Source organism: Streptomyces sp. BR123, assembly GCF_013401435.1.
Taxonomy (GTDB): Bacteria; Actinomycetota; Actinomycetes; order Streptomycetales; family Streptomycetaceae; genus Streptomyces.
Genome location: NZ_JACBGN010000016.1, coordinates 1 through 53,695, shown reverse-complemented (window position 1 = coordinate 53,695; position 53,695 = coordinate 1). Strand labels below are relative to the sequence as shown.

42 protein-coding genes and 6 pseudogenes are annotated in these 53,695 nt (G+C 70.0%); 20 read left to right on the top strand and 28 right to left on the bottom strand.

The features are described 5' to 3' along the window. Nucleotides 1–534: 534 nt before the first annotated feature. A complete protein-coding gene (locus HYE82_RS04740) occupies nucleotides 535–852 on the top strand; it encodes a hypothetical protein (protein WP_179172642.1) in 318 nt (105 codons plus the stop codon). A gap of 25 nt (nucleotides 853–877) precedes the next feature. Here the strand turns inward: HYE82_RS04740 and HYE82_RS04735 are convergent, their stop codons facing one another. Both HYE82_RS04735 and HYE82_RS04730 read right to left on the bottom strand, forming a co-directional pair. Further along, nucleotides 878–2,095 carry a glycosyltransferase gene (locus HYE82_RS04735; protein WP_179172641.1) on the bottom strand — a complete coding sequence of 406 codons (1,218 nt, stop codon included), beginning with the start codon at nucleotides 2,093–2,095 and terminating at the stop codon, nucleotides 878–880. A 377-nt stretch (nucleotides 2,096–2,472) separates the two neighbouring features. After that, on the bottom strand, nucleotides 2,473–2,868 hold the full coding sequence (locus HYE82_RS04730; protein WP_179172640.1) for a RidA family protein: 396 nt from the start codon (nucleotides 2,866–2,868) through the stop codon (nucleotides 2,473–2,475). 135 nt (nucleotides 2,869–3,003) lie between these two features. Here HYE82_RS04730 and HYE82_RS04725 point away from each other — a divergent pair, with 135 nt between their 5' ends. Further along, on the top strand, nucleotides 3,004–4,002 hold the full coding sequence (locus tag HYE82_RS04725; RefSeq protein ID WP_179172639.1) for a YafY family protein: 999 nt from the start codon (nucleotides 3,004–3,006) through the stop codon (nucleotides 4,000–4,002). 22 nt (nucleotides 4,003–4,024) lie between these two features. On the opposite strand, the gene HYE82_RS04720 is transcribed toward HYE82_RS04725, so the two are convergent. The 3 genes from HYE82_RS04720 to HYE82_RS04710 form a co-directional block, all read right to left on the bottom strand. Next, a complete protein-coding gene (locus tag HYE82_RS04720; protein WP_179172638.1) occupies nucleotides 4,025–4,447 on the bottom strand; it encodes a hypothetical protein in 423 nt (140 codons plus the stop codon). 676 nt (nucleotides 4,448–5,123) lie between these two features. Then, entirely contained in the window at nucleotides 5,124–6,254 is a 1,131-nt protein-coding gene (locus tag HYE82_RS04715) for a serine hydrolase (protein WP_179172637.1), read from the bottom strand. Between the two features lie 48 nt (nucleotides 6,255–6,302). After that, nucleotides 6,303–6,971 carry a DUF4097 family beta strand repeat-containing protein gene (locus tag HYE82_RS04710; RefSeq protein ID WP_179172636.1) on the bottom strand — a complete coding sequence of 223 codons (669 nt, stop codon included), beginning with the start codon at nucleotides 6,969–6,971 and terminating at the stop codon, nucleotides 6,303–6,305. Between the two features lie 221 nt (nucleotides 6,972–7,192). Here HYE82_RS04710 and HYE82_RS04705 point away from each other — a divergent pair, with 221 nt between their 5' ends. From HYE82_RS04705 to HYE82_RS04700, 3 genes are all read left to right on the top strand, one after another. Then, complete coding sequence (locus HYE82_RS04705; RefSeq protein ID WP_179172635.1) at nucleotides 7,193–7,933, top strand: helix-turn-helix domain-containing protein; 741 nt, start codon at nucleotides 7,193–7,195, stop codon at nucleotides 7,931–7,933. A 351-nt stretch (nucleotides 7,934–8,284) separates the two neighbouring features. Then, complete coding sequence (locus tag HYE82_RS37675; protein WP_309144194.1) at nucleotides 8,285–8,500, top strand: DUF6233 domain-containing protein; 216 nt, start codon at nucleotides 8,285–8,287, stop codon at nucleotides 8,498–8,500. A gap of 23 nt (nucleotides 8,501–8,523) precedes the next feature. After that, nucleotides 8,524–8,751, top strand: a complete 228-nt coding sequence (locus HYE82_RS04700) for a hypothetical protein (RefSeq protein ID WP_179172634.1) — start codon at nucleotides 8,524–8,526, stop codon at nucleotides 8,749–8,751. Between the two features lie 119 nt (nucleotides 8,752–8,870). On the opposite strand, the gene HYE82_RS04695 is transcribed toward HYE82_RS04700, so the two are convergent. The 3 genes and pseudogenes from HYE82_RS04695 to HYE82_RS04685 all read right to left on the bottom strand — a co-directional run. Further along, the gene (locus HYE82_RS04695) at nucleotides 8,871–9,122 is read right to left on the bottom strand and encodes a hypothetical protein (RefSeq protein ID WP_179172633.1); all 252 of its coding nucleotides are present in this window, start codon (nucleotides 9,120–9,122) and stop codon (nucleotides 8,871–8,873) included. A 597-nt stretch (nucleotides 9,123–9,719) separates the two neighbouring features. Further along, on the bottom strand, nucleotides 9,720–11,411 hold the full coding sequence (locus tag HYE82_RS04690) for an IPT/TIG domain-containing protein (RefSeq protein ID WP_179172632.1): 1,692 nt from the start codon (nucleotides 11,409–11,411) through the stop codon (nucleotides 9,720–9,722). A gap of 822 nt (nucleotides 11,412–12,233) precedes the next feature. Continuing rightward, a pseudogene (locus HYE82_RS04685) lies at nucleotides 12,234–12,632 on the bottom strand (IS110 family transposase); the annotation flags it as partial. Between HYE82_RS04685 and HYE82_RS04680 the strand changes: the two are divergent. Then, entirely contained in the window at nucleotides 12,612–12,932 is a 321-nt protein-coding gene (locus HYE82_RS04680) for a hypothetical protein (protein ID WP_179172631.1), read from the top strand. The pseudogene HYE82_RS04685 and the gene HYE82_RS04680 sit on opposite strands and share 21 nt — an antisense overlap. A gap of 143 nt (nucleotides 12,933–13,075) precedes the next feature. Further along, the gene (locus HYE82_RS04675) at nucleotides 13,076–13,411 is read left to right on the top strand and encodes a hypothetical protein (RefSeq protein ID WP_179172630.1); all 336 of its coding nucleotides are present in this window, start codon (nucleotides 13,076–13,078) and stop codon (nucleotides 13,409–13,411) included. 506 nt (nucleotides 13,412–13,917) lie between these two features. Here the strand turns inward: HYE82_RS04675 and HYE82_RS37670 are convergent. Further along, the gene (locus HYE82_RS37670) at nucleotides 13,918–14,103 is read right to left on the bottom strand and encodes a hypothetical protein (RefSeq protein WP_256986919.1); all 186 of its coding nucleotides are present in this window, start codon (nucleotides 14,101–14,103) and stop codon (nucleotides 13,918–13,920) included. Between the two features lie 366 nt (nucleotides 14,104–14,469). On the opposite strand from HYE82_RS37670, the gene uppS reads away from it, so the two are divergent. From uppS to HYE82_RS39460, 4 genes and pseudogenes are all read left to right on the top strand, one after another. After that, the gene (gene uppS, locus HYE82_RS04665; protein WP_309144193.1) at nucleotides 14,470–15,180 is read left to right on the top strand and encodes a polyprenyl diphosphate synthase; all 711 of its coding nucleotides are present in this window, start codon (nucleotides 14,470–14,472) and stop codon (nucleotides 15,178–15,180) included. Beyond that, a complete protein-coding gene (locus HYE82_RS04660) occupies nucleotides 15,177–16,646 on the top strand; it encodes an oxygenase MpaB family protein (RefSeq protein ID WP_179172628.1) in 1,470 nt (489 codons plus the stop codon). The genes uppS and HYE82_RS04660 overlap by 4 nt, the downstream gene beginning before the upstream one ends. After that, a pseudogene (locus HYE82_RS39465) lies at nucleotides 16,621–16,965 on the top strand (penicillin acylase family protein); the annotation flags it as partial. The gene HYE82_RS04660 and the pseudogene HYE82_RS39465, both read left to right, overlap by 26 nt. Nucleotides 16,966–17,047: 82 nt before the next feature. Continuing rightward, nucleotides 17,048–17,326: pseudogene (locus HYE82_RS39460) on the top strand (penicillin acylase family protein); the annotation flags it as partial. Between the two features lie 376 nt (nucleotides 17,327–17,702). Here HYE82_RS39460 and HYE82_RS04645 read toward each other — a convergent pair. From HYE82_RS04645 to betA, 9 genes and pseudogenes are all read right to left on the bottom strand, one after another. Then, nucleotides 17,703–18,332, bottom strand: coding sequence for a sarcosine oxidase subunit gamma (locus HYE82_RS04645; protein WP_179172627.1), 630 nt, complete (start codon nucleotides 18,330–18,332; stop codon nucleotides 17,703–17,705). After that, nucleotides 18,325–21,422: pseudogene (locus tag HYE82_RS04640) on the bottom strand (sarcosine oxidase subunit delta family protein). The gene HYE82_RS04645 and the pseudogene HYE82_RS04640 overlap by 8 nt, the downstream one beginning before the upstream one ends. Nucleotides 21,423–21,434: 12 nt before the next feature. Next, nucleotides 21,435–22,667 (bottom strand): sarcosine oxidase subunit beta family protein, encoded by a 1,233-nt coding sequence (locus HYE82_RS04630; protein WP_179172625.1) that lies wholly within the window; start codon nucleotides 22,665–22,667, stop codon nucleotides 21,435–21,437. Continuing rightward, complete coding sequence (locus HYE82_RS04625) at nucleotides 22,664–25,144, bottom strand: FAD-dependent oxidoreductase (protein ID WP_179172624.1); 2,481 nt, start codon at nucleotides 25,142–25,144, stop codon at nucleotides 22,664–22,666. Before HYE82_RS04625 ends, HYE82_RS04630 begins: the two co-directional genes overlap by 4 nt. A gap of 217 nt (nucleotides 25,145–25,361) precedes the next feature. Continuing rightward, nucleotides 25,362–26,378, bottom strand: coding sequence for an ABC transporter substrate-binding protein (locus HYE82_RS04620; protein ID WP_179172623.1), 1,017 nt, complete (start codon nucleotides 26,376–26,378; stop codon nucleotides 25,362–25,364). 22 nt (nucleotides 26,379–26,400) lie between these two features. Continuing rightward, the gene (locus HYE82_RS04615) at nucleotides 26,401–28,428 is read right to left on the bottom strand and encodes a proline/glycine betaine ABC transporter permease (protein WP_179172622.1); all 2,028 of its coding nucleotides are present in this window, start codon (nucleotides 28,426–28,428) and stop codon (nucleotides 26,401–26,403) included. After that, nucleotides 28,428–29,510: a glycine betaine/L-proline ABC transporter ATP-binding protein gene (locus HYE82_RS04610; protein WP_179172621.1), complete on the bottom strand. Its 1,083-nt coding sequence runs from the start codon at nucleotides 29,508–29,510 to the stop codon at nucleotides 28,428–28,430. The genes HYE82_RS04615 and HYE82_RS04610 overlap by 1 nt, the downstream gene beginning before the upstream one ends. Before the next feature lie 98 nt (nucleotides 29,511–29,608). Next, a pseudogene (locus HYE82_RS04605) lies at nucleotides 29,609–30,391 on the bottom strand (aldehyde dehydrogenase family protein); the annotation flags it as partial. 156 nt (nucleotides 30,392–30,547) lie between these two features. After that, a complete protein-coding gene (betA, locus tag HYE82_RS04600) occupies nucleotides 30,548–32,218 on the bottom strand; it encodes a choline dehydrogenase (protein ID WP_179172619.1) in 1,671 nt (556 codons plus the stop codon). A 166-nt stretch (nucleotides 32,219–32,384) separates the two neighbouring features. On the opposite strand from betA, the gene HYE82_RS04595 reads away from it, so the two are divergent. Continuing rightward, the gene (locus tag HYE82_RS04595; protein WP_179172618.1) at nucleotides 32,385–33,182 is read left to right on the top strand and encodes an IclR family transcriptional regulator; all 798 of its coding nucleotides are present in this window, start codon (nucleotides 32,385–32,387) and stop codon (nucleotides 33,180–33,182) included. Nucleotides 33,183–33,224: 42 nt separating this feature from the next. Here the strand turns inward: HYE82_RS04595 and HYE82_RS04590 are convergent, their stop codons facing one another. The 3 genes and pseudogenes from HYE82_RS04590 to HYE82_RS04585 all read right to left on the bottom strand — a co-directional run bounded on the left by HYE82_RS04590 (nucleotide 33,225) and on the right by HYE82_RS04585 (nucleotide 35,307). After that, the gene (locus HYE82_RS04590; protein ID WP_179172617.1) at nucleotides 33,225–34,364 is read right to left on the bottom strand and encodes an aromatic ring-hydroxylating dioxygenase subunit alpha; all 1,140 of its coding nucleotides are present in this window, start codon (nucleotides 34,362–34,364) and stop codon (nucleotides 33,225–33,227) included. A gap of 324 nt (nucleotides 34,365–34,688) precedes the next feature. Further along, nucleotides 34,689–34,948: pseudogene (locus tag HYE82_RS37665) on the bottom strand (FAD-dependent oxidoreductase); the annotation flags it as partial. Further along, nucleotides 34,945–35,307 carry a bifunctional 3-phenylpropionate/cinnamic acid dioxygenase ferredoxin subunit gene (locus HYE82_RS04585; RefSeq protein WP_179172616.1) on the bottom strand — a complete coding sequence of 121 codons (363 nt, stop codon included), beginning with the start codon at nucleotides 35,305–35,307 and terminating at the stop codon, nucleotides 34,945–34,947. The gene HYE82_RS04585 and the pseudogene HYE82_RS37665, both read right to left, overlap by 4 nt. Before the next feature lie 1,134 nt (nucleotides 35,308–36,441). On the opposite strand from HYE82_RS04585, the gene HYE82_RS04580 reads away from it, so the two are divergent. Genes HYE82_RS04580 through HYE82_RS04560 form a run of 5 tightly spaced genes read left to right on the top strand, consistent with a single transcriptional unit; the run spans nucleotide 36,442 to nucleotide 40,705 of the window. Then, the gene (locus HYE82_RS04580) at nucleotides 36,442–37,896 is read left to right on the top strand and encodes an ATP-binding protein (protein ID WP_309144192.1); all 1,455 of its coding nucleotides are present in this window, start codon (nucleotides 36,442–36,444) and stop codon (nucleotides 37,894–37,896) included. 20 nt (nucleotides 37,897–37,916) lie between these two features. Further along, nucleotides 37,917–38,306 (top strand): roadblock/LC7 domain-containing protein, encoded by a 390-nt coding sequence (locus tag HYE82_RS04575; protein ID WP_179172614.1) that lies wholly within the window; start codon nucleotides 37,917–37,919, stop codon nucleotides 38,304–38,306. Next, a complete protein-coding gene (locus HYE82_RS04570) occupies nucleotides 38,303–38,659 on the top strand; it encodes a DUF742 domain-containing protein (RefSeq protein WP_179172613.1) in 357 nt (118 codons plus the stop codon). Before HYE82_RS04575 ends, HYE82_RS04570 begins: the two co-directional genes overlap by 4 nt. Beyond that, on the top strand, nucleotides 38,640–39,263 hold the full coding sequence (locus HYE82_RS04565) for an ATP/GTP-binding protein (RefSeq protein ID WP_179172612.1): 624 nt from the start codon (nucleotides 38,640–38,642) through the stop codon (nucleotides 39,261–39,263). Before HYE82_RS04570 ends, HYE82_RS04565 begins: the two co-directional genes overlap by 20 nt. Beyond that, complete coding sequence (locus HYE82_RS04560) at nucleotides 39,260–40,705, top strand: cytochrome P450 (protein ID WP_179172611.1); 1,446 nt, start codon at nucleotides 39,260–39,262, stop codon at nucleotides 40,703–40,705. The genes HYE82_RS04565 and HYE82_RS04560 overlap by 4 nt, the downstream gene beginning before the upstream one ends. A 124-nt stretch (nucleotides 40,706–40,829) precedes the next feature. Here the strand turns inward: HYE82_RS04560 and HYE82_RS04555 are convergent, their stop codons facing one another. Continuing rightward, nucleotides 40,830–41,915, bottom strand: a complete 1,086-nt coding sequence (locus tag HYE82_RS04555) for a hypothetical protein (protein WP_179172610.1) — start codon at nucleotides 41,913–41,915, stop codon at nucleotides 40,830–40,832. 1,212 nt (nucleotides 41,916–43,127) lie between these two features. On the opposite strand from HYE82_RS04555, the gene HYE82_RS04550 reads away from it, so the two are divergent. Further along, the gene (locus tag HYE82_RS04550) at nucleotides 43,128–43,424 is read left to right on the top strand and encodes a hypothetical protein (RefSeq protein ID WP_179172609.1); all 297 of its coding nucleotides are present in this window, start codon (nucleotides 43,128–43,130) and stop codon (nucleotides 43,422–43,424) included. A 16-nt stretch (nucleotides 43,425–43,440) separates the two neighbouring features. On the opposite strand, the gene HYE82_RS04545 is transcribed toward HYE82_RS04550, so the two are convergent. Continuing rightward, complete coding sequence (locus HYE82_RS04545; RefSeq protein ID WP_256986918.1) at nucleotides 43,441–43,587, bottom strand: hypothetical protein; 147 nt, start codon at nucleotides 43,585–43,587, stop codon at nucleotides 43,441–43,443. Between the two features lie 340 nt (nucleotides 43,588–43,927). Further along, on the bottom strand, nucleotides 43,928–44,692 hold the full coding sequence (araD, locus tag HYE82_RS04540) for an L-ribulose-5-phosphate 4-epimerase AraD (RefSeq protein WP_179172608.1): 765 nt from the start codon (nucleotides 44,690–44,692) through the stop codon (nucleotides 43,928–43,930). A gap of 337 nt (nucleotides 44,693–45,029) precedes the next feature. Between araD and HYE82_RS04535 the strand changes: the two genes are divergently transcribed. Next, nucleotides 45,030–46,088, top strand: a complete 1,059-nt coding sequence (locus HYE82_RS04535) for a LacI family DNA-binding transcriptional regulator (protein WP_179172607.1) — start codon at nucleotides 45,030–45,032, stop codon at nucleotides 46,086–46,088. Nucleotides 46,089–46,705: 617 nt separating this feature from the next. Here the strand turns inward: HYE82_RS04535 and yjfF are convergent. The 4 genes from yjfF to HYE82_RS04515 all read right to left on the bottom strand — a co-directional run bounded on the left by yjfF (nucleotide 46,706) and on the right by HYE82_RS04515 (nucleotide 51,479). After that, on the bottom strand, nucleotides 46,706–47,728 hold the full coding sequence (gene yjfF, locus HYE82_RS04530) for a galactofuranose ABC transporter, permease protein YjfF (RefSeq protein ID WP_179172606.1): 1,023 nt from the start codon (nucleotides 47,726–47,728) through the stop codon (nucleotides 46,706–46,708). Then, nucleotides 47,725–48,825: an ABC transporter permease gene (locus HYE82_RS04525; RefSeq protein ID WP_179172605.1), complete on the bottom strand. Its 1,101-nt coding sequence runs from the start codon at nucleotides 48,823–48,825 to the stop codon at nucleotides 47,725–47,727. The genes yjfF and HYE82_RS04525 overlap by 4 nt, the downstream gene beginning before the upstream one ends. Beyond that, entirely contained in the window at nucleotides 48,822–50,387 is a 1,566-nt protein-coding gene (locus HYE82_RS04520; RefSeq protein ID WP_179172604.1) for a sugar ABC transporter ATP-binding protein, read from the bottom strand. The genes HYE82_RS04525 and HYE82_RS04520 overlap by 4 nt, the downstream gene beginning before the upstream one ends. A 93-nt stretch (nucleotides 50,388–50,480) precedes the next feature. Continuing rightward, nucleotides 50,481–51,479 (bottom strand): ABC transporter substrate-binding protein, encoded by a 999-nt coding sequence (locus HYE82_RS04515; protein WP_179172603.1) that lies wholly within the window; start codon nucleotides 51,477–51,479, stop codon nucleotides 50,481–50,483. Nucleotides 51,480–52,003: 524 nt separating this feature from the next. Between HYE82_RS04515 and araB the strand changes: the two genes are divergently transcribed. Further along, the coding region (gene araB, locus HYE82_RS04510; RefSeq protein WP_179172602.1) for a ribulokinase at nucleotides 52,004–53,695 on the top strand (1,692 nt) is incomplete at its 3' end.

The window sequence follows — 53,695 nt, the reverse complement described above, 5'->3', positions numbered from 1 at the left end:
TTTGAACTCCGACGTGAACGAGCGGCGAGGGCGAGGCTTCTTCTTCCCCATGCTCTCCATGATGGACATCATCCTTCCGGGACCGAAGCCCCTGATCACTGATGTCCGTCAAAGCGGATCAAGCCCAGTGCCCTATCGAGAAGATTCTGGAACGGGCCAGGGAACCTCTGCCCGTCCTCATCGCGGACACCATCGAGGAGGTTTCCACCTGTGGACCGATCCTCTGGTGACCCGGGTTCCCACGGATGCCGGCGGGAGGTGGTTGAGCGCCGCAGGGCCCCGTCGTGTGAAGGCGTGCCTTCACGTTCCGGTGGGCAGGTGGATCTGTCCGGTACTGGCGTCGTCTGCGACGCTGCCCTCTTCGAGGGCGCGGTTCCAGCCGTCCTGGTAGAGCTTTAGGCCCTCGGGCGGCAGGTCGAGACCGCCGTGGACACGGACGGTGCTGGTATCCCACGGCCGCCGTCCGTCGTGGCGTGGAGTGAGCAGGACGCCGAGGGTGGAGGATTCCCCGGTCGTCCGGTGAGGGCGGACTTCGTGGTGGAGCAGCTGAACGGGGGCGGCAAAGGCTCCCTGGATGGTGCGGTCGAAGCGAGTGGCCGCACCGACGATGAGCAGGCCGGTGCCGTCTTCGTGGAGGAGGCGTCGGAAGCGTCATTTGCAGTGCTCGGCAGGTACGTGGGGGACCTCGCGAAGCATGTCGAGGAGGAGGTGGCCTCACTCGGCACGGGCCGCGACAGGGAGGCGGTCGAGGTCGGAGAGGACGGTGAAGCGGTTGCGCGGCCTCTCTGGCGTACCGAGGTGGCAGTGCAGCCCGGCGCCAGGCACTGTCTTTGGCAGGACGGGTCCGCGTGATTCTCGCGGACCCGTCTCGCTTCTCTCAGCTGACAGCATCGAGCAGCAGTTTCGCGCCCACCATCGCCCCGTCGGTGCGGACCGTGCCGGCCACGGCCTGCGCCCGGCTGCCGGTTTCCGGGTCCAGGGCTGTCTCGAGCGCAGCCGACAGGGACCCGACGGTCGGAACCGGGCCGTCGTGGGCTACGCCGATGCCCAGCTCGGCCACCCGGCCGGCCCAGTACGGCTGGTCCGCCAACTGGGGCACCACCACCTGCGGAGTGCCGGCCCGAGCGGCCGTCGTCGTCGTACCAGCGCCACCGTGGTGCACGACGGCAGCCACCCGTCCGAACAACTGCTGATGGTTGACCTCGCCGACGGCGAAGCAGTCGTCCCCGTCGTCGATGAGGCCCAGTTCCGCCCAGCCGCGCCCGATGAGGACCCGGCGGCCCTTCGCGCGGACCGCCTCAATGGCCAGCCGGGCCGCATCCTCCCCGGCGCGCACGGCCATACTGCCGAACCCTACGTACACGGGCGGCACGCCCGCATCCAGGAAGGCCACCAGCTCCGCCGGAAGCGGCCGCCCGTCGGGCAGCACCCACGCGCCGGTCTGTACGACGTCGAGGTCCGGCGTCTCCAGCCACGGGTCCAGCACCGGGTCCGTAGCCAGCCACGGCCGGTCTCCGAAGGCGTAGTCGCGGACGTTGTCCACCGGGGGCAGGCCGATCGACGCCCGGCTGGTGTTCAGCGCCTCACCGAACAGCGCATTGATGCTCTGAGCGTCCAGCTCCCACAGTGCCCGGTTGTCGGTCACCTCCGGCGGGAACGGCCGCCCGGGGTACGCGAGCGGCGGGCGTTGCGGCGAAGGCAGGGTCAGCTGCTGGAAGATCGCGGACACGTAGCGGATGCCCAGCTTCTCGGCCACAGACCGCGCACCGGCGATGGCCGGCATCGCCCCCGTCGCCAACAGTACGTCGCACCCCTCGGCCGCCGCGGGCATCACCTCCAACTGGCTGGCGATCAGTTCCGCCGCACGCTGCGGCAGATTGCCCGTCGACGGCGGGGGAGCTGCGGTCGTCAGCGCGCGTGCCGACTGCCCGACACCCACCACGGACACGCCGACCCCGGCCAGCCGCTCCGCGAAGTCCTCGTCCGGAGGTGCACACACCCGCACCTCCGCACCAAGCTCCCGCAACCGCACCGCGAGCCCCACCAGCGGTTCGACGTCCCCACGCGACCCATATGTCGACAACAACACACGCACTTCGTTGATCTCCTATTTACGTAGCTTCTTGGCCAGGCAGTCCAACCTGGGTCGGCCTGGACCCGGGCGACGGCCGTGGCAAAGGCTGTCACCCGGTAGCGGCGTCCGATATCAGTGCCGGGGTGGATGCGCCCACATGGACACTCTCTTCTGTGTCCCACCACCGCCGAACCGTTCGCCCCACTGCGATCAAGGCTGAGCCGACGGGGCAGAAGCGTGGCGAGTTCGCCCCCGGATCATTCCGAAGTAATCCAACCACGTCGAAGATCATTTCGTTGGGAGTTCCAAGGCTTGCCCGGTGCTGAGCAGCTCCACAGCGGCGAGGCCTGCCCGCTCGGCACCGGCAATCCCCCGAGCGGCAGAGGCGGCGAGGTCGCTCAGGCGACGGCGGTCCCCTCGAGCTCGACCATTTGGCCGGGGATCGCCAGCCTTGTCACCCCGAGCATCGTGGTGGTCGGTGCCACCCCCGCGGCGCCCAATCGCGACGCCAGCACGCCGTAGTGCGGGAACAGTAGATCGACGTCGATGGTGTAGAGGTTGAGCCGGACGAGGTTCGCGAGGGACATGCCGGCCTCGCCGAGCACGGCCTCCAGGTTGTCGAGGCTCAGCGCCAGCTGTGCGGCCATGTCACCGTCATGCTGCGGCTTGCCTTCGCCGCTCATCGCGGTCTGTCCGGAGCAGTACAGGGTCCGGGTGTGCCCGGAGACGATCTCGCCCTGGTTGAAGCCCATCTCCACGGACCAGGTCACCGGGTTGACTGCCGTTCGTTCCACTGCCACATCAGCTCCATGCGATTCGTTGGGAGTACGGACGTCATCGGCGCGTCAGTCGCCATTGATGACGTCGACGCTCACGAGCCTCCCAAGAAGAGATGACACCCTTGGTCATGTATTCGATAAGGTCCTCGTATGCGCGCCGATCGGCTGGTCTCGCTGGTGCTGCTGCTGCGTCAGCGCGGTCGGCTGACCGCGGACACACTGGCCCGCGAGCTTGAGGTGTCCACCCGTACCGTGCTGCGCGACATCGAGGCGCTGTCCGCAGCCGGCGTCCCGGTCTACGCCGAACGCGGTCGGCACGGCGGGTTCGCGCTGTTGCCCGGTTTCCGGACCGAGCTCACTGGGCTGAACCAAGACGAGGCCCTTGCCTTGCTGACCGCCGGATCGGGGCGCGGCGAGCAGGCATTCGGACTCGGCTCGGCGCTCGCTTCCGCCATGCGCAAGGTGGTTGACGCGCTACCCGAAAGCCATCAGGCCACCGCGAGCGACGCGGCCCAGCGATTTCTCGTCGAGCCGAAGACCGACCTGCTCTCACGACGGCCGGTCACCGAGGAGGTGCCCGGCACGACAATGATCGAGATCCGGCGCTCGGTGCTCGCCGGAAGCAAACTGCGCATCCACTACGCGGCCACGGACCAGGCACCGCAGTGGCGCACGGTGGACCCGATCGGTCTGGTCACGGTGCGCGACCGTGGTTACTTGCTGGCCACGAGATCTGGCGCGGACCGCACCTACCGGCTGTCGCGGGTGCTGGCCGCCGAGGAACTCCCCGAACCGGCACAGCGACCAAACGCGGTTGATCTGGACCGGGTCTGGCGGGAACGCTGCGCACAGTTTCTATCCGGCGACCATATCGCCGTGCTGGTACGGGTGAACCCTGAGCGGCGGGAGGACCTGCTGAGCACTGTGGTGGCCGTCCGTGCCGCAGAACCCGACGCAGACGGCTGGCTGCGGCTGGAGGTGACGTTCCAGGATCTGAGACACGCCGAATGGGCGCTGTGGCAGCTCAGCACGGACGCGGAAGCCTTGGCCCCGGCGTTACTGCGCACTGCCCTTCGCAACCGCGCCGCCGCGATCGCCACCCGCTACGAGGCCAGAGTCCACGACGCAGCCATCAATGAGTGGCTGTGACCAGCACATTTCGAAACACCCCCTACAGGAGTTCATCGGCTCGGTCGGCGATCTGCTGCTGCTCTTGGCGGCGCTGCTGCTCTTGGCGGCGCTGCTGCTCGACTTCCTCGCGGCGTCGGGCTTCGGCGGGCTCCTCCTGGACGACGACGTCGGCGTCCGGGTGGTACGGGCCGCCGATCGTGGCGAGCAGCACGATGTGCTGCCACTCCGCGAGCTCCGCTTCACGGCGGCCGCCGTCGTCGGCCGCGGCTTCGTCGCGGCGGTCCAGGTGTGCGTGCAGTTCGGCCTCCTCGAGAGCCTCTCCCGCCTCGCTGGGCGTCATGCCTCGCGCGCGGCGCCGTACCGAGGACCGGCCGATTTGGGCGTAGTCGATCGGCGTGTGCGGAGCGCCGGCGCGGCCGCGGGCCTCGGGGACACGGCGCCGCCACCCGTCGGACGTGTTCATCAGGTCTCGCTTTCAGTTCGGTATCGGAGACGGGGGCTGGCGGGTGATGCAGTTCGGCGGGCCGGTGAACGAGGTCTACAGCGCTCTTGAATTGCGCTGCTAAAACTGGATGTCGAGCCACTCCACGTCGGCGAATTCCACCTTCAGGCCCGCGCGGCCATCGCCGCCTTGAACGGAAGTAGGCGTCTGCGATGGCCTCCGCGACCAGCTTGTGCAGGTCGCTGTCCGTCGCTCCTGTCTCCTGTGCGGCCAGGATGGCGGCCGGGTGGGCGGGGGCGACGGCCACGCTGAGGTCGCGAACCGGCCCGCGTCTGCGGTGCCGTCGCGGCCGAATCCGAAGTACGCCCGGCAGGTGATGACGAGGCCGCCTGAGCTCGCTGCTCGCTGCCGTTCCTGTGCTCTGACCTGCGGTTTCCGCTCAGGTTGGGTCTCGTGGGTCAGGGGCTCCTGGAGCCGCTTGTTCGGCTTACTGGAGGCGCTGGAGAGCGTCGGGCGCAGAGCGGACGTCAGTGCGACGCAGAGTTGTCTCAGTGGCTACGGCTGGTGTACTGGGCGAGGCAGGGCGGTGCTGTCCAGTCGCCGATCCAGTGTTGCGGGGAGGGCTGAAGCCGAGGTCAAGCCCGGGGATGAATCTCCCCGTGAAAGTTGAAGAACCGTTGGATGCCTGTGACGCTGCTCAGCGCGCCGGCCGGGCCGGTCCGGCCGTCTGCCCGCCGCCGAACACCTCGTTGACGAGCCGCTGCTGCGCCTTCGCGAACAACGCCCCCGCCTGCGCGAAGTCGAGTTCGGCGTCCCCGGTGGTCAGCGAGGCGGTCAGGGTCGTGGCGCCGTCGGGCGTGCTGTACATCAGGGCCGCCCAGCCCCACATGCCGCCGTTGTGGGTGTAGATGGTGCCGCCGTGGTCCGTTTCCTGGACGAACAGGCCCAGGCCGTAGCCGAGCTTGGGATGCGGCGTGCGCATCTCGGCCAGCAGCGGCGTCGGGAGGAGCTGGCCGCTCATCAGGGCTGAGAAGAACGTGTGCAGATCCCGGGTGGTCGAGATCATGTCGCCGGCTGCGGAGATCCAGGAGGCGTTCGCGCGGGTGACGTCGACCGTCTTCCAGTGGCCGTCGTGCCGGTACGTGTAGTAGCCGTGGGCGTGCGGTTCGGGGATCTCCGGCGAGGCGTCCGGCACCACGGTGCCCGACAGGCCGAGCGGAGTCAGGATCCGCCGCTGCATCTCCTCGGCGAACGGACGGCCGCTGACCTTCTCGACCAGCAGCCTGGCCAGGACGTAGTTGGTGTTGGAGTAGCTCCAGTCGGTTCCCGGCTCGAAGCGCGCCGGCTTGGACAGCGCCAGCCGTACCAGCTCCTCCGGCCGGTAGGTGTGGAACAGGTTGTCCACCCAGTCCTGGCCCTGCCAGGGGATCCCGGGTGCGGTCGTCCCGTCCTCGTAGTACTCGCCGGTGAAGTTGAACAACCCGCTGGTGTGCTGGAGCAGCATCCGCACCGTGACCCGCCGGTCCAGCCCGTACTCGGGCAGGTGGTCGTCCGCCGGGCTGTCCAGTCCGATCCTGCCGTCGGCGACCAGCAGCAGTACCAGGGCCGCGGTGAAGGTCTTGGTGTTGCTGCCTATCCGGAACCGTCCGTCGGTCGGCGGCTTGGCGCTCTCGCCCAGCTTGCCCACCCCGGCGCTGCCGACCCACTCGCCGTTGTGGTCGTTCACGCGCAACTGCACCCCGGCGAACCCGGAATCGACGATCTCCTGGACGGCCTTCTGGAGCTCCGGCCGGTCCTGTCCGGCAGGGCTCTTCGGTGTGAGGGACATGGTGGTGTGCTCCTTCGTGTCTGCTGTGAACGTGGGTGGCCGCTGTGCTCAGATGCTGCGGGCGGTGATGTCGCCGTAGGCGGTGGTCGCCTGGATGTTGAGGGCCCTGGCGCCGTCGGTGTTGTTCAGGGCGTTGAGGATGCGACCGTGGGCGGTGCCGGCGTCGAGGGTGGCGGAGACGCCGCGGGCTGCGCCGACCGCGATCTGTCCGTGCTCGGTGCGCAGGGTGACGGTGCCGCGGACGGCTTCGGCGATATGGAGGTCGCCCTTCTGGGTGGTGATCTCGGCGGGGCCGCCGAGGCGGCCGACGGAGACGTCGCCGGCCTGAAGGGCGAGTCGGGCGGCGGCGGTCTCGTCGAGCTTGACGGTGCCGTGCGCGCTCTCGAAGGCGACGTCGCCGAGGCGGCCGACGCCCCGGAGCCCGGCGCTGGCCGTCTTCGCCTCGACGCGGGAGCCGGCGGGCAGCTGGACGGTCACCTCGACGGAACCGGAGCTGCCGAGGATCCGGTTGTTCGCCTCCCGGGCCTCGATGCGCAGGACACCGTCGGCGTAGGCGACGTGGATCCGCTCGGCGGCCTTCACGTCACGGCTCTTGGAGGCGTCCGCGGGCAGGACCTCGACCGTGGTGTCGCCCCGGTCGGCGGCGATGAACCGGATGCGTCCGGCGGGGACGTCGAGAACGGCGGCGACCGGGGCGGGGGTGTTGAACATCTGCATGGTGCTCTCCTCCGACTCGTGGTTTCTGACAGAGGAAACATTAAGTTGCATTCAAGGATCTGGCAACGGATTCGTTGCGCTTACCGAACATCAATGCAGGTCAGGGTGGGAAAATTGTTGCAACGGCTCTGAATTCAATGCAACAACCCCGTCCTCTTCGTTGCAATGGGTCTGGCTTGAACGCTATGGTGGAGACATCACGGACCACGAAGGAGACCCCGATGCCGGGAGGCAGGCTCACCCAGCCCGAACGTCAGCAGATCGCGCTGGGACTGGCCGACGGCCTCGCCTACGCGGAGATCGCCAGACGCCTCGGCCGGCCGACCTCGACGATCACGCGTGAGGTGACGCGCAACGGCGGGTCGACCGCCTACCGCGCCGACCTCGCCCACCGGTCCACCGGACATCGCGCCCGCCGCCGCAAGCAGGCCGCTCCCCGAGAAGCGGGGGCGCCACCGCAGCCCCACGGACGCGACGCGGAGGCGGTACGCGAGTACGAGGAGGTGTTCACCACCGTCTTCATGCAATCGGGCCTGCCCAGGATGACGGCCCGGGTCCTGGTCTCCGTCTTCCTCTCCGACGCGGGAAGCCTCACCGCGTCCGAACTCGTCCAGCGCCTCCAGGTCAGCCCGGGTTCCGTCTCCAAGGCGGTCGGGTTCCTCGAGAACCAGGGCCTCGTCCGCCGGGAACGCGACGAGCGCCGCCGCGAGCGCTACGTCGTCGACGCCGACGTCTGGTACCAGTCGATGATGGCCAGCGCCCGCTCCACCGCCCAACTCGCCGCAACCGCACGACAGGGCGTCGGCATCCTGGGCCCCGACACCCCGGCCGCCGCCCGTCTCGACAACGTCGCCCGGTTCGTCGACTTTGTCTCCGAGAGCATCGTCCGCGCCGCGGGCCAAGCCCGCGAAATCCTCCACACGAAACCCGAAACAGCCCCGGAAGACACCGCCACGCCGTGAACACCGTCGGGACGTCGGGGGACGCCCCTCAGGCCGCCGCGAAGGCCGTGCGCCAGACGCCCGGGCCGCCCTCGCGCCAGCCCGACGGCCGGTCGCGCGCGTCCTTTCCTGACTTTCCTGCGAAGCTCTTCCCGCACCCGGCGGCGGTGAGCGCGTCGAGCTGCCGCTCCAGTTCTGCCCGCCGGTCGACACCCGGGCGTACCCGATTCTGATCCCGGTGCGCACGAGCGGCTCGGCGACGAGCGCGTCCGCGTCGTGCGCTGACTCCTGAGTGGTCGTCATGGCTCCGGATCATGTCGGAAAACGGCGGTCCAGGGTTCTTGAACGCCTGGTCCATGGGGCCGTCATCCGGTGGGACTGGACATCGCGGCAGAAGCGGAGGACCGCCGCCAAGGACGTGCCAGCCGGTGCCACGGTCTCCCGGTCCGCGTCCACACCGGGGACTGCTGGGCCACCGGCACGCGATGCGCGCCCGCGTCCGCGGAGCAGGTGCGCCGGCTGCTGGCCGAGGGCGTGCCTGCCTGTATCCACTGCCGCCCCGACACTGCACTGGGGGTGCTGGAGTGACCGGGTACCGGCAGGGTGGAGAAATGAGCCCCCGCCCGCGGGTGGTCGTGTATCCGCCGAACGCCCAGGGCGGGCGCCGCGTCCGCTGCGACGGCGAGATGCTCGGCCGCGCCCTCGGCCCCGCCGACCTCCTCGAATTCCTGCGCAGGGCCGGCCTGGACCCCGACGTCGTCCGCCTGGACGACCCCCTGCTGATCGAGTGGCGCGGCGGCGGGCCGGCCGTGTGGACCCCGGACATCGGCGGAACGTGAGCGGCCCGCACCCCAGGGAAGCGCAGAGCCTACCCCTGACAGGGGCAGGCTCTGTTCGTACGGCGGTCAGCCGGTCAGCCGCCAGCCCGCGACCGGGCCGACGTGGGGGCGCTGACTGCTCAACGTTTGGCGAGCTCGGCAAGCTTGGCGGACAGGTTGACTATGGCGTCCTTGATGGTCGCGCTGTTCTTTCCAGCCGCCTCGGTGAGGGCTTTGATGGCATCCGCGAGTTCGACGTTGCTTTGGGCGAGGGCCAGGTTGGCGGCGGCTTGGGACTGCGCGATTTCGTCGGGGTGCGCCGGGTTCTTGCGGTCTACCTGCTCTTGCTTCCTCTTTGCTGCATCGATCAGCGTTTTCGCTGTCAGAGCCAATGATCCCCCTCAGCCGTGACTTGTCTCCGTACGATAGATCGCTGGGTGCGGCTGGAGTAGAGCGTCCGGGTCGGCCGGCTCCGGCAACAGCACGGCGAGCATGGCGCAGATCACCGGCCGCGGCGGGGCGAGGTCACGGAGCAGGGGCCCGCAGGGCCGGCATGGCCGCGTTCGTCATCGCTCTACCCCCACCGTATACAACTCGGTCAGGGGGATCTCCCACTCTCTGCCGCCGCCGGCGTCCGCGCGACGTGGCCGCGTGCAGGCGCGCCGGGGCGAGCCACATGTCGCCCGAATCGCCGTGATCGCATGGCCGTAGTCCTCGGCGCCCGCAACGACCGGCACTGGCCGTCCAGGAGGAGACCTGCTCGGACTGCTACAGCATCACCCCGCCCATCATGCCGACCACCGCCACCGCGTAGCCCCGACACCAGCAGGCCGGCACCCCATGGACGGGGTACCCGGCCCTCACCCCTCACGGAAGGAAGGGCACATGGAGGAGATCAACCCGGTGGCCGAACCGGGTTCCCTCGTGGACCGGTCCATGGCCGCTATGCCTGACATAGACGGCGGCCTCCGCACCCGTCTGCGGCCGCCTCAGGTGTAGGTGTACGGCACGGGGGATGTGGCCGTGGCTCCGGTGGAGGTCGTCGCGACCACGGCCACGGGGCCGGGGGTGGCCGTCGGCGGTGTGACCGTCTGGACCTTGATGGCGGACATGACCTTGAACGAGAGAGCCGGAACGCCGCCGAACGTGACGCCGGTCACCTGGGACAGGAAGGTGCCGTTGAGGTTCACGACACGGCTCCCGGTGCGCGGCCCCGAGGTCGGGCTGATGCTGGTGATCGTGGGACTGCCGATGTAGGTGTAGGCGAGGCTGTTGGAGACGCCGCCCTTGCTGACCATGTAGAGCGGGACGGTGCGGGCGAGGGCCGACGGTGGGACGGTCACGGTGAGCTGGGTGTCCGACAGGACGGTGGCGGGTACCTCAACGGTGCCGAACCGTACGGACTTGACCCCGACGAACCGTTGTCCGGTGAGGGTGAGGACGTTTCCGCCGCTCATCGATCCGGAGGCGGCCGAGATCTGGTTCACGACGGGCAGCCGGCGGTAGTAGTAGTGGCCGACGATCGCCGTTCCGCCGCTGGCGGTCACGGTGACCGGCACGGCTGATCGGATGCCGGAGGGCGCGGTGACGGTCAGGGTGGTGTCGCTGACCACGGTGAAGTCCTTGGCCAGCCGGGTCCCGAAGCGGACGGCGGTCGTCCCGAGGAAGCCGCGGCCTTTGATGGTGACGGTCGTTCCGCCGCCGTGGGGGCCGGTGTTGGGGGAGATGGCGGCCGGCCTTCGCAGGACGCGGACCGTGTTGGCGCCGTGGTCGGCGACGTACAGGTATCCGCTGTCCGGTGTGGTTGCGACCTGGTGGGGTCCGGTGAATCCGGGGATCGTTTCGCTGATGCTGTTGCTGCTGGGGTTGATCACCGTCAGCGAGCCCGCGCCGGTCATGGACGCGTAGACGAGTGTTCCGTCCGGGGAGGCGGTCAGGTAGGAGGGGTTGCTCGCGACGGTGATGGTGTCGGTGACGGTGTGGGTGGCCGTGCTGATGACGCTCACCTTGCGGGCACCGGAGTTCGCCACGTACACACGGGTCCCGTCGGGCGTGGCGGCCATGCCCAGGGGGGCGTTGAAGCCGGTCAGGGTGGTCGCGACGGTGTTGCTCAGCGTGTTGATCACGCTCACGGTGGTGCCGGTGGAGTTGCTGACGTAGGCCCGCAGCCCGTCGGGGCGGACGGTGATGGCCTGGGGGCCGTTTCCCACGGCGATGGTGCCGGTGACGGTGTGGGTGGCCGTGTCGATGACACTGACGGTGTTGGCGCCGGAGTTCGCCACGTAGACGCGGGTCCCGTCGGGGGTGACGGCCAGCCCGCGCGGAGCGTTGAGGCCGCCGATGGTGGTGACGAGGGTGTCGGTGGCCGTGCTGACGACGGCGACGGTCCCCGAGCCGGGCAGGGTCACGTAGAGGTTCTGGCCGTCGGGGGTGACCGCTGCGGCCCACGGGCCGGCCCCCACGGCGATGGTGGCGGCGACGGTGCCCGCGGCGGTGTCGATCACGCTCAGGGTGTTGCCGCCCGAGTTGGTCACGTAGGCGCGCAACCCGTCGGGCCGCATGGCGACGGAGTGGGGTGCCGGCCCCACCGGGATCGTGTCGGCGTCGGCCACCAGGGGCAGGGCGGCGGACGGGAAACTTCCGGACTTCTCGTCCTCTGGCGGGGCTTGACCGACTGGCATTGCCGACTCCTCTCGACCGGACTCCCGAATTCGACGAGTGTCAGAGCGAGTTGAGGATTTCAGCCCTGCAGTCCCATAACCTGGCGCCCGTGACCTTCAGGAGTCGATTCCGCGCGTACTTCCCCGAATCGTCCCACCCGCCGCGACCCTGCACAATTGGTCAACCGGAGCGCCCGGGCGCACATGTGACCAGCGGGAAGTAAATACATCTTGTAATATTCACCACTGAGCACGACTCCGCCGCCCGCCGTCGGGGTTTCTTACAGCGGCCTACGGCACGTTTCCGGCGTATTCCGGGTGGCTTCCTAAGGGCTTGCAGGGAATCAAGGTGCTGCTTCCCGTTCTGACGCTCGTTGCTGTGGTATTGATCCGAAACAATAAATGACTGGTTGCGAGAGTTCTCAGCACATGCCGAAACCGATCACGTTGCCCCGAGTCGGGATTCGCAGAAGTCCTCTCAAACCAGAGCGTGGTGCGAGACAGTCCTGACAGACATCCGGCGTGGATCTGATGCTCGATCAAGCTGCAATCGCGGTGGAACGAAACGACTATTCTAGGTGCGAAGCCCCGTCGGGCAGTTCCTGCCCCCGTTATGCCGGTGCCCGAGGCCCCGGCCAGGGGCGGCCGTGAACCGGCCGGACATCATCGTCCCGCAACGGGCGACCCGGGTGGTCCTCCCCGGCCGGCAACGGCACCGACCCTGAACTGATGGAACGTCACCTGGCAGGCCCTTGGCCCCCCACCGACAAAATGCTGGACACGCTCGTTTGAACAGAGCGAGGACGGGACGAACGCGCATGCTCCGATCATCCCAGGCTCCGTGTCGGCGGTGATCTCGTCGGTCAGCTCCAGCGAGCGCAGGGTGTGCGGCATGGTGCGGGCGGCGTCCGCGATCACCGCGGCGTCCTTCGCGTCGGTCTTCGCCTCGCCCGGGTAGAGGTCAGCGATCCGTCGCATCGCGAGTCCGGGCAGGTAGGCGACCTGGCAGCCCGCGTCGCGGGCGACGGTCAGCGGCAGGGCGCCGATGGAGGCGGGCTGGTCGACGACCACGAGGACGGTGCCGAACTTCGCGGTCAGCTTGTCGAACACGGCCCGCAGTTTCGGCTCGCTGTTGGGCAGCGGTTTGTCGAAGAACTTCTTGCCGGCCGGGGTCAGCCCGTGGCCGTGGTGTGTGCTCTTGCCGACGTCCAGGCCGAGGACGTGAACTACACCGCAGGCCAGACGGTCCCGAACCAAGTGATCGTGCCGGTCGGCAAGGACGGGTACGTCGAGCTGTACAACGGCGGCTGGAACGCCGTGGACCTGATCGCGGACGTCACCGGCTACTTCGATCGTGCGGCTGCCGATGGCTACACCGCGCTGAACCCGGTCCGTTTCGTCGACACTCGCGAAGGCCTCGGCGCGGCGCTCGGGCAGGTCCCCGGCCAGGGCACCTTCGGAGTCCAGATCACCGGCTGGAACGGCGTCCCCGCCGGGGCGCTCAACGTGACGAGCACCAACCCCCGGGAGGCGGGCACCTGACGGTCTTTCCGAGCGGTCAGCCCGCCCCGTCCACCTCCAGTCTGAACTTCACTGCCGGACAGACCGTAGCCAACTCGGTCATCGTCCCTGTCGGCGCCGACGGAAAGATCAACGTCCGCAACGGGGCCGGGGCCGGAACCGACGTGGTCATCGACGTCGTCGGCTACTACGGGGTCGGCAGCAAGGCGGCCTTCGCCACGTGGAGGCGCGGCCTCCCGGCGGAAGGCGGCCCGGTCCGTCACATCGACTCCAGGAGCCTGCCTCCCAACACCTGGCCCTGTCTCGCCGGCGGCTACTACGCCCTGCACCTGAATTCGCCGAACCGCGACGCCCTCCCCATCGAGGCCCACGTCACGAACCTCACCGTCACCACCACGACCGGAGCGGGACACCTCTCCGTCGCCCCTGACCCGAACTCGGCCCGCGCGTACCAGTACGGGTACGGGTCAAACCGCCTCGCCCCACCGCCTCCGCGCTGAACTGGACGGCGGGCAAGGACGTCTCCAACCTGGTTCAGGCCAAGACCGGCCCCCACGGTGTCATCGATCTCTGGAGCCAGAGCAGCCGGGAGGTCCACTACATCGTCGACTGGTTCGGCGAGTACGACGCCTACTGATCCACAGGCGGGCTTCCGAAGACGGCGCGCGCGGGTATGGTGTCGCCGGTCCTCCGCTGGCCGGCGGAGGACTCCGCCACCCCGTACGAGCGAGCCCGTCTCGCCGCCGGGGCGCTGACCGCCCGCGTCCACGCGCTCCGCCGCGCGGACCGCCGCGGACTACGCGGAGCTGCTCGCGCTGGTCCGCGATTCCCTGCTCGCCGGGTCCGGGTCAGCGTGCGCAGCACGGCCTGGTCCGGTGTCGTGCAGGTACAGGGCGCGCAGGTCGCCGGTCATCATCCGTCGGCTGGCCGGGCGGGTGTAGTTGTCGATGGCTGCTTGGACGATCTGCTCGTCGAGGCCGGGCTGGTGGGGTCGGCCGCGCAGGACTTAGGAGAGTTGGCGGCGGGCTTCGGCGAGGAGGTGGTGGTGCTTGAACCCGCCGCGCATCACCGACACGCGTTCACCGCGTTGTGCACCCCGGACCGCGATCCGGCACGCGACGGCGGTCAGGAGCACCCTGGACGGCCGCACCAACAGCCAGGTCGCGGTACGCCGAGGGCGGGTTCGGCTCACGCCCAATCCATGGGGCGACGGGGGCGGCGAAGGCAGATGAGGTTGTCGACCGTGGTCACCGGAGAAAGCTGCCGATGCCGAAGGGAATCGGGCATATGAGCCAAGGGTGACGCCCCCCGGTTTGGCCGGCCAGGACCCTTCCGTGCCCTCAGACTCCTGAGAGAGAACGCTCCGGTGGGGAGTGGTTGTGGGCGATACGGGCTGGGCGTGACCGAGCGCGGTAGGGCCGACCGTGCCGCTCCGGGCGAGACGGGGCAGGGTGTGACGGACCACATCGTCAATCGCGCACGCGCGGCAACGGGGGACCGGCCGGGTGGGCGACAGTACAGCGACGAGCAGCGGCGGGACGACGGGCCGGCGCGTGCGGTGCCGCGGCACGTAGCCTGCGTGATGGACGGAAACGGCCGCTGGGCTCAGCGGCGTTCGCTTCCCCGAACGGCGGGCCATCGGGCTGCGGAGACCAGCGTCATCGACATCATCGAGGCGGCCCGGGCCGCCGGAGTCGAGTGGCTCAGCCTGTACGCCTTCTCCACCGAGAACTGGAACCGTCCTGGCACCGAGGTCGACTGCCTGATGCGTTTGGTCCGCCGGGTTGTGCGCAAGCACGCGCCGCTGCTGCTCGCCCGCGGGATCCGCTGCCGCTTCCTCGGGGCCGCAGACCCGCGCATCCCCCGTGAACTGGCCCAGGACTTCGACGATCTGGCGACGCTGACCGCCGGCAACCAGGGGATGACGCTCACCGTCGCCTTCGACCACGGCGGACGCCGAGACATCGTCGAGGCCGCCAGGTCGCTGATCCGCAACGGGACACCCGCCGATGATGTGACCGAGCGGCTCTTCGCGGACCACCTGCCGTTCCCCGACACCCCCGACGTCGACCTCGTCATCCGCACCTCCGGCGAGCAGCGCATCTCCAACTTCATGCTCTGGCAGGTCGCCTACGCCGAGTGGGTCTTCCCCGAGGCGCTGTGGCCGGACTTCCGGGCCCCTGACTTCCTCGCCTGCCTGCACACCTACCGGCGCCGTGACCGCCGCTTCGGCGGCGTGCCGCCCCAGACGAACGGAGACCCGTCATGACGACTGGAACCACGGGAACGGCCGACGAGGCACCCCTGTTCGGCCCGGAATCGCAGTTCCGCGCCTTCTTCGACGACCCGCGCTGGGCGCTGGCCATGATCCGCGCCACCGTGCTGGAGGCCGCCCACCCGCAGATCGGCGCCGCCCTCGCCGACAACTCAACCTTCGTCGCCCACCCCTGGCGCCGGCTGCGCAACACCTTCCTCAGCATGCGGCGCATGTTCGACGCCGACCCAGCGGTACGCAAACGGGAGGCCGCCCGGCTCAACAGGCTGCACGCCCGCATGAGCGGCTCCGACTCCCGCGGCCGCGCCTACGACGCCATGGACCGCGCGACCCGCGCCTGGGTGGTCGCCACCCTCTACGAGAGCGCCGTCACCATGTGCCGACTGAGCGGTCAGCCGCTCGACCAGGACACCATGGAGCGCATGTACGCCGAGTACCGCGCCTTCCTCGCCGCGCTCGACGGCGACGCCGGGGAACTCCCCGAGGACCTGAACGACTTCTGGCGGTACTTCGACAGGGTCGTCGAGGACGAGCTGGAGAACACCGAGGCAGCCCGCATCATCCTCTACCGGCTCTTCGACCACCTGCCCGCCCCGGCACTGCTCGACGGCGCGCCGACACTGTGGGCGGCCGGCCGGGCCGTCGTCGGTCCGCTCCTCGGCGCGATCACCGTCGCCTCGCTCCCCGAGCCCTACCGGCGCCGGGCCGGCCTGCCCGAGATGCCCGGCGCCCCGACCCTCATGCAGGGCGCCTACCTCGCCGCCGGGCTCACACGCTTCCTGCCCGAGGGCTGGATCAATGCCGAAACCATCATCGAGGCCCTCTCCCTCTCGCCCGACAGCGACGACCCCCGCGCCCGAACCGTGACCACGCTGCGTTCCCACATGAAGCGGGCATCGGCTCTGCTCCGCCTCCTCACACCACTGAGCGGTAACACCGGCCCCTACCCGGTCCCGGACGCCTCGGCGGCCACGGGAGAGGGCCGGCGCTCGGCGGAGGAGTTCTTCCGCCAGGTGCTGGACCAGACTGGCGACGGCCACCTCGACTGGCCTGACCTCGCCGCCATGGCCCGCGAACTGGCCACCCGCCTTGACCTGGACGAACCCGAGGAGACCCGGCTCTACGACGCCTTCGCCGCCTGGTGGCGCGAGCTCCAGTCCGCCCTCGACACCAACGGCGACGGCCGCGTCAGCGCCGACGAGTACGCCGCCGCCGTTCCCTCCCTCGCCGGACCCGCGCTCATCCGCGTCGCCGAGGTGCTCTTCGACGCCACCGACAAGGACGGCAGCGGGACCATCAACGCGGACGAACACCGGGCGCTCTTCCGCACCGCCTTCCACCGCGACCTCACCACCACCGACGCCACCTACGGCCGCAGCGCCTTCGTGGGCGACTTCCTCTCCTTCATGTCCGGCCGCCGCAGGAACACCGCGTATGACCCCCTTCTCGCCGACGCCTAACGAACTCGTGCATGTCGCCTGCCACGGCTGCACGCTTCGTACCACGTCCGGATTTGTGGGAGTGTCGTGGCGCCCATCGCGGCGAGTGGTTCGACGAGCCATGGTCTGGGCGACGGCCCGCGGCACCATCGGCATGCGGGCCGCCGGCCGGGTCCAGGTTCGCCCCGGCTTGGACGAGCTGTTGCCGGTTCCCGGTGACGGACGCTACGAATGGGACGGCACGCACCCCGCCGACGCCCTGCAGACCGTGATCGACCTGCCCGAGGACCTGCTGCCCAGCGCCAACGAGAGGAACCTCCCCGAGGACTTCCCCCACGACCGCCACACCATCGGCTCGACTGGGACCACCGCTACCGCCATGAACGCATCGCCGAAGTCCTGCGTAAGGCAAGGACGTCACCGTCGAGCACTGCGTACGCCTCCAGGCCGACACCGTGAACAGCGCGGCCCGCCCGATCCTCGCCACGCTGGTCGACCGCCTCGGGGACGGGGCGGGCGCGGGCCTGAACCCCGACCTCCGCTCCGCTCTCCCCCTGCTGGGCCGCTGGGACGGTGACGAGCGAGCGGACTCCGCCGCAGCCGCCCTGTTCCAGATCTGGCAGCACCGACATCTGCGCCCGGCCCTGCTGCGTCACGCCCTCACCCCCTCTGGTCCCGGCCACCGCTCTGCCGGACGCGCTGGCCCGACTCCTGGTGGACGAGGAACTGGGAGCTCATGTCGGGCCTCGACGACTCGGCTGCGTACATCGCGGTCCGGGTGGGCCACCGCGGCATCGAGGGCGACTGCCGGGAGGTTCTGGCGCCACAGGAAGCCGGGGTTGATGTCGAGCAAGCGGATCAGCAGCTCCTCGGGAGCCGCCCGGTTGTGGCCGAGGGAGCCCCGGCCGTCGACCGGCTCCACCAAGTCGTCGGGTGTCATGGGGCACCATCCTGCCTGGTGTCGGGGGTCGGCCGATCGGCGCAGACGTCAACCACGTGAAGCGGCCTCGCGGTGTCGGGCCGGCCCTCCTCGCCGGCGGTGCTCGGCCCGGGGGGTTGGGCGGTCCGTCCTCCGGGTCACGCCCCGGTCGGGTCCGCTCGGCCCTGGGTGTACTCCAATGCGGCGTCGAGGAGCCATGCGGCGAGGTAGCCGGCGAACGAGGAGCACACCAGGACCCAGAACCCGGGCCTGCACCCGTCGCGTGGGACCAGCACCACCTGGGCTCGGGCCAGCGTGGTCTGGGCGCAGCGGCCAGCGCCGAATGTGCGGGGATGCAGGTCGAGGGAGCAGCCGTGAGCGAGGAGTTCGCGGGCCCGGGCTCCAGCGACGAGCAGCGTGGTGCGCTGGGCCGAGACGTCGACGACCGCCGCGTGCCGGTCGCCGACGGCCTCGCGCAGTCGGGCTTCGAGGTGGGTGCGCGTTCCGGCCGGGCCGACGACCAGCCATTCGTCCGGGCCCAGCCACAGGGCGGCGAGCCCGCCGCCGCGCGCAACGGTGTTGGGCTGCGGCGGCAGGGGGAATCCGAGGGCGAGTGCGACGGCGTCCGCCGCCGGCCCCTTGGGGTCCAGCCGCACGTTGACCTGGGCGAGGAAGGGGAGTTCGGCCAGTCGCAGCGCACCGCCCGAGGCGCGGGTGGCGCGGGCGAAGCGTCCGGCGTACTGGGACAGCGGGCTCAGCAGGCCGACGTGGTGAGCGGTGTCAGCCATCGCGGCGTGCCCCCTCGGGGTCGTAGAGAACGGCAGGTGCGACCGTGACCGGGACCAGCTCCCCTCGCACCGGCGCGTACAGCCGGTCGCCGATGCGGTCCCGGCCGCCCTTGACCAGGGCGAGGGCGAAACTCCGGTGGAGCGCTGCGCTGCGGTAGCTGGAGGTGACGTGGCCGAGCATCGGCACCGGTGGCTCGGCCAGCGGGGCGGCAGCGACCAGTTGGGTGCCTTCGGGCAGCAGGACTGCGGGGTCGTCCGGCAGCAGCCCCACGAGGTGCTTGCGGTCGGGCCTGGCGGTGTCGGTCCGGGTGTACGAGCGCTTGCCGATGAAGTCGGGCTTCTTCCGGGACACCACCCAGTCCATGCCGAGGTCCTGCGGGGTCACGGTGCCGTCGGTGTCCTGGCCGATGATCGGATAGCCCTTCTCGGCGCGCAGGACGTGCATGGCCTCGGTGCCGTACGGGGTGATGCCGAGCGGGCGGCCGGCCTCGTACAGCGCCGTCCACAGCGCCGGGGCCTGCCACGGCAGTACGTTGACCTCGTAGGCCAGCTCGCCGGAGAAGCTGATTCGGCAGACCCGGGCCGGAATCCCGGCGACGGCCGTGTCGCGCCAGGCCATGAACGGGAATCCGGCCGCGCCCACGGCGAGCTGCGGGGCCAGCTCTCGCAGTACGTCCCGGGAGCGCGGCCCGACCAGGGCGACGGTGGCCCACTGCTCGGTGACCGAGGTGCAGTGCACGCGCAGATCGGGCCACTCCGTCTGGAGCCACTCCTCCATCCAGTCCAGTACGGCCGCGGCGTTGCCCGTCGTGGTGGTGACGAGGAAGCGGTCGGCGGCGAGGCGGATGGCGGTGCCGTCGTCGAAGACCATCCCGTCGGCGCGGCACATGACGCCGTAGCGGATCATGCCGACCTTCAGGGTGCTGATCATGTTGGTGTAGAGCCGATCCAGGAAGACTGCGGCATCCGGCCCCTGTACGTCGATCTTGCCGAGGGTGGAGGCGTCCATGACGGCGACGCCCTCGCGGGCGGCCCGGCATTCGCGCAGCACCGCAGCCGCCATGTCCTCGCCGGGCTGCGGGTAGTACCAAGGGCGTTTCCACTGGCCGACGTTCTCGAAGACGGCTCCGTGCGCGGCGTGCCAGTCGTGCAGCGGGGTCACGCGTACGGGGTCGTGCAGCACCCCCCGGTCGCGGCCCGCGAGCGCGGCGAAGGAGACCGGCACGTACGGAGCGCGGAAGGTCGTGGTGCCCAACTCGGAGAAGTCGACGCCCAGCAGCTGCGCGGCGACCGCGCCGGCGAGCACACCCGAGGTTTTGCCCTGGTCGTTCGCCGTGCCCGCCGTGGTGTAGCGCTTGAGGTGTTCCACCGACCGGAGGCCGGCGCCCGCCGCGCGGGCGAGGTCGTCGACGGTGACGTCGCGCTGGAGGTCGACGAAGCAGCGCGCCGTGTCGGCCCCGGGCACCACCCACAGGTGACGGGGAGGTGTCCCGGGCTGATCGGCCACCGACGGAAGCGGGAGGGCGTTGTGGACGGCGAAGCCCTCGGATTCGAGCGCCCGGACCCCCGCGGCCCTGCCCTCGGCCAGGCAGCGGGACAGGGCGGACTCGCCGCGTGCGGCGCCGACGGCCTCCACCGCCTGGCGGCAGCCGTCCGGTACGAACGTCCCCAGCGCCGCGTCGTGGCGCAGGCGCCCGCCCGCCTGGCCGAACAGGTGGACGACCGGGTTCCAGCCGCCGGACACGAGGAGCAGATCGGCGGCGATCTCGCGGGCGGCGGCGCCTTCCCCGAGGAGGGACACCGTCACGGAGGAGACCTGCGGTGCGCCCGCCGTGCCCGTCACCGCATGCCCGGCGAGCACCTCGATCCCGGCCCCGGCGGCCCGGCCCGCCCACGGACCCGGCTCGGTCCGGGCGTCCACGACCGCAGCGACGTCCACGCCGGCCGCAGCCAGGTCCAGTGCGGCCGCGTAGGCGCTGTCGTTGGTGGTGAACACGACCGCGCGGCGGCCCGGGACGACTCCGAACCGGTTGACGTACGTACGGGCGGCGCCGGCGAGCATCACGCCGGGGCGGTCGTTGTCGGCGAAGGCGAGCGGGCGTTCGTGCGCGCCGGTCGCCAGGACGACCCGGCGTGCCCGGATCCGCCAGACCCGCTCGCGTGAGACGTACGAGGGGGCCTGCGCGCCGAGGTGGTGGGTGCGGCGTTCCACGGCGAGTACGTGGTTGTCGTCGTAGTACCCGAAGACGGTGGTTCGGGGCAGCACACGGACCTCGGGCGCCGCTGCGAGCTCCGCGCCGGCCTCGGCCGCCCACCCCGGCAACTCGCCCGTGCCGAGCAGGCTGCCGCCCGGCTCGGGCTGGTCGTCGGCGAGGATCACGCGCGCCCCGATGCGGGCGGCGGCCGTGGCGGCGGCGAGACCGGCCGGCCCCGCGCCGACGACCAGCAGGTCGCAATGGGCGTGCACGGCGTCGTAGCGGGCGGGGTCCGGTGCGCCGGCGAGCCGGCCCCGGCCGGGCAGGCTGCTCGCAACGAGACCGTCGTACAGCTCGACGGCCGTCGCAGCGAGCATCGGTTCGGGGAACGGCTCCTCGATCTGGACGACCGCGTTCGGCTCCTCGACTCCGGCGGTGAAGATCCCGCGCGGCCGGCCGAGTCTGATGCTGGTGCCGGTCTGGTGGACACCGCAGGCGAGCAGGGCGGAGGCGAGGGTGTCGCCCCGGTAGCCCCGGTACTCCACGCCGTCGAAGCGGAAGGAGAGCGGCTGGTCCCGTCGGATGCGGCCCCCTCGGGGCAGGCGGAAGGGCGCGGTCATGCGGTCACCGGCCTCGGCTCGCCGGTCCGGTAGACGGCGAGGATCTCGTTGGTCGCTGTGTCCCGGACGGCGTTGAACCAGCGGCGGCAGCCGTCCGCGTGGCTCCACCGCTCGGCGAAGGGCCCCTTGGGGTTGTCGCGGAAGAAGAGGTACCGGGCCCACGCCTCGTCGCTCAGGGTCGCGGGGTCCGCAGGATAGGGCACGTGTGCCTGGCCGCCGTAGTGGAATTCGGCCTCGTCGCGGGGCCCGCACCAGGGGCAGGGGATGAGCAGCATCGTCGGGCCTCCTCAGTGGGCCACCGCGGCCGCGCCGTGCTCGTCGACGAGCGCACCGGTGGTGAAGCGTTCGAGCGTGAAGGGGGCGTTGAGCGGGTGGGGGGCGTCGTGGGCGATGGTGTGCGCGAAGGCCCACCCGACGCCGGGGGTGGCCTTGAAGCCGCCGGTGCCCCAGCCGCAGTTGAGGTAGAGGTGCTCCACGGGAGTGAGTCCGGTGATCGGTGACGCGTCGGGGCTGACGTCGACGATCCCACCCCAGGTGCGCAGCACGTGCGCGCGGGCGAAGACCGGGAAGAGTTCGAGGGCGGCCGCCATCTGGCGTTCGATGATGTGGAACGCGCCGCGCTGCGTGTACGCGTTGTACGCGTCGATGCCGGCGCCCATGACCAGTTCACCCTTGTGGGCCTGGCTGACGTACACGTGCACCGCGTTGGACATCACCACGGTGGGGTGGACCGGCTCCAGCAGCTCGGAGACCAGGGCTTGCAGGGGGTGGCTCTGCAGGGGCACCTCGAAGCCGGCCATCGCGGCCAGTACGGAGGAGTGGCCGGCCGCGCAAAGGGCGACGCGCCCGGCGGCGATCGGGCCGAGGGAGGTCTGCACCCCGGTCACCCGGCCGCCCTGCACGTCGATGCCGGTGACCTCGCAGTTCTGGATGAGGTCGATGCCCGCGGCGTCGGCCGCGCGGGCGAGGCCCCAGGCGACGTGGTCGTGCTTGGCGATGCCTGCCCGCGGCTGGTAGGTGGCGCCCATGACCGGATGGCGGACGTCGGGCGAGACGTCGACGATCGGGCAGACCTCCTTGACCTGCCGGGGGTCGAGCCACTCGGCATCGATGCCGTTCAGGCGGTTGGCCTCCACCCGGCGCACGCCGTCCCGTACGTCCTGGAGGCTGTGCGCGAGGTTCAGCACACCGCGCTGGGAGAACAGGAGCGGGTAGTCGAGGTCCTCCTCCAGCCCCTCCCACAGGGTGAGCGCGTGCTCGTAGATCCCGGCGCTCTCGTCCCAGAGGTAATTGGAACGGATGATGGTGGTGTTGCGGGCCATGTTGCCGCCGGCGAGCCAGCCGCGTTCGAGGACGGCGACGTCGGTGATGCCGTGGTTCTTGGCCAGGTAGTGGGCGGTGGCCAGGCCGTGTCCGCCGCCGCCGACGACGACCACGTCGTACCTGCGCCGGGGCTCGGGCGTGCGCCACAGCCATGCGGGGTGCTCCGGCAGGTCTGCGCCGGGGGGCACGGGGCTCATCGGGCGTCTCCTGACGGGTGGGAGCCGCGCAGCCGCCGCATGGCCGGGTCGAACAGCGGCTCCTGGGCGACGACCGCCGGGACGCGCCGGTCGAAGTAGCCGATGTCCAGGGCGCGGCCGGGCGCGGCGAGTTCCGCGGGCAGCCAGGCGTAGGCGATGCCCTTGCCGACCGTGTAGCCGTATCCCGCGCTGGTGACGTAGCCGACCGGCCGGTCCCCGTCGTACACGGGCTCCTTGCCCATGACCACTGCGCCCGGGTCGTCGATGGTCAGGCAGGTGAGCCGGCGCCGTACGCCGGCGGCGCGCCGCTCCAGTGCGGCGCGGCCGATGAAGTCGCCCTTCTCCCTCTTCACGGCGAAGCCGACACCGGCCTCGTACGGATCGTGTTCGTACGTCATGTCGGTTCCGAAGGCGCGGTATCCCTTCTCCAGGCGCAGGCTGTTGAAGGCGCCCCGGCCCGCCGCGATGCCGCCGTGCGGCCGGGCGGCCTCCCAGAGGGTGTCCCACAGTTTGAGCCCCAGGTCGGCGCTCGTGTACAGCTCCCAGCCGAGCTCGCCCACGTAGCTCAGGCGCATGGCGGTGACGGGGACGACGCCGATGTGGGCGCGACGGGCCCGGAAGTAGCGCAGGCCCGCGTCGGAGAAATCGGCGTCGGCCAGCGGCTGGAGCACCTCGCGTGCCCTGGGCCCCCACAGACCGATGCAGCAGGTGCCCGCGGTGATGTCCCGTACGGCGACGGAGCCGTCCTCGGGGAGGTGCCGAAGGAACCAGTCGAGGTCGGGACTGCCGTTGGCTCCGATCTGGAAGCGGTGCCGGGCGAGCCGGGCCACGGTGATGTCGCTGCGGAGGGTGCCGTCCTCGTCGAGCATCAGCGTGTACGTCACCGAGCCGACGGACTTGTCGACGTCGGAGGTGGTCAGGCGCTGGAGGAAGGCTGCGGCCCCGGGGCCTTCGACCTCGAGCCGTTTCAGGGCCGTCATGTCGTACAGGGCCACGCTCTCGCGGGTGGCCAGGGCCTCGGCGCCGACGAGCGGTGACCACATCCGTGCGGCCCAGTCGTTGGGGGTGGGGATGTCCCACCGGTCCAGGAGGGGCTCGTTCGCGGCGTACCACTGCGGCCGTTCCCACCCGGATGCCTCCAGGAAGAAGGCGCCGAGCTCGCGCTCGCGGACGTGGAACGGGCTGGTGCGCAGGGGCCGTGGAGCACCCGGCGGCTGGAGCGGGTGGAGGATGTCGTAGACCTCGACGAAGTTCCGGCAGGAGCGGGCGTGGACGTATGCGGGGGCGAGCTGGTGCGGCTCGAAGCGGTTGACTTCGCATTCATGCAGGTCGAAGGAGGAGCAGTGGCCGTCGACGAGCCACTCGGCCATGGCGCGGCCGACACCGGCGGAGTGGGTGACCCACACGGCCTCGGCGACCCAGAAGCCCTTCACCTCGGGTGATTCGCCGAGCAGGGGCATCCCGTCGGTGGTGAAGGAGAACAGGCCGTTGATGCCTTCCTCGACCTTGGTGTCGCGCGTCGCGGGCAGCAGGGACCGGGTCTCGCCCCAGGCGTCGGCGAAGTCGTCCGCCGTGAACCGCAGTACGGAGGGCATCTGCTCGGCGGAGTCGACCGGGGCGATGTCGTCGGCGGAGACCGGCATGGGGTGGTGGCCGTAGGAGCCGATGCCGAGCCGGTCGAAGCGGTCGCGGTAGTACAGGTCGGCGTCCTGGTGGCGCAGGATGGGGCGGACCGCCTCCTCGGCCTGTCCGGCGAGCGCGGGGACGGGCCCGGTCCACGCGAGCTGGTGGGCGAGGGGGGTCAGCGGCAGGCTCATGCCGACCATGCGGGCGACCTTGGGGCCCCAGATCCCGGCGCAGCACACGACCACGTCGGCGGGGATGTCCCCCCGGTCGGTGACCACGGCGGTGACGCGGTCACTGCCGGCGGCTTCGTCGGCCCGGGTGCGGATGTCCAGGACCTCGTGGCGGTCCAGCACTCGAACACCCCGTGCCCGGGCGGCGCGGATCTGCGCCTCCACGGCGAGGACCGCCACTGCCAGGCCGTCGGTGGGGACCAGCAGTCCGCCGAGTACGCGTTCGCGGTTCACCAGGGGGTGCAGTGCCACGCATTCGTCCGGTCCGACGAGCCGGCCCTCCACGCCCCAGGAGGTGAGCCAGCCCTGTCGGCGCGCCAGCTCGGTGAGGCGTTCCGGGGTGGTGGCCAGTTCGAGTCCGCCGACCTGGAGGAAGCACGGCTGCCCGTCGACGTCGAGGGCGCCGAGCTTCTCGACGGTGTAGCGGGCGAGTTCCGTCATGGTCTTCGACGGGTTCGCCTGGAACACCAAGCCGGGAGCATGGGACGAGGATCCACCGGTGGCGGGGAGCGGTCCCTGGTCGACGACGGTGATCTCGGTCCAGCCGCGGCAGGACAGTTCGTCTGCCAGTGCTGCGCCCACGACACCCGCTCCGATGATGACCACGCGCGGTCCCGCCATCGCCGCCCCTCCGGTTCGAAAGGAATAGAGTTGCTGTGAGCGCAACATGGTGCAGATCGCGCAACTCACACTGCCGCTCGCCCCCGACGGTGTCAAGAGGCCCGAACTCCCCCGACTCGCGTGTGCGAGAAGGTGGAAACAGCCGTGCCCGGCGGGCTGTCGAAACAGCCCGCCGGGCACGTGCGGGGACCGCGCCTGTCTTTCTGATCAGGCCGGATCAGCCCTTCTTCCCGAGCCAGGCGTCGACCTTCCCGCGGTTGGCCTCCACCCATTTCCTCGCGGCGTCCTCCGGCGCCATCTTGTCCTGCGCGATGTACTTCGCCACGAGGTTCTGGTCCTCGTTCGACCAGTTGAAGTTCTTTACGAGCTGGTAGGCGGGACTGCCGGAATCGGCGAACTTCTTGCTGACGATCTTGTCCAGCGCATACAAGGGGTAGTCGCAGGCGACCTTCTCCGGGTCGTCGTCGCAGCCGGGCTTGTACTCCGGCAGCTGGACCTTCACGAGCTTCAACTCCGAGAAGAGCCACTGCGGTTCGTAGAAGTAGCCGATGACGGGCGTCTTGTTGGCCTCGGCCTGGCGGAACGCCTGGATGAGCGCGGCCTCGCTCCCCGAGTACACCACCTTGTAGTCGAGGTTCAGGTTCTTCACCAGGGCGCCGTCGTTGGTGACGAACGACGGATCCCCGTCCAGCAGCTGCCCCTTGTCGCCGGACTCGGAGGTCCTGAGCTGCTGCGCGTACTTGTTCAGGTTCTGCCACTGGGTGATGTCCGGGTACTTCTGCGCCATCCACGGCGGCACATACCAGCCGATGACCCCCTTGTTCCCCGTCTCGCCGGCGGCGACGGCCGTCTGCTGCTCCTCGATGTACTTCTTCTTCAGATCCGGGTGGCCCCAGTTCTCGACGATCGCATCGACCTCGCCCGTGCCGAACCCCTGCCAGGCGACCTCTTCCTTGAGGTCCTTCTTGATCACCTCGCAGCCGAGGTCTTTCTTCGCGACGTAGGCGATGACCGCCGCGTTGGCCTCGTAGCCGACCCACGGGTTGACGGCGAGGTTGAAGGAGCCGCACGTGCCGGCGCCGCCCCCTGCGCCCGACGGTCCGGTGCCCGCCTCCCCGACCTTCGCGCCGCCGCATCCGCTGAGCGCGAGGGCGAGCACCGACAGGCCGGCCACAGCCGCCAGCCTGGCGGGCCGCCGCAGCGGCGCCGGCCCTGTGTTGAGGTTTCCTGCCATGCGTTGTGCCCCTTCTCCTGCCTCAGCGCCCGCTGGGGGCTCGTGCGGCCCGGTGCGCCGCCGCCTGGGTGATTCGGTCGAACATGACGCCGAGCAGCACGATGGCCAGGCCCGCCGCCAGCCCCTTGCCGTACAACTGGCCCTGGGAGAATCCCGCCACGACGTCGTAGCCGAGGGCACCCGCCCCCACCAGCCCGCCGACGACGACCATCGACAGGACGTAGACCAGCCCCTGGTTCGCCGCGAGGGCGAGGGCGCTGCGCGCCATCGGGAGCTGCACCTTCGTGATGACCTGCCAGGCGCTGGAGCCGGCCGATGTCGCCGCCTCCACCGTGGCCTGCGGCACCCCTCGCACCCCGTCCGCGATGATCTTGATCGTCACGGGGGCCGCGTAGACGATCGCCGCCGTGATCGCCGTGAACCGGCTCGCACCGAACAGGGCGAGAAACGGCACCAGGTAGACGAAGGCCGGCATGGTCTGGCCCGCGTCGAGCACGGGGCGGACCAGCCGGTCGGCCAAGGCGCTGCGGCCCATCCACACGCCCACCACGACGCCGAGGGCCATCACGATGACCGTCGCCACCATGCTGGAGGCCAGCGTCGTCATGCTGTCCCGCCACAGGCCCGTAGCGACGATCAGCGCCACGCACACCGCCACGGTCGCCCCCGCCCGCGGACCGCCCAGCAGCGTGCCGAAGGCCACGACCACCGCGGCGACCAGCCACCACGGGGAGCCGGTCAGCAGCGCCTCGAAGGGGTTGAGCAGCAGCGTGGTGACCACCTCCCGCAGACCGTTCGTCACGCCGGCGAGACTGCCCTGCGCCCATGCGGTGGCCGAGTCCGCCGAGCGGGCGATGGCGCCGCCCACCCCGGTGCCGCCCGGGAACTGCGCCGCCCATACGTAGGTGTGGGAGAGCCATACGCACACGGCGGTGAGTACGCCCGCCGCGAGGAACAGGGGGCGGCGCCACGGCGCCGAGCGGCCGCCGCCCTGTCGGCCGTGCTCCCCCCTCCCCCGGCCTTCGGCCGGCGGGACCCCCATCTCGCTTCGCTCGCTCGCCGCGGTGGTCACCCGGTCGAGCAGGATGGCCATCACGACGATGGCGAGACCGGCGTTGAACGCCACACCGACGTCGAGGGTCTCCAGCGCCTTGACGACCGTCTTGCCCAGCCCGGGGGCATCGATCAGCGCGGCGACGGTGACCATGGACAGGGCGGCCATGATGGTCTGGTTCACCCCCAGCACGATGGTCCGCTTCGACATCGGCAGCAGCACGGTGGTGAGCGTCTGGCGCCGGGTCGCACCCAGCGACTCGGCCGCCTCGACGGTGGCGGCGGGGACCGAGCGGATCGCATGGGCGGTGATGCGCACCGCGGGCGGCGTAGCGAAGATCAGCGTGGCGATGGTGGCGGACGCCGGGCCGATGAGGAAGAACAGCGTCAGCGGGGCCAGGTAGACGAACGTCGGCATCGTCTGCATGAAGTCGAGCACCGGGGTCGCCAGGCGGTGCACCCGGTCGGACAGCCCGGCCCAGACACCGAGCGGGATGCCGATGAGCAGTGAGACGAGGACGGCCGCCACGGTCAGGGCGAGCGTGTCCATGCTCTCCCGCCACAGCCCCTGCAGGCCGAAGAGGACGAAGCCGGCGACGGCCAGCACGGCCACCCGTACGTTCCCGAACAGCCATGATGCGTACCCGACGAGGGCGACGACGCCCAGCCAGCCGACCACGGGGACCGAACGGCCGAAGGACGGCTGTGAGAGCAGCGCCTGGAGGAACCCCACCAGGTTGTCGATGACCAGCCGGATCTCGTTGAAGACGTAGAGAAAGACCGGGTTGCTGTTGCGGCCGGCTCCGACGGCGTCGTTGATCTCATTGAACTTCCGGTGGAGCGGTGTCAGTTCGGCGGTGTCGAGGGCCAGGGTGTGGCTGCCGCGCAGGACCAGCCACAGAGCGGCCCACGCGACGAGGACCGCGGCCGCGACCAGTGCGCGGCCCCCGCGTGCCGGCGCCCGCCGCGTGGCCGCCTCCGCCACCGCGACGGCCACTACGCACCGCCCTGCGGACCGGTGACGACCTCGAGGATCTCCTCGTCGCCGACGACGCCCAGCAGGCGCCCGTTCTCGACGACCTTCGCGGGTCGGTCCGCCGCGAGCACGGCGCGCACCGCCTCGCGGACGACGGTGTCCGCGGCGAACTCCGGACCGTCGAGCGGGTCGTCCGGGCGGGCGGGGCGCGCGATCCACCGCAGGGTCAGCACGTGCGAGCGCGGCACGTCCGCGACGAAGTCCCTGACGTAGTCGTCGGCGGGCGCGCCGACCAGTTCGTCGCCCGTGCCGCACTGGACCGTCCGGCCGTCGCGCATGATGAGGATGCGGTCGCCGAGCTTCAGCGCCTCGGACAGGTCGTGGGTGACGAACACCATCGTCTTGCCGACCTCGCGGTGCAGCCGGACGACCTCGTTCTGCATGTCCCGGCGGATCAGCGGGTCGAGCGCGGAGAACGGCTCGTCGAAGAGGAGGACGTCCGGGTCGCCGGCCAGGGCGCGGGCGAGCCCGACCCTCTGCTGCATGCCGCCGGAGAGCTGGTCGGGGTAGGAGTGCTCGTACCCGGCGAGGCCGACCAGCTCGATGACCTCCCCGGCGCGCCGGGTGCGCTCGGCCCTACCGGTGCCGCGGATCTCCAGGCCGTAGGCGACGTTGTCCAGGACCCGGCGGTGCGGCAGCAGCCCGAAGTGCTGGAAGACCATAGCGAACTTGCGCCGCCGCAGCTCGCGCAGCCTCCTGGGGTCCGCGCCCCGGATGTCCTCTCCCTCGAAGCGCAGTTCGCCCGCCGTCGGCTCGATCAACCGGGTCAGACATCGCACCAGAGTCGACTTCCCGGATCCGGACAGGCCCATGACCACGAAGACCTCGCCGGGCCCGACGTCGAAGCCCACGTCCTGCACGGCGGCGGTGCAACCGGTGCGCTCCATGAGTTCCCGGCGCGACAGTGCGCACAGCTCGGGCGAGTGGGGTACCCGCGCGGCCTTGGGTCCGAAGACCTTCCACAGCCCGCGGACGGAGACCACGGGGGTCCCACCCTCGGACGCCCCTCTCTGCGACGGCAGTTGCGTCTTCGTTGCGGTCACTGTCGACCTCTCCTCGGATGGCCCGGCCGTGCTCGGCGTCGTCGGCGGTGGCACCGGGTCAGCCGCGGAACCAGTGCTGCGCCCGGGGGCGGATGTTCTCGCAGCCGCCGGGCGACCCGCTGCGCCTTGCCCGCGTCCTGCGTCCACACCGACCCTGCGAGTCCGTACTCCGTGTCGTTGGCGATCCGTACGGCTTCGTCCTCGCCCGAGGACCGCTCGACGGTGAGCACCGGCCCGAAGGACTCCTCGTGTACGACGCGCATGTCCTGTCCGGAGTGCAGGAAGACGGCGGTGAGAGCGAAGTCCACGGCCGCCTCGACGTCGGCATCGGCGAAGACCACGTTGGGGTTCTTGCCTCCCGGCTCCAGCGCGACCTTCTTCACGGTGGCCGCGGCCGCCGCCATCACCGGCTTGCCGGTCTCCAGGACGCCGGTGAACGAGACCACGTCCACGCCGGGGCGCTCCGCCAGCGGCGCGCCGGCCTCGGCCCCCGACCCCAGCACGAGGTTGGCCACCCCGGCGGGGAGTCCGGCCTCCTCCGGCGCGCGCATCAGCAGGAGGGAGGTCGACGGGGGCAGCTCGCTGGGTTTGAGGACCACGGTGTTGCCGGCGACGAGGGCGGGCGCGACCTTCCACGCCGCCTGGAGCAGCGGGTGGTTCCACGGGGTGATGAGCCCGCACACCCCGACCGGCTCGTAGACGACCCGGCTGACGGCGTCGTCGCGGCCGGTGTCGACCACGCGGCCGGCGCTGGTCCCGGTGTCGGCCCGTGTCCCTTCGGAGACGGTCCGGACCCGCGTACCGTCGGCAGGGCAGTGGATGTCCCGACGGCCGCCCGCCACCGCTTCGCGCCGTGTGCCACCGACGTACAGATCTGCCACGCGCGGAGCCCTTCTGCGAGGTAACACCGGTATGTGCGTTGCGGATTGCGCATCGTATTGCTCGGAATGGAACGACACGATCGCCCACGGGTTCCCCTGCGTCAAGAGGGCCGGGCGGCCGGACACGGCGGGCCCCGGGCCCCTTCGCCGCCTCGCTCAGGGTGCTTCGCGGCGGGAGCGGTGGTGGCGGTAGAACCCGGCCTTGGACGGTGGCAGCGGCTCGTTGCCCAGGATGAGATCGGCGGCCTTCTCGGCCACCATCATGACGGGTGCGTAGATGTTTCCGTTGGTCACGTAGGGCATGACCGATGCGTCCACGACGCGCAGTCCCTCCAGACCGTGCACACGCAGGCTCGCCGGATCGGTGACCGCCATCGCGTCGGTGCCCATTTTGCAGGTGCAGGACGGGTGCAGGGCGGTCTCGCCTTCCCTGGCCACCCACTCGAGGATCTGCTCGTCGGTCTCGACGGCCGGTCCGGGCGCGATCTCCCCGTCGTTGTACGCGGCCAGTGCGGGCCGGCCGAGGATGTCACGGGCGGTACGGACCGCCTCGACCCACTCGCGACGGTCCCGCTCGGTGGAGAGGTAGTTGAACCGCAGGGACGGATGCTCCCGGGGATCCTTGGTCCTGATCTTCACCGAGCCGACGGCGTCGGAGTACATGGGGCCGACGTGGACCTGGTAGCCGTGGCCGCCGGCGGGCGCGGAGCCGTCGTAGCGGACGGCGACCGGGAGGAAGTGGAACATCAGGTTCGGGTACGCGACCTCCTCGTTGCTCCGCACGAAACCGCCGGCCTCGAAGTGGTTGGTGGCGCCCGGGCCCGTGCGGAACAGCCACTGGAGGCCGATCCAGGGACGATGGCGCCACTTGAGATACGGCTGCATCGAGACCGGCTGTTTGCAGGCGTACTGGACGTACACCTCAAGGTGGTCCTGAAGGTTCTCCCCCACCCCCGGCAGATCGTGGACAACGTCGACGCCGAGGGCCCGCAGCTCGTCGGCGTTGCCGACGCCCGACAGCTGGAGCAGCTGCGGAGAGTTGATCGCGCCGCCGCACAGGATCACCTCGCGGGCCCGCACCTGCCGGGGTGCGCCGCGGCCGCGGCGGTACTCGACGCCCACGGCGCGCTTGCCCTCGAAGAGGATCCGGGTGACGAAGCGCCTGGTCCGCACGTCGAGGTTGGGCCGCTTCATGGCCGGGTGCAGGTAGGCCCGGGCGGCGGACAGCCGCCGCCCGCGGTGGATGGTGCGGTCGAAGGCCGCGAAGCCCTCCTGCCGGTAGCCGTTGACGTCGTCGGTCAGCAGGTGGCCCGCTTCCTGGACGGCTTCCATGAAGGCCGGGAAGAGGGGGTTCGACGCCGGGCCGCGCTCCAGGACGAGCGGTCCCGAGCGGCCGCGGAACTCGTCCTCCGGATCCGCGGCCAGACAGTTCTCCATCCGGTTGAAGTACGGGAGGCAGTGCGCGTAGTCCCAGTTCTCCATGCCGGGGTCGGCGCCCCAGCGCTCGTAGTCCAGCGGGTTGCCGCGCTGGAAGATCATTCCGTTGATGCTGCTCGACCCGCCCAGCACCTTGCCGCGGGCGTGGTAGATGCGCCGCCCGTTCATGTGGGGCTCGGGCTCGGACTCGTACTTCCAGTCGTAGAAACGGCTGCCGATGGGGAACGTCAGCGCCGCGGGCATGTGGATGAAGACGTCCCACGGGTAGTCGGGCCGGCCTGCCTCCAGGACCAGGACGCGGTTGCCGGGGTCCGCGCTCAGCCGGTTGGCCAGGGCGCTGCCGGCCGAGCCGCCGCCGACGATGACGAAGTCGTAACTCTGGGGCACCATCGCTGTGTCGTCCCTCCCCGCCGTCTCGGACCGAGGGCTGCCCCCGGCCGTCGATACGCGGCGCATGCTAGTACGGGTGCCGCGTTGCGCACCAGGTTGCGTTCCACGCAACCGCCGGCCGCTTGGTTCCCAGCCGACTGTTGGCGAAGGCGCGTATGGTTTCGCCATGAGCAACTACGAGCCACCCACCGAAACCGCAGGCGCCCCGGCGGGCGGGGTGCAGTCCGTCGACCGCGCCGTCACCGTGCTGGAGATCCTCGCCCAGCGGGGCGAGGCGGGCGTCAGCGAGGTGGCGGAGGAGATCGACGTCCACAAGTCGACGGCGTTCCGGCTGCTCGGCGCGCTCGAGGCGCGCGGTCTCGTCGAACAGGCCACCGAGCGGGGCAAGTACCGCCTCGGCTTCGGGATCGTGCGCCTGGCCGGCGCGGTCACGGGGCGCATAGACATCACCCAGGAGGGCCGCCCGGTCTGCGAGCGGCTCGCCGAGGAGCTCGGCGAGACCGTCAACATCGCCGTCCTGGAGGAGCAGTACGCGATCAACCTCTGCCAGGTGCGCGGCCCGGGCGCGGTGACGGCGCACAACTGGGTCGGACAGCTGACGCCGCTGCACGCCACGTCCAGCGGCAAGGTGCTCCTCGCCCATCTTCCGGCGAAGCAGCGCGTGCAGCTGCTGGCCGAGGCCGGCCTGAAAAAGTACACGCCGAGCACCCTGACCGCCAGGACGAAGCTCGAGAAGAACCTCGCCGAAGCGCTGGAGCGCGGCTACGCCATGACGTTCGAAGAGTACGAGATCGGCCTCCACGCCATGGCCGCCCCGATCCGCGACCGGGACGGCGTGGTCCTGGCCGCGATCAGCGCATCGGGGCCGAGTTACCGCTTCACCGAGGAACGCATGCGCGAACTGGCCCCACGGCTGATGGCGGGCGCGCAGGAGATCAGCCGCCGCATGGGCCACCTGGGCTGAGCCGCCACCGGGGGATCCCGGCTCCCCGGGGGCGGCGCACGGCTACCGGGGCCGTCCCGGCCCGGTGCCCAGCCGGGCCCGCACCCAGTCGTGGAACGCCCCGATGTGGTGCTCACTGGGTACCAGCACACCACCCTTGGCGTACATGCGGGAGCTCATTGCGGGCTGGCAGCGCTCGCAGGCGTCGAAGTCCTGGCAGTTGACCCGGTCGAAGAGCTCGACGGAGCGGCTGATGTCCTTGCCGCTCTCCACCACGTCCTTGAGGTACAGCCAGTCGCACACGACGACCGTGCGGTCGGCCGCGACCGGGTGCATACGGTGGAAGACCACATGGTCCGGCACCAGGTTGATGAAGACCTGCGGCCGCACGGTGATCGCGTAGTACTTGCGGTCCTGGTCCGGCGAGACCGTGGGGATGCGGTCGAGCCCCTCGGAGCCGTCGACGGTGAACCCCTGGATGCCCTCGCCGAACGCGGCGCCGTGTCCCACGTAGTACTGCGCCGCGTAGCCCTCCGCGAACTCCGGCAACACCTCGGTGAGTTCGGGGTGGATCGTGGCGCAGTGGTAGCACTCCATGAAGTTCTCGATGATGAGCTTCCAGTTCGCCCTGACGTCGTAGACGATCCGCCGTCCGACCTCCAGGTCGGCGACGGCGTACCGCTCGATCGACTCCGCGTCGCCGAGCCGCAGGGCGGCTGCGCCCATGACCTCTCCCTCGAAGGAGGGCGGGTCGTCCGCGAGGCAGACCCAGATGTAGCCGAGCCACTCGCGTACGGGCACGTGCGCCAGCCCGTACTCCGTCCGGCCGACGTCCGGCATCCTGGTGAGGTTCGGTGCGGCGATCAGCTTGCCGTCGAGGTCGTACGTCCAGGCGTGGTACGGGCACTGGAAGGCCCGCTTGACCGCGCCGGCCTCCTCCGTGCACAGCTTCGCGCCCCGGTGTCGGCACACGTTGAAGAAGGCGCGGATCGCGCCGTCGCGCGAGCGGGTCACCAGGATGCTCTCGCGGCCGACGTCCACGGTCCGGAAAGCACCCGGCCCGGCCAGCTCGGACGAGCGCCCCACACAGAACCACATCGTCTCGAAAATGCGCTCCTGCTCCAGCCGGAAGATCTCCGGGGCGGTGTAGTGGTCACCGGGGAGAGTGGCGATCAGGCTCTCCGGCAGGCGGGTCGTTGTCACGTGCACTCCTCGCGGAACGTCGTGGTGCGGAACTCTCGCGCCGGTGGATCAACCGGCCGTCCGGGCGGCGGCGGCGGACAGCTGCCACCGCCACCGCGTGAAGAGCCGTGGCCGGTCCAGCCCGAGTACCGCGACCAAGCGGCCCGCCTCCGGTAGACCGCGAGGAAGCGGCCATCGGCGGCCGCGCCCTCCTCGACCGTGACGCTGTCGGCTTCCGCGGCGTACCCGGCGAACTGGATCCGGGTGCCGTACTGGTCTTGCGCGGACCGACCTGCCGTCGGCGAGCCCTGCTCGGTGCTCGCCCCGCGACCCGGTGCCGAGCCCGACGCCGAGGGCTCGTGCACCGAGCTTCCACACGGCCGCGAGATCCTCGCCCTCCGCCTCGAATGCGAGCGCGTCCTCGCCGATCTCCCCTACGAGGAATTCCTCCGACAACGGCGGCCTGTCGTAGGGGCGGTGGGGCTCGTCGCCGATGAGGACCAGCCGCCCGTCATATCCATGTCCCTGCTCGCGCAGCGAGCGGGCGGCGGGCGGGCGGCGGACAGGCCGGCCAGCGAGGCGCCGATGACCGCCACGGTCTTCATACGGGGCCTTCGGCCCCGGGGACGGCCGCGCAGGGCGGCAGGTTCGGCGCCGGGCCCGACGGCACGAGGTAGACCATGCCGTCCTCGACGCGGACCTGGTGGGTGCGGACGGGGCGCTTGGCCGGCGGGCAGTCGACACTGCCGGTGCGCAGGTCGAACTTCGAGGCGTGCAGAGGGCATTCGACTTCGTACCCCTCCAGCCAGCCGTCGGAGAGCGAAGCGTCCTGGTGGGTGCACGTGTCGTCAATGGCATAGACCTCGCCATCCTCGGTATGGAACACCGCGATCGGGGGATCGAACTCGAGCCGGCAGGCCTCGCCTCGCGGGATGTCGGCGAGTCGGCACGCGGGAATCATCATGACACTCCGGTGCGTATGGCGAAACGAATTGCGGTGAACGCAACGTCAGTTTGAGGGCGCCCCCCTACCTTGTCAAGGAAGGGTTCACGACACCCGGAGGGCTCCTCACCGACCTCCGGCCGACTGCCGCAGACCCTCCCTCCACTGGAGTCGTCGCCGATCCGGACCAGTCCCCGGCGCGCGCCAGCCGTCGGCCCACGCGGCCGGCCGCTCCGGCGGGGGCAGCCGCCCGGGCACGGGCGCAGGTTCCCACCCGTACACAGACACTTCGAATCCGTGGATGAAGATCCGCGAACTGCAGGCATCGTCCCCTGGCGTCGCCACGAGCGCGCTCTCGGTACGGCGGCGCCGCGACACCTGGAACAGGCGGCCGTCCACCATTTCCCGGACGTCCGGCTTCAACAGCCCGGACAGATCGTCCGTGCGGGCGAGCATCCGCCGGCTGAGGGACTCGATGGGCGCAGGGTCATCGTCGAGGCGACGACGAGTGGCCTGGGGCTCGGTGCCGCTCAGCGGCGGCAAGCAGGTGTGGGCCGAGATCCCCTGGCGCCGCGGCAGCGGCTGACGCACGGGGCGAGGCACGCTGCATCAGAACCGTGGCGTGGACGCCCCGGCCGCCCGCGGAGTCACGACGGGTGGCCGACGCCAGGATGGGCGGCGTGCCGAGCGCCTTGATATGTGATGCCAACGCCAACGCCAACGCCTGCCCCACAGAGGCGTCCGGGAGCCATAACCAGCAGCCTGCTGGGTGTGGTCGATTTCACGCATGTGCAGCGCCGCTATGGGCGGTGATCGATCAATTCCGGGTCTAGATCGATCAACGGAGGTTTCCCTTCCGGCAAGGTCACCTGGCCAACCCGAACTGACTATGCTCCCCTGCGTGTTGCGCTGCACTCACGGCGAGTCGAACGCTGTGCTGCGCGCGGACGGAGCCTGGCCGCAGAGAGGCGTGACCACCGATGCGATCCCGAAACGACCGTGCGGGGTACCCATCGGAAAACTTGTGCTCGGCCGAGCGAAGTCCCGACTGTTCTTGTCGTCGCACCGCATCAACCCCAGTCCATCAATTCCAGACGGTTTAGGGACCCCTCGATGGTTCGTGCAGGTTCAACCCCTAGAGCGCTGCCACGTTCAGTGGCTCCGGTATGGCTGATCCCCCCTGGTGTTCTGGCTGGGGCCTGTGTCATAGCGCTGATCTGTGTTCCCGCGCAGATACGCACGCCGGTTGCCTGGTGCGGCCTCGTCGCTGTCATCCTGACGGCCATCACTTCGGCTGACACGGCGCGCCGGGCACGCTCGGCAGAAGCGGCCCGCTACGCGCGGGCGAGTGCCGAGGTACAGCAGTACCACGCGCAACGCGAGACCGCGCTGCTCGCGCGCCTGTCCGATCAGCGGGCCACCACCGTATGGCTCGCCGAAGAGCTCCTCCCCGCGGCTGTCGCCCGTCTGCAGAAGGGTGAGCCCCCTTCGGAGATCCTGCAGTCCCTCACGTTCGGGGAGCACCTCGACAGCGAGTTCACCGAAGCGCTCCGGGCAGCCCTCAGGACGCTCCTGGAAGCAGTGGACGCCGAGGAGCAGACACGGGACTCCTCGCAGCGGGCACTGGTGGCGATCGCCCGACGGGTCCAGGCGATCGTGCATCAACTCGCCAAGGACCTCCGCGACATGCAGATCCTGCACGGTACGGATGTAGTGGTCTCCCACGGCCTGCAGGACATCGACCATCGCAATGCCCTGATCGGGCGACTTGCGGCCAGCATCGCGGTACTCGGTGACTCCCGGCCCGGGCGCCAGTGGTCGAAGGCGATCCCGCTCTACGACGTCGTGCGGGGGGCCATGTCACGCATCGTGGACTATCCCCGCGTGAAGCTGCAGTCGGTGACAGAGGTGGCTGTGGTCGGCCACGGAGCCGAGCCGCTGATCCACCTGCTCGCCGAGCTGCTCGACAACGCCACGTCTTTCTCGCCGCCGCACGCCCCGGTCGAGGTGACCGCGAGCGAGGTGCCCTCCGGTATCGCGATCGAGATCGAGGACCGTGGCGTCGGGCTCACCGAAGAGGTCCGCGAGCGCGTCGAACGCGTCATGGCTCGGGCATCATCCGGCATCGATCTCGCCGACCTGGGTGAGGCGACGCAGCTCGGCCTGCCCGTCGTCAGCAGACTGGCCCGCGAGAACGGCCTCGATGTCGAATTGCGCACCTCCGCGTACGGAGGAGTACGGGCCGTCGTGCTCGTTCCGCGGCGTCTGATCACCACGGTTCAGCAGCCGGCCCCGAAAGTCCAACCGTTCGCGCCGAAGCCCACGGGCGCACCCACCGTGCCGGGGCCGACGATGACGCGCGATGCCGCAGTTGAATCCGGCGGGGTCAAACAGACCGTCAACGGACTGCCGCAGCGGCGACGCGAGTCGCCCGTCCCGACACCGGTCGTCCGCACGAGCCCCCCTCCCCCCGCCGCTCCCGACGCCTCCCGGGGAACGGCCGGCGCACCCCGGCAGCCGGGCCTGATGTGGGAGGCGTTCAACGGCGAAAAGAAGCCCAGCACCAACCCGTCCAAGCAAACCAGCGAGCCGTCAGACGAGGGTGAGTAACCGTGCCGCCACAGCCCAACATGGACTGGATGCTCAAGGAGCTTGCGTCCAGCGTCCCGTACGTGCGACACGTGGTCGCGTTGTCATCGGACGGCCTGTGCATCGGTCAAGCGAACACCGAGCCCGACACCGCTGACGCGATCGCCGCTGCCTGCTCGGGCATCCAAAGCCTGGCGAAGGCCATCGCGCAGAAGTTCCCGCACGGAGACGGCTCGACGCGCATGGTCGGGATCGAAGTCGACGGCGGATACTTCTCCCTCATGGCGGCCGGACCCGGGGCCTACCTCGCGGTGCTGGCCGATGAGGAAGTGGACGCAGGGTTGCTGGGCGACCGCATGCGTACGCTGGTGGTCCGGATCGGCCAACACGTGACCAGCCCGCCTCGTGATGACGTCGGGCAGGCGATGTGACGTTACAGAACCAGGACGCATGGGATGAAGGCAGTCCCGTGCCGCTTTATGTCATCTCCGGTGGACCGGGTTCCTCAGCCAAAGCCTTCAACCTGGTCACCCTCATCGTATCGAGGTCCGCACCCGAACCCGGTATGCAGCCCGAGCAGGCGGCCATCCTCGCCATGTGCCAGTACCCGCTGTCGGTGGCCGAGATCTCCGCGTATCTCAGCCTGCCGTTCAGCGTCATCACGGTGCTGCTCTCCAAGCTCGTCGACAACGAGCGAGTTGAGGCCACTGCTCCCGTTCCTGTCGCGGCGGTCCCCGAACTTGGCCTTCTGGAGGCGGTGATCCATGGACTACGTAAGCTCTGACGCACCCGCCGCCGGCTCCCGCCGCTCGGACGTGCTGCTGCCGCACGGCGCCAGGGGAGTCAAGGTCGTGGTTGTCGGCGGCTTTGGGGTCGGCAAGACGACCATGGTCGGGGCGGTGAGCGAGATCCCACCCCTGACCACCGAAGAGACCATGACTCAAGCCGGCGTCGGGATCGACCACAATCCCGGTGCGGAAGGCAAGAACACCACGACCGTTGCCCTGGACTTCGGCCGCATCAGCATCAACGAAGAGCTGATCCTCTATCTCTTCGGGACGCCGGGGCAGGAGCGCTTCTGGTTCCTGTGGAACGGCATCTTCGAAGGCGCGCTCGGTGCCGTGGTCCTCGTCGACACCCGGAGGATCGAAGTCTGTTTCGAGATCATCACCCGTCTGGAAGACCGCCGTGTCCCTTTCGTCGTGGCCGTCAACACCTTCCCCGGTGCGCCGCAGCACCCGACACCGGTCCTGCGCACTGCTCTGGCCCTCAACGAATCGGTGCCCATCATCACCTGCGACGCACGCGACCGGGCGTCCAGCCGCGACGCCCTGCTCTCGCTGATGGGCTACCTGTGCACCCTCGCCGCCGCTCAGGAGACCGTATGACCGTCCCACCCGCTGACCACACCACCGCAGAACCGGGGCTCACCCCGCCCTCGGGCTGCCCGGCCCACACCGCCGCGGGAGTCGACGGAGTGACCCGGCTCCATGGCGCCGCAGCCGAAACCGACCCCATGGGCCTGTACGAGAAATTGCGCGCCGCCCACGGTCCGGTGGCGCCCGTCCTGCTCGACGGGGACGTACGTGCCTGGCTCGTCCTGGGGTACCTCGAGAACCGTGATGTGGCCAGCCGATCCACCCAGTTCTCCCGCGACCCCCGCATCTGGCACGGCTGGAAGAGCGGCGAGATCGACGCCACCACCTCGCCGCTGGTGCCGATGATCGGCTGGCGACCCGACTGCGTATGTGCCGACGGCGAAGAGCACCAGCGCCTGCGCGGTGCGGTTACGGCCGGCCTCAACCAGTTCGACCAACGCGGGCTCCGCCGCCACATCACCCGCTTCGCGCACCAGCTGGTCGATGAGTTCTGCGAATCGGGCAATGCGGAGCTGGTCAGTCAGTTCACCGAGCACCTGCCCATGCTCGTTCTCACCCAGCTGCTCGGAATGCCGGACGAGTACGGTCCCAAGCTCGTGCATGCCGCCCGGGACCTCTTCAAGGGCACGGAAACGTCGCTTGCGAGCAACGCCTATGTGCTGGAGACCCTCGAGCAGCTCGTCGTCGCCAAGCGCGCCCTGCCCGGGCAGGACATCGCATCCGTACTGATGGCCCACCCTGCCGACCTCACGGACGAGGAGGTGCAGCACCACCTGCGCCTCATCCTGCTCGCGGGCTATGAGACGACCGCCAATCTCATGTCCAACGTGCTGCGGATGGTGGTCACTGACCCGCGGTTCCGCGGGTCGTTGGCCGGCGGCCAGATGACCCTGCCGGAAGCAGTGGAGCAGGTGCTCTGGGACGAGCCACCGCTGATGGTGTGCCCAGGCCGCTGGGCCACCGGTGACACCTCCCTCGGAGGACAGGAGATCAAGGCGGGAGACATGCTCCTGCTGTGCCTGGCCGCCGGGAACGTCGACAAGGCGGTCCGCCCGGATCCCTCGACCCGCGTGCACCACAACCGCGCGCACCTGTCCTTCAGCGCCGGCGCCCATGAGTGCCCCGGCCAGGACATCAGCCGTGTCATCGCCGATACCGGCATCGACATCCTGCTCACCCGGCTTCCCGACATCGGCCTGGCCGTGCCCGAGGACGAGCTCACGTGGCGCTCCACCACCTGGTCCCGGCATCTGACGGCGCTGCCCGTGAAGTTCGCGTCCCGCAGTCCGGAAGCCCAAGATGTGCTGACACCGCTGCCGGCCCCGCCCCCGCCGAGCAGCGGTGTACCGGCGGAGCCCCAATGGGCGGTCGCCCAGTCCGAGTTGATGCGCGGACCGGAACCCCGTACCTCGTGGCGGGCACGGCTGAGGCGGCTTCTGCGGAGGCGGTAGGCCGCGCAGCTCGCACAAAGCCGAGTACCACAGCCGAGGAGGCTGCCCGGCCAGCGTGGGGCCGGCAGCCCCCTCGGAGCTGTTGCACGGCGCTCGTCACCCGCACATCGAGCTGGTGAGCACCTCATGACGCTGAGGGATACCGCTTGCCGGCGGGCACGCTGGCGGTGGAAGTCCGCTGCCCCGGGAACGGACCGTCTGCGGGAGCGTAGCGGGGTGCCCCGGTGTACCAGGCATGCAGGCCGGACAGGAAGCTGCGGGCTCCTCGGAGCCACACCTTCAGCTCGATCCGTTCGCGGCGGTTCACCCCGGCTCGCTGGATGAGCTGGGGCAGTTCGCTCTGTGTGAGGTGCTCGAAGTGGCGCAGTCGGGCGGTCACCAGATCCGCGGCGGCATGCATCGCCTCCTGGGCGGTGATGCCCAGGGATGTTTCGAGGACCATGACGAGGTTGTTGACGTCGTGTTCGTCATGGACCTCCCGCTGATAGGAGGCGATGTCGTTCGCCAGTCCCATGTAGTCCATGAAGGCGTCGAGCAGAGCGCGGACGGTCCGGCTGTGCCGGATCTTCTCAGGGATCCGAGCGCCAGTGGAGAGCTCGACGGAATAGGGGGCGGTATAGGCAGCGAAGCTTTCACGCCGGAACTGGGAGTACTCGATGAGGTCCGGGACACGGCCGGCGCGGCTGTTGGCCAGTTCCTGAACTCCCGCGTCGATGTACTTTGCCAGAGCCCGGTTGAGCCCGTGCCGCCAGTGCGTCAGTCTCGGGGGAAACAGGCGTTGCTGAAGGTCGGCCATGCCCCTTTCGACTGCATTTGTCGGCTCTGGTAACCGGGCGCCCGGCTCCTGCTGCAGGAAGGCGTGGAGACGGGCGGTGAAGGCCTGTGCGCCTGCGAGGTCGCCCGTCCGTTTGAAGGCGGAGGCGAAGTGGTCGTCCCAGGCCAGAGCCCATAGGTTGAACCGGTGATTGAGCCGCAGGTCGGCGAGTGAGGCATCAGGAAGAGCCCACGCGGTCAGCTGGTCAACGGCCATGTCGTGGAACTGGGACAGCGTCCAGATCGCCCGGCGGTGCGACGGCCTTTCGCCGCCGTCCAGCATGCCCATCTCTCGCGCCCACGTCTCGGTCTCCTCGCGCAGGGCCAGCAGGTACGGATTCACCCGCACCGGGTACGGCATCCGCAGTATCGGGAGCTTGACGGCCTGCACTGTCATGGTGTTCCCTGCTTCCCTCTCGGCGTACATCGGTGTGCGGGCCGCAACTGCGAGTGGCCTGCCCTTCGAGGGCGGCCTGCCTTGCCATTACCGACTCGCCCGGTTGGAGTGGGGTCAGGTCAACCCGTGTCGTGTCTCTGACGTCGTATCCGAGTGCCCCTTGATCGTGGACTGGAAGAGGAACGCGAATGTCAGCTCCTGGGGCATGGTTTCCTCCTCCGAGACGGCCCATGGGTTGACGATCCACTGTTGCCACGGGGACGGACGCCGAACCGTTCCCACCCTTTGGTGCTCCAAACGTGCCCACCCCGGCCGATTTACAACCCCTGCAGTCATGGTCGGCCGGCGTTCAGGGCTGGTTTGTAAGGAATGAAACGATCCTTCTGCGTCGGTTCGGCAAAAGTTCGATGCAAAAGCTCGCCGTGATCGACCAGTGATTGCCAGTCGGCGTGCGTGGGCGTGCGGTTCCGGTACGCGCTGTTGCCCGGCGCACCCGTTCGCCTTCCTGACCTCCGCGGGCCACGGCGGTGAACCTGCCCGGTAGCCTGCCGGAGCAGGCTGCCCCGTCCGGGCGCCGCACGAGTCCCCGCGGCCAGCCACATGAGCACGTCCGTTCCGTCTGGCCAAGATCATGTCGACGTGGACCAGGTCGCCCGGCTTGTCGGGCTCGTAGCGGATGGCCTCGCGCAGCTGTTCGCCGCTCGGGGGCCAGGTCGCGCAGCCGGTTGAGTCCTCGCCGCACGAGAATGCGATGCACAGCCCGGTTGGTCCTCTTGGAGAGCCCGTTCCAGAGGCCTGGCACGCAGGTCACCCTGATCCGGCCCGAGCGGCGGGTGCGCAGGGTTGTGCTTGTCCTGCCCGTCGAGAAGGGCGACGGGCGCAAGTACGGCCACAGCCTCGCTGAGATCGGACGGCTCCCGGGTCACCTGCGTGACGGGACTGTCTTCGCCGCACCGACGTTCAGCGAGTCGCCCTGGCTGGTCAACCACGCGTTCGGGCCGACTGTCGGCAGGAGGACCACCTCGTCCGTGTGGTCGTGCCGACGGTCCTGGCCCTGCTCGGCACGCAGGTGCGGCCTCCGGTGCACCTGCTGGGATTCAGCAAGGGAGGCTTGCCGCCCTCAACCTGCCGACCCGGCACCCCGGCCTCTTCGCCGTCGCCAGCGTCTGGGATGCCTCACTGCTCAGCGACCGGCCGCCCCACCCGCAGCTCGTGGACGTCGCCGGCAGCACCGCACGGCTCGACGAGTACGACGTACGGCAGAACCTGCGCCGCCACGCCCAAGCCCTCCGAGGGGCCCGCCGTATCTCGCTCGGCGGCATCGGCACCCTGGAAGCCGACTGGACCGCCGGCCGCCAGCTCCTCGACGCGCTCGGCATCCCCCACGACGCCTACCGGGATGCCCCGGCAGATCATCGGTGGGACACCGCGTGGCTCGCTCCCGCCATCCGGCACCTGCTCGCCCTCGAAGCTGGCTTCTTCCCGAATCCGAGCGCCCGGGAGGAGTGAAGGCGGGAAGGGCGGATCAGTCCTTCAGCAGCTGGTCGCGTACCGGAATCCAGTCCAGGGCGGAGCGGATGCCGTCCTCCAGGGACAGCTTCGGCGTCCACCCCAGCAGCTCGGCCTCCCGGTCGCTCTTGGTGTAGCCGCCGGCCACGTCACCGGGCCCCACATAGGGATCATCCAGCTCGCTACGGCGACGCGAGAAGCGCTGGGTGGCCGGGTCGACAATCGGGTCGTCGATGCCAAGGCCAGGAGGGTGTTCAGGGTGGTGCCTTCGGGCGCGAGCTCACGTAGTGGGTGATCTCGGCGGGGTCGGTGATGATGCGGCGGACGAGGACCCAAGGCTCGACGCCCTCCTCGCGCCACGGGCGGATCGGCGCCCGGGCCCATTCGTGGACGCGCTCACCTGGGGCGCTCCGCCCGCACGAGCGTCGCTTCCACGCCTGCCGGAGCAGACCTGCAACCGGTTCCTCCCCCGGACGGTCCCTGCATGGGACGGTCTGGCCGCATCATGCGCCGCCGAGGCGGTGCGCGGCCTCGGATGTCCGGGCCCGAGGGACGTTGCCGTAATAGGCGTCCGGTCCGTGCTTACGGGTGAAGTGCCGCTCCAGCAGATGCCTCGGCGGTTCGGAGGCCTCCCCGAGAGCGGACCCCAGCGCCAGCGTGTGCAGCGCCATCTCCGCCACGGCCTCGCAGACGATGGCGTTCTCCAGCGCTGCCTTCGCGGTGGCGCCCCAGGTGAAGGGGCCGTGTCGGGAGACGAGCGCTCCGGGAACCTCGTCGGCCCGACGGGGGTCGCCGTCGAGCCGGGCAACGATCACCTGTCCGGTGTTGTACTCGTAGTCCTGTGCGCACTGCTCGGCGGTGAGGTCCTCCGTCACGGGGACGGGCCCGTTGAAGGTGTCGGCGTGTGTCGTGCCGAGGACGGGGATAGGGCGGCGTGCCTGGGCAAAGGCGACGGCGTGCGCCGAGTGCGTGTGAGTGACGCCGCCGATGGAGGGGAAGGCCCGGTAGAGGCACCGATGGGTTTCGGTGTCGGTGGAAGGCCTGAGGTGCCCGTCGACGACCCGCCCGTCCTCCAGTGCCACCACCACCAGGTCCTCCTCGGTGAGGTCGGCGTAGGAGACCCCGGACGGCTTGATGACGAAGACGTCGGCGTCTCGGTCCACTCCGCTGACGTTTCCCCAGGTGAGGGTGGCTAGACCGGCCTCCGGGATGCGCAGGTTGGCCGCGAGTACCTCGCGACGGAGGTCTCTGAGGATGGTCTCGCTCACTACGCTCTCACCGTCTCTCCGACATGCGCGGCGGCTTCTGGGGACCGGCGTCCGGCAGGCCCCGCAGTCGCGCACGAGTGGACTGGACTGATCGGGGGGCGCGCTAGGCGTCGTGGCTGCCGCGTCCGTAGCCCCCCTCGAATTGTGAGCGCTAACAAGCACAAACCTCAAGAGGGAGAGAAGAAGATTCCTGCCCGTACCCTGCGCTCATCGCTGCATAATGTGAGCGCCAACACTAATACTCCGTCGACAACCTCCCGGTTGGTCCGAGCTGTGTGCGGGCCGCGGCTGGTTCGGTACCTTGAGGGAAGGCCGCTCGATGAGGAAAGCAAGAGAGTTGACCCAGCTCCCAGACGTCGCGCGAGCGCCCACGATGACGGACGTCGCGCGCGTCGCCGGTGTGTCCCATCAGACCGTTTCACGGGTGCTCAGCGACCACCCGAACGTCAGCGCCAAGACCCGGGCCGCCGTGACACAGGTCATTGAGCAGCTGGGGTACCGCCGCAACTCGGCAGCCCGGGCTCTGGCCACTCGCCGGACCCACACACTGGGCGTCATCGCGGTGAACACCACTCTGCACGGGCCCGCCAGCACCGTGGCGGGAGTTCAAGAGGCGGCGCGGGACCGCGGCTATCTGACGTCCGCCGTCACGCTTCGGACCGCCACGCAGACAGCCCTCGCAGAAGCCATGCAGCACCTCGCCGGGTGGGGCGTGGAGGGGATCGTCGCCGTCACTCCTCAACGCGACGCGGTGAGGGCCTTGGCGGCATTGGAAGCACCGTGCCCGGTGGTCACCGTGGAAGGCGGCCACACCCTGGACCTGCCCGGGGTGTCGCTGGACCAGAACCTCGGCGCTCGCATGATCACGGAACATCTTCTCGCGTCGGGCCACTCCACCGTGTGGCACGTCGCAGGCCCTCCCGACTGGCTCGAGAGCGAGGCCCGCGCGCAGGGGTGGGAGGACGCGCTACGAGAGGCGGGCGCCGAGGTGCCGCCCCTGCTGCGCGGCGACTGGAGTCCGCTGTCGGGATACCAGGCCGGCCAGCAGCTCGCGGGTCGGGTCCGGGCATCACGAGGGCGGGGAGCGGGCCTCACTGCGGTGTTCGTCGCCAACGACCAGATGGCCCTCGGTGTCCTACGGGCCTTGCGGGAAGCGGGCCTGCGCACGCCGGAGGACGTGGCCGTCGCCGGCTTCGACGACATCCCCGAGGCGGAGTTCTTCCCGCCCCCGCTGACGACAATCCGTCAGGACTTCGCCTCGATCGGCCGCGGCAGCATCGGGCTGCTCCTGGACCACATCGAGGGCCGGACTGACGAGTCGACGCACCTGGTGGTGGCGCCCGAGCTCATCGTGCGCGCCAGTACGGCCCGCAGGAGCTCTCCCCCCAGCGCATGACCCCACCGCCAGGAATCGCCCCTCCCGTGGGGAGCCGGGCTCCGGGCATCGACAGCACTTCGGACGGGGAAGGTCCCTTTTCCGGACGCGAAAGCCGTCGGCCGGTGCCCCTGCGACACGTCTCTCCGCGCAGGCAGGCGACGCATGAACCAAGGTGCCCGCATCCGGAGGCGTTGGCCGAGGGAGCGCTGGCCGCAGTGTGGCGGCCCCGGCAGACGTGCGGCCGACACACCGGAACGACCGACGGCGTCGCCCGAGCCGGGCCGGCGTGCCCCGGGAAAATGGCGAAGCGGTCGGCGGAAGAGATCTCCGCGTCTCTGGATGAGCAGATGGCGATCGTACCGGCCGCGGATACGGCCGGCGCCGCCCCTCTCAGGCAGTGGCCGTGGTCAAACTGTGGATCGTGGCGGACCAGTACCTTGCGCGGAGTGGACCTGGATGCCCGGTTCCGTGGTGCGCACGTCCCTGCGGCGGCCGGATGCGGGAGCGTACGACACGGCGGCCTTCCGAGGCGGGCTCGCCGGGCGCCGCCGAGGACCGAATGGAGGCGGCGCCGGGCGTGTGTACCTCCGCACGGGCCGCCGGGGAAGCCGAACCGCCACCTCTCGATCCGGGAGTCAGTCGGCGGCAGGGCGGCGTCCGCTCATCAGGCGTTGCAGCACGATGAAGACGAGCAGAAGGGCACCGATGACGATCCGGGTCCACCAGGAGCTGAGCGTGCCCTGGAAGTTGACGACCGTCTGGATCATGGCGAGGACGAGCACGCCGAGGGCGGTGCCCAGCACGAAGCCGGAGCCTCCGGTCAGCAGCGTGCCGCCGATCACGGTGGCGGCGATCGCGTCCAGTTCCATGCCCATGGCATGGAGGGCGTAGCCGGAGAGCATGTAGAAGGTCAGCAGCAGGCCGCCGAGTGCGGAGCACAGGCCGCTGACGGCGTATACGGCAATCTTGGTGGAGCCCACCGGAAGACCCATCAGGCGTGCGGAGGACTCATTGCCGCCCAGTGCGTACACGTTGCGGCCGAAGCCCGTGTGGTGCAGTACGACGAAGGCGATCACCAGCACGGCCAGGGCGATGACCACCGGGATCGAGACGAACAGTCCCCCCGGGCCGTACAGCCGGGTCTGCGCGATTCCCGCCGTGGTGGGGTCGCTGATCGTGATGGATTCGGTGCTGATCGTGTAGCAGAGCCCGCGGGCGAGGAACATGCCGGCCAAGGTGACGATGAACGGCTGGATCTCGAAGGTGTGGATGATCCAGCCCATGAACGTCCCGCTCGCGGCGCCGACCAGCAGGACCAGTGGAATGACGGTGGCCAGGGGCCAACCGTGCGACTCGACCAGCCAGGCGGTGAGCGTGGTCGACAGGGCCACCATGGAGCCGACGGACAGATCGATGCCGCCGGTGAGGATGACGAAAGTCGCCCCGACCGCGACGACCAGGAGGAATCCGTTGTCGATCAGCAGGTTCAACACGACTTGCGCGGACAGGAAGCCCTCGTAGCGCACCGATCCGACGCTGAACATGACGACCAGCAGGACGGCCGTGACGATCAACGGGATACGGGTGCGGGTGCGTGGGGACACGGTCGCGAGGGGGCGGGTGAGTTGCGCGGCGGCGCTCGCGATGCCGGTACTCATGCGCGTACCTCCTGCTGCTGCGGGGCGGCACCCGCCGTGGTGTGGGATCGGGGAGTGGTCGTCCTGCGGCGGCGCAGGACCTTGGCCCGGAAGACCGGGGACTGGACGAGGCAGACGACGATGACGACGACGGCCTTGAAGACGAGGGTGGTCTCGGGTGGGACGCCGAGGGTGTAGACGGTGGTGGACAGGGTCTGGATGATCAGGGCGCCCAGGACGGTGCCGCCGAGGGAGAAGCGTCCCCCGGTCAGGGCGGTGCCGCCGACGACGACGGCGAGGATCGCGTCGAGTTCGATCCACAGGCCGGCGTTGTTGCCGTCGGCGCTGGAGACGTTGGAGCTGATCATCAGCCCGGCGACGGCGGCGCACAGCGCGCTGAAGACGTAGACCAGGGCGAGCAGACCACCGGCGCGGATGCCGACCAGGCGGCTGGCGGCTGGGTTGCCGCCCACGGACTCGATCAGCATGCCGAGTGCGCTGCGACGGGTGATGAAGGCGGTGAGCGCGACGAGGGCGGTGGCCAGGAGGACGGCGAACGGGAAGGTCAGCCAGTAGCCGCCCCCGATCATCTTGTAGGGGGCGCTGGTCACCGTGATGATCTGTCCGTCGGTGATCAGCTGGGCGACGCCGCGGCCCGCGACCATGAGGATCAAGGTGGCCACGATGGGCTGCACTCCCAGCCCGGACACCAGGAAGCCGTTGGCGAGGCCCAGCACGAGGGCCACGCCGAGCGCGAGGGCGATGGCCGTGAGCATGGTGGCGACGCTGCCGGGATGTGGGGCGGTGGAGATGTGCCCACAGGCGAGGGCTCCGGCGATGGCGACGGTGGAACCCACCGAGAGGTCGATGCCGCGGGTGGCGATGACGAGGGTCATGCCGAGCGCCACGAGGGTGAGGGGCGCCCCGAATTGGAGGATGTCGACGAGGCTGCCGTAGAGGTGGCCGTCCCGTATGCGGACGGAGAAGAAGTCGTGGTGGAACGCGAGGTTGCCGAGGAGCAGCGCGAGCAGGATGAGCGCGGGCCACAGCAGGCGGTGGCCGGCCAGTCGTCTCCCGACTCCGCCGATCGCCTGGGGCTTGGCAGGCCGGTGGGTCATGGGTCCGCTCCGGTGGCGATGGTGGTGAGTATGCGTTCGGGCGTGACGCTGCCGTCGTTCGTGAGGGTGGCCACCATGCGGTGGTCGCGGAGCACGGCGATGTGGTGACTCAGGCGCAGGACCTCTTCGAGTTCCGCCGAGATGAACAGCACGGCGGTGCCTTCCCTCGCCAGGCGGGCCACGAGTTTCTGGATCTCCGCCTTGGCCCCGATGTCGATGCCCCGGGTGGGTTCGTCGAGGATCAGGAGCCGGGGCGCGGTCAGCAGCCAACGCGCGAGGAGGACCTTCTGCTGGTTGCCTCCGCTGAGGTGGCGTACCTCCGCTTCGGGGTCGGCGGGGCGGATGTCCAGGGCATCGATCCAGTGCCGTGCCAGTTCGTCCTGTCTCGCACGGGTCAGCGGCCTGGTCCAGCCGCGGGCGGCCTGCAGAGCGAGGATGATGTTCTCGCGGACCGTGAGCTCGCCCACCAGCCCCTCGGACTTGCGGTTCTCGGAGCAGAACGCGATGCCCCGGGCGATGGCATGGCGAGGGGTGCGCAGGAGTACCTTTCTGCCCTCGATGCTCACTTCTCCGGCGTCCGCGCTGTCCGCGCCGAACAGGAGGCGCGCCACTTCGGTGCGGCCTGAGCCCAGGAGGCCGGCCAGTCCGATGACCTCACCGGCATGGATGTCGAGGTCGTACGGTTCGATCGAGCCCGTGCGGGTCAGCTGTCGAGCCTGGAGGAACGGCTCGCTGGTCGCCCGTTCGGCCGCTTCCTCGTGGGCACGGACGGACAATTGGTCGAGGGTGGCCAGTTCTCCGCCGATCATGCGCTGTACCAGCGTCACCGGAGTGAGTTCGCCGATGGGGTACTCGCCTTCCAGGCGGCCGTTGCGCAGGATGGTGACGCGGTCGCAGAGATCGAATACCTGGTCGAGGAAGTGCGTGACGAACAGGATGGCCGCACCGCGGTCACGCAGACGCCGCACCAGGGTGAAGAGCTGGGCCACCTCCTCGCGATCCAGGCTGGAGGTGGGTTCGTCCAGCACCAGCACCTTCGCCGAGACGTCCACCGCCCGGACGATGGCGACCAGTTGCTGCACGGCCAGGGAGTGCGAACCGAGCAGACCGGTGACGTCCAGGTCCAGGTCCAGGTCCGTCAGCAGCGCTGCCGCCCGCTGCCGCATCGCGGACCAGTGGATGAGACCGAACCGGCGCGGTTCGCGCCCGATGAGGATGTTCTCGGCGACCGAGATGTTCGGGCAGAGATTGACCTCCTGGTAGACGGTGCTGATTCCGGCCCGCTGCGCCTGGAGGGGGTCTGCGAACGTGTGAGGCCGGCCGTCGACGAGGATGGTGCCGCCGTCGGCGGGGTGGACACCGGTGAGCACCTTGATCAAGGTGGACTTCCCGGCGCCGTTCTCGCCCATCAGGGCGTGCACCTCACCGGGGAAGAGCCGCAGGGCGACTCCGTCGAGGGCGAGCACGCCCGCGAACTGCTTGCGGATGTCCTGGGCTTCCAGGACCGGCCGCGGCCGCGGGCCGCCGGCGTCCGTGGGCCGCGGGGTGGACGGGGATGCCATCCGCCCTCCTCTCGTGGGGGGGTGGTGGAGCGGGTTCCGGACGGTGAAGGAGGCGCCGGGGCCGGGCCTCCTCCGGCACCGGAACGTGCTGCTTCAGTAGTTCCGGGACGGCAGGGCGGCTGCGGCCTTGTCCTGCGGGAAGACACCCTCCTCGGTCTCGACACGAGCCGGCACGTTCTCCCCTGCCACGACCTTCTTGGCCAGCTCCATCAGCTGGTCACCGAGCAGCGGGTTGCACTCCACCACGACGTTGATCTTGCCCTCGGTCATCGCGACGAAGGCGTCCTTGATCCCGTCCACCGAGATCACCTTGATGTCCGTCCCGGGCTTCTTGCCGGACTCCTCGATGGCCTGGATGGCCCCGAGGGCCATGTCGTCGTTGTGGGCGTAGAGGACGTCGATGTCCTTCTGGGACTTCAGGAACGCCTGCATGACTTCCTTGCCCTTGGCGCGGGTGAAGTCGCCCGACTGCGAGGCAACGATCCTGAACTTGTTGTCGGCGCGGATGACGTCGGCGAAGCCGGCCTTGCGGTCGTTGGCGGGTGCGGAGCCCGTGGTGCCCTGGAGCTCGACGATGTTGACCGGGCCCTGCTCGTTCGCGTATGCGCCGGTCAGCCACTCGCCCGCGGACTTTCCCTCCTTGACGAAGTCCGAGCCCAGGAAGGTCTTGTAGAGGGAGGTGTCCTTGGTGTCCACGGCACGGTCGGTGAGGATGACCGGGATGCCTGCGTCCTTGGCCTCCTTCAGCACTGTGTCCCAGCCGGACTCCACGACCGGTGAGAAGGCGATGACGTCGACCTTCTGCTGGATGAAGGTGCGGATCGCCTTGATCTGGTTCTCCTGCTTCTGCTGCGCGTCGGAGAACTTGAGGGTGATTCCGGCCTTCTTCGCCGCCTCCTGGACGGACTTGGTGTTGGCGGTGCGCCAACCGCTCTCGGCGCCGACCTGGGCGAAGCCGAGCGTGATCGTCTTGCCGGATCCCGCCTTGGCTCCCGAGGAGGAGCCGGAGGCGGGACCCTCGGTCGAGCAGGCGGTCAACGCCGAGGAGACGAGAAGGGCGGCGGTGAGGACGAGAGCTGCTCTGCGAGCCATGTCGAGTGTCCTTTCAGGGTGCACGGAAGAGGCACCGCGCGGTCGGGGCCGGGCTTTGCCCACCAGGAGCCCCAGGAGTGCCTCTGCTCGACGGCCGGGGCGGCCGGCGTCGGGGCCGGCAGCCGGCAGCCGGCAGTCGGCAGTCGGAGATCAAGTTGAGCGCTGTCGCATTGTGAGCGCTAACAAGCCACGTTCTCAACCCCCTTGCGCGCGTTACCTGTCCGTTACTGCATCGGCTGCGGCAACGAGGCGGACTTCTCTTTGCCAACGCCCTCGCCCCGGCGGCACGAGCGCGATGAAGCCTCAACGCGCGTCGCGTCGACGGCAGATCCGCTCGGACCGCCCGACGTATACGGAGGCCGCTGCGCCGATGGAGCTCGCACATGACCCGCACACACCTCTTGCCTCTCGACATTGTTAGCGCTCACACTGCGTGGGACCACTCGACCGACCGTCAGGTTTCGGGCGGCACTCCGCCTGCCGGGCCGCCTGCCGCCCCCACGGCTCCTTCGAAAGGCACTCTGTTGACGTCATCCCATCCCCTCACGCCCACCCCGCATTCCGAGGAATCGGAGCAGTACACGGTCGGCGTCGACTTCGGCACGCTGTCGGGCCGCGCCGTGGTGGTGCGGGTTCGCGACGGTCAGGAGCTGGCCGCGGCGGTCCACGCCTACCGGCACGGCATCATCGACCGGCACCTGCCGCACGGCGGTGCGCAACTGCCTCCGGACTGGGCCCTGCAACACCCCCAGGACTGGCGGGACGTACTGCGTCACGCCGTCCCCGAGGCCGTGGCGGCGGCCGGGGTCGATCCTGCCGCGGTGATCGGCATCGCCACAGACTTCACCGCGTGCACCGTCCTGCCCACGCTGGCCGACGGGACTCCCCTCGCCGAGACCGAGCTCGCCGGACGGCCGCACGCGTGGCCCAAGCTGTGGAAGCACCACGCGGCCCAGCCGCATGCCGACCGCATCAACGAACTCGCCCACGCCCGCGGGGAGAAGTGGATCGCCCGCTACGGCGGCCGGATCTCCGCCGAGTGGCAGTTCGCGAAGGCCCTCCAGGTCCTGGAGGAGGATCCGCTCGTCTACGAAACCTGCGCGCGGTGGATCGAGGCCGCCGACTGGATCGTGTGGCAGCTCACCGCAACCGAGTCCCGCAACGCCTGCACGGCCGGGTACAAGGGAATCCACCAGGACGGCGCCTACCCGAGCGAGGAGTACCTGGCCGCGCTCAACCCCCGGTTCGCCGACTTCGCACGTACCCGCCTCGAATTCCCCCTCTCCGCGCTGGGCTCACGGGTGGGCTCGCTCAGTACCGAGGCAGCAGCTTGGACAGGACTGCGCCCCGGCATCGCCGTGGCGGCGGGCAACGTCGACGCCCATGTCACCGCAGCGGCGGCCCAGGCCGTCGAGGACGGTCAACTGCTCGCCATCATGGGCACCTCCACCTGCCACGTCGTGAACGCTCCCGTCCTCGCCGATGTCCCCGGCATCTGCGGTGTCGTCAACGGTGGGATCGTCGAGGGAACCTACGGCTACGAGGCCGGCCAGAGCGCGGTCGGCGACATCTTCGCCTGGGTGCTGGACCAAGGCGTCCCGCCGGACTACCTCGCCGAGGCCGCCGACCGCGGCGAGGACCTGCACACCCTGCTGACCCGGAAAGCCGCCCGACAGCCGGTCGGCGGCCACGGACTGGTCGCCCTCGACTGGCTGAACGGCAACCGTTCGGTCCTCGTCGACCACCACCTCTCCGGAGTCATCGTGGGTCTCACCCTCGCGACCCGCCCCGAGGACGTCTACCGTGCGCTGCTCGAGGCCACCGCGTTCGGCACCCGCGTCATCGTGGAGGCCCTTGAGGCGGGCGGCGTACCGGTGAACGAGTTCATCGTCGCCGGCGGACTGGCCAAGAACGAACTGCTGATGCAGATCTACTCCGACGTGCTGCGCCGCCCCGTCTCCCTCGCCGCGTCCGACCAGGGCCCCGCCCTCGGGTCGGCCATCCACGCCGCCGTAGCCGCCGGCGCGCACACCGACGTGCGCACGGCCACCGCCGCCATGGGCCGCCGACGGCCTGCCGTCTACACGCCCGACGCCTCCCGGGCCGACGCCTACGACGCCCTCTTCGCCGAGTACCGGCTCCTGCACGACCACTTCGGCACCGGCGGCCTGCTGCACCGCCTGAGGAACATCCGCGACACCGCCCACCCCGCAGGC

Excerpts from the sequence above, each read along its gene's own strand:
- HYE82_RS04725 (WP_179172639.1), top strand. The coding sequence starts at position 3,004 with ATGCGCGCCGATCGGCTGGTCTCGCTGGTGCTGCTGCTGCGTCAGCGC.
- HYE82_RS04720 (WP_179172638.1), bottom strand. The coding sequence starts at position 4,447 with ATGAACACGTCCGACGGGTGGCGGCGCCGTGTCCCCGAGGCCCGCGGC.
- HYE82_RS04715 (WP_179172637.1), bottom strand. The coding sequence starts at position 6,254 with ATGTCCCTCACACCGAAGAGCCCTGCCGGACAGGACCGGCCGGAGCTC.
- HYE82_RS04710 (WP_179172636.1), bottom strand. The coding sequence starts at position 6,971 with ATGCAGATGTTCAACACCCCCGCCCCGGTCGCCGCCGTTCTCGACGTC.
- HYE82_RS04705 (WP_179172635.1), top strand. The coding sequence starts at position 7,193 with ATGCCGGGAGGCAGGCTCACCCAGCCCGAACGTCAGCAGATCGCGCTG.
- HYE82_RS04700 (WP_179172634.1), top strand. The coding sequence starts at position 8,524 with ATGAGCCCCCGCCCGCGGGTGGTCGTGTATCCGCCGAACGCCCAGGGC.
- HYE82_RS04690 (WP_179172632.1), bottom strand. The coding sequence starts at position 11,411 with ATGCCAGTCGGTCAAGCCCCGCCAGAGGACGAGAAGTCCGGAAGTTTC.
- HYE82_RS04660 (WP_179172628.1), top strand. The coding sequence starts at position 15,177 with ATGACGACTGGAACCACGGGAACGGCCGACGAGGCACCCCTGTTCGGC.
- HYE82_RS04645 (WP_179172627.1), bottom strand. The coding sequence starts at position 18,332 with ATGGCTGACACCGCTCACCACGTCGGCCTGCTGAGCCCGCTGTCCCAG.
- HYE82_RS04630 (WP_179172625.1), bottom strand. The coding sequence starts at position 22,667 with ATGAGCCCCGTGCCCCCCGGCGCAGACCTGCCGGAGCACCCCGCATGG.
- HYE82_RS04625 (WP_179172624.1), bottom strand. The coding sequence starts at position 25,144 with ATGGCGGGACCGCGCGTGGTCATCATCGGAGCGGGTGTCGTGGGCGCA.
- HYE82_RS04620 (WP_179172623.1), bottom strand. The coding sequence starts at position 26,378 with ATGGCAGGAAACCTCAACACAGGGCCGGCGCCGCTGCGGCGGCCCGCC.
- betA (WP_179172619.1), bottom strand. The coding sequence starts at position 32,218 with ATGGTGCCCCAGAGTTACGACTTCGTCATCGTCGGCGGCGGCTCGGCC.
- HYE82_RS04595 (WP_179172618.1), top strand. The coding sequence starts at position 32,385 with ATGAGCAACTACGAGCCACCCACCGAAACCGCAGGCGCCCCGGCGGGC.
- HYE82_RS04585 (WP_179172616.1), bottom strand. The coding sequence starts at position 35,307 with ATGATGATTCCCGCGTGCCGACTCGCCGACATCCCGCGAGGCGAGGCC.
- HYE82_RS04575 (WP_179172614.1), top strand. The coding sequence starts at position 37,917 with ATGGACTGGATGCTCAAGGAGCTTGCGTCCAGCGTCCCGTACGTGCGA.
- HYE82_RS04565 (WP_179172612.1), top strand. The coding sequence starts at position 38,640 with ATGGACTACGTAAGCTCTGACGCACCCGCCGCCGGCTCCCGCCGCTCG.
- HYE82_RS04560 (WP_179172611.1), top strand. The coding sequence starts at position 39,260 with ATGACCGTCCCACCCGCTGACCACACCACCGCAGAACCGGGGCTCACC.
- HYE82_RS04555 (WP_179172610.1), bottom strand. The coding sequence starts at position 41,915 with ATGACAGTGCAGGCCGTCAAGCTCCCGATACTGCGGATGCCGTACCCG.
- yjfF (WP_179172606.1), bottom strand. The coding sequence starts at position 47,728 with ATGAGTACCGGCATCGCGAGCGCCGCCGCGCAACTCACCCGCCCCCTC.
- HYE82_RS04525 (WP_179172605.1), bottom strand. The coding sequence starts at position 48,825 with ATGACCCACCGGCCTGCCAAGCCCCAGGCGATCGGCGGAGTCGGGAGA.
- HYE82_RS04520 (WP_179172604.1), bottom strand. The coding sequence starts at position 50,387 with ATGGCATCCCCGTCCACCCCGCGGCCCACGGACGCCGGCGGCCCGCGG.
- HYE82_RS04515 (WP_179172603.1), bottom strand. The coding sequence starts at position 51,479 with ATGGCTCGCAGAGCAGCTCTCGTCCTCACCGCCGCCCTTCTCGTCTCC.